Raw genomic sequence first — 54,937 nt, forward strand, 5'->3', positions numbered from 1 at the left:
GGAATTAATTCCCTCGCTAGTGATTTTTATTATGAATATATACTCATGCACGTTAAACTCATAAACTTTGAACGACCATAAACCCTAAACTTTCTTAGCAGGATTCCCAAATACCGTTTCACGTGCCTTTACAGTTTCTACTACTACCGAACCCGCTCCTATTCTTGCTCCTTTACCAATTTTTACACCTGCTACAATAGTCACTCCTGAGCCGATAAAAACATTATCATCGATAGAAACCCCTGGGCCAACGATGCTCCCTGCTCCAATCTGAACGAAATCACCAATTTTAGCATCATAGTCAACAATTACACGACTGTGTAATAGATTATGACTACCGATTTCAGCACGAGCATTGATAATTGTTCCCGCAGAAATCAAATTGCCATGTCCGATAGTTGCCGTTTGCGCAATCGCAGTTTGCTCATGAATAGCATTTACTGGCTGAACCTTTTTATCGTCATGTAGCATTTCTACTAAATTTTGACGCACTTTCAACTCGTCGATAGCAATAAATACTTCACATCTTTTCCCGATAAGTTTGGTATAATCTTCGTCGTCAGTACTACCCATCACGATTACATCGTCTATTTCGGTATTGTGCAATTCCTTGTTGTCATCTAAAAAAGCATAGACCACAACATTATTTGTTTTGAAAATATCAAGGGCGACAGCTCCTAAACCACCTGCACCTAAAATCATTACTGGATTCTCCATAATTTTCTCGATTGAAACATCGAGTTACAATTTTACTCCGTTATTTATTTTATAAATTACTTTTCCGTCTTTTACTAATTCAAATTCAGCCTTTTGCCCTAAACTTATTTCTTGGGTAGCACTAAATGTTAATCCAGTGGCATCTATTTCATCTGTTCCAAAAAATACTGACATATCGCCAATTTCTTCAATGACTGAGCTTTGCGTAAAATAGTCTCTTCCTTTTACGGGTCTTTCGTTTCTATTAATGGCAATATCAGCTTGATAAGTAGTATTTCCTTTTTTGATAGTAACATTTCTGATGATTAAATCATAAATCACTTTATCGTTTACAGGAATGGCTTCATATTCGCTAATATCTTCTTTTTCATACGATTTATCTGCAATCATCTTCAAACCTGTCAGGATAGCAACGAAATTCAGTTGACGAATATACTGTTTCTCAGGGTCATTTTTAAAACCTCCCGATTCTATCAAAATCAAGGTAGAACCCCATTTTTGAATATTATCACCAAAAGCACGAGGCTCGAAATCAGAAGGCCATTTTCCTACAGCATTCGGAATAAATGGCTGTAAAGCATGATTCATTCCTACGATAACCAACATTGCTTTCTTTCGGGTTTCGTTTACTTCTTGGGCTTCGTTATAGGCCGTTGCCAAAAACGAAATAGTAGCCAAATTTCCCGTTTTGCCTGCGGAATATCGCCTGCCTTTGTCATGAAGATTAAAAGCAAAATCTGGCTTTAAGTCAAACACTAGTTTTTTCAACAATGCTCCTTCTGGTGTTTGCAGTGCCAGTGCATCACGATTCATATCAATGCCCAATGCTGTATAGCGACTCCAAGCTTCTGCCCCGTCAGGATTTAACATCGGAACGAAATAAAAAGTGCATTCTTTCAGCAAGTCTGTACGTAATTGATTCAATTGCTGGTCGTCTACAGTCGAATTTGTTCTGTTTTCCAAGAAATTAAAAATATCCATCAAAGCCATCGTAGCCGTTGCTTCATCACCATGCATCTGTGACCAAAGTAATACTTTTGTATTTCCTGTACCACATTTTATCATATATATATCCCTGCCTTCACTAGAGAGGGTAGCTTTAGAAACCTCAAATAATGGATTGATTTTTAGTCGCTCAATGTTGGCAACTAAAGTCTGATGACCGAACCTACGCTTGGTAATACTTTGTTCCTTAAATACCTCATGGTATCCATGAAGCATTTCTCCTACATTTTGAGCATAGTTTGCTGATATTGAATTCATAATAAACATCACGTAAAGTACTAAAATCTTTTTCATGGGACTTGGGCTTGAAAGTTTATAAAAACTCTTCATTGGGTACTTTATACTTGTTTACCCCTATTTTCTGAGCAGTATAAATGCCTGAATGTCCAGAAAACGCATAGGCCATTATACAAGCAATCGCTAAATAAATAGCAGACTGTGCACCGAACAATTCTATTCCCATTAAAGTACAAGCAATAGGCGTATTGGAAGCTCCCGCAAAAACACCAACAAAGCCCATACCTGCCAACAAAGCCAGAGGAAGCGGTATAAAACTAGTCAATGCATTGCCCATCGTGGCACCGATATAAAACAAAGGCGTTACTTCTCCTCCCTTAAAGCCCGATCCCAATGTTAACGAAGTAAAGAATATTTTAGCTAAAAAATCATAAAAAGGTAACTTTTCAGTAAATGATGCTACAATAACGGGTACGCCCAAGCCATTGTATTTTGAAGTACCTACCAGCCAGAAACACAAAGCCAAAAGTACTCCGCCAATTACGGGTCTTAAAGGAGGATATGAAATATTGGCTTTGAATACATTGCTCCAAAAATGTGTACTTTTAGCAAAGAGCATACCGACTAAGCCAAATAGAATTCCTGCTAACATAGACCACACGATGGGTAAAATTGCCAAATGTGGTCCTGATAAAATAGGGTAATGTGTATGCCCCACATGCCATAATTCCTGACAAGTATAGTCAGCTAATAGTGCCGCAAAAAGACTTGGTAAAAGCGCATCGTATCGTATTTTACCAATAAAGGCAACCTCCAAGGCAAAGATAGTTCCTGCTAGTGGCGTTCCAAAAACAGAGGCAAAACCAGCACTTACTCCCATCATTAACAGGATTTTGCGGTCATTATCATTTAGTTTGAGTGGTTTTGTCAGCGTATCTGCAATAGCCCCACCCATTTGTACTGCGGTTCCTTCCCTTCCTGCAGAACCACCTACAAAATGTGTAATGATGGTAGTGAGATAAATTAAAGGCATCATTTTGAAAGGGATAATTTTATCAGGATGTTGAATTTCCTCAATTAGCTGATTGTTCCCTTTGGCTATATCTTGTCCAAAATAATGATAGATACTGCCTACAGCCAAACCGCCCAAGGGTAAAAGCCATATTAACCACGGATGGTTTTCTCGATAGTGGGTCGTCCAGTCTAACGTTTCTAAAAAGAAAGCCGAAGCCGAACCAATAGCCAAGCCAACAATCATCGCTACTAAAAGCCACTTCAAGGTAAATTTCAATACAAAGATTTGTTGGTTCATTCTAGTGATGAGTATCTATTTACAAACAAAATTACGGAATGTATTTCAAATAGCTTTGCGAAACCCTTGCAACAAATAGTTGATTAATTGTTTTTCATTAGTCTCATTTGCAAAGTACCCTTCCCTAATTTACCCGAAAAAATAATTTTTCAGAAAAATGAAAAAGATTTGAACCTATTTTTAATTTCAATGTTATAACATTAAATGTATAAACATTAATTATCAAAAAACAATATTTAACAATGGCAACTTCAACTTGGGCTATCGACCCTTCGCACTCAGAAATTCAGTTTAAAGTAAAACATTTAGTGATTACTACAGTAACAGGTAACTTCAAAGAATTCAGTGGTTCAGTAGAAGCTGGTGATGATTTTGATGGCGGATCAATTTCATTTGAAGCCAATACAGCTTCAATTAATACAAATAGCGAACAACGTGACGGACACTTGAAAAGTGCTGATTTCTTTGATGCTGAACAATTTCCAACATTATCGTTTAAATCAACTTCATTTACAAAAGATGGTGATGATTTTACTTTAGTGGGTGACTTAACGATTAAAGAAACTACTTTACCTGTAAGTTTAGCAGTAGAATATAACGGAACAGCAACTGACCCTTGGGGAAATGTAAAGGCTGGTTTTGAATTAAAAGGAAAAATAAACCGTAAAGATTTCGGTTTAGCTTGGAACGCAATCACTGAAGCAGGAAGTGCGTTAGTAAGCGAAGAAGTGAAATTAATCGCTAATGTACAGTTAGTGAAACAAGCATAATATTAGTTTGGAAGTGGGAGTTTTGAGTGCTGAGCTTGTAGATTTGAGAAGGTAGAGGGGATAGCTTTGTCAACTCTTAAAGAGTTGACAAAGCTGAGAAAGTTGTAGATTGGAGTCTTTTTTTAAGTACAATCTCATGGCTAAAAGCTCACAGCTCAAAGCTGATTATTAAATAATCAAAAACAATGGAAACGACTTTAGGAACAGCCGTCAAAAAAACATTATATAAAGCTGGTACTCGTGGACAGGCTGACCACGGTTGGTTGAAAACTCGCTTAACATTTTCATTTGCGGGGTATCACGACCCTAAAAGAGTACATTTTGGTGTGTTAAGGGTCTTGAATGATGACCAGATTGCTGGTGGAAAAGGTTTCGGTATGCACCCACACGATAATATGGAAATCATTACTATTCCATTGGAAGGCGTGGTTGAACACCGAGATAATCAGGGCAATCATGGCATTATCACGAAGGGCGAAGTACAAGTAATGTCGGCTGGGACGGGCGTTTACCATTCAGAGTTTAATCATCTTAAAGATGAAACTTTAAAATTATTTCAGATTTGGCTTTTCCCAAACAAAGGCAACGTTACGCCTCGCTATGGTCAAATGAAATTCGATGTGGCAGCACAGCATAATGATTTTCAATTATTAGTTAGTCCTATCGAAGCCAACATTCCAAATACTTTGGGTATTCATCAAGATGCGTATTTTAGTATTGGGAAATTTGAGGCTGGCCAAGAATTTACCTACAAAATCAATCGTGAAGGCAATGGTTTATTCATTATGGTTGTAAATGGCAGTGTAAACGCAAGTGGAGAATTGTTAGAATTACGCGACGGCTTAGGCTTAGAAAATATTACAGCGGTAAATTTCAAAACCGAAAACGGCGTTGAATTATTGTTGATGGAAGTTCCGATGGAACTTGAATAATTTTGAGGGTTTGTTTTTACCCCGCAGATTGGCGGTGATTTTTTCGCAGATTTACGCAGACAAATAATATCAGCGTAAATCTGCGCAATTAATCTGTAATATCTGCGGGTAAAAAATAAACAAAACCTAGATTCATTTGGTTAAAAGAATAATTAAAGTAATATTTTTATGTCAACTTTAATCTTATAACCTTATTATAATGCTTATCAGATTGGTCTTATTATTCGGTACTTTCCTCTTGATGGAAGGAACAGCATGGTTTACACATAAGTATATCATGCATGGTTTTATGTGGCGTTGGCATCGTTCTCATCATGTACATCATAATGAGGTATTGGAAAAAAACGATTTGTTCGCTATAGTGTTCTCAGCTGTATCTATTATTACGATTGGTTTGGGAAATTTTGTACCAGAACTTTGGTACTTATTTTGGGTGGGGATGGGAGTAACTTTATACGGAATTTTTTACTTTATCTTTCATGACATCATTGTGCATCGCCGGATAAAAATTAAATTTGTGGCAAAACACCCCTATTTGAAACGGATTATGAAAGCACATTATATCCACCACAAAGTACATGAACGAGAAGGTGCAGAAGCTTTTGGCTTTTTGTATGCTCCGAAAAAGTATGAAGACACAAGGAAATAAAAACTAAATTCTTTCGATATTTTCTTCCTTGACAAAATCCATATTTTGATATTTCAGAAAGACCTGTGCCAGTACAATAATGTCTTCGCGACAATAAGAGGCTATTTTCGGCAAATCTTTTTCTTGGTAATAAGTCTGATTTACTTTGTCGCCACTGAGTTCACTTTTACTACTTGGAATATCAAAAATACAAGCCAGTAATTCTAACGAAATATAGTGCTTTTTATCACCAAATTTCCACATTTCTAAAGTGTCAAAATGTGGAATTTCCCAAGGTTTTTTACCTGAAATCTGTAATGCTTTAGGAATCTCGATATTGTTTACCAACATCCTTCTACACAAATATGGGTAGTCGAATTCCTTTCCGTTATGCGCACAAAAAGCTAGGTTTGATTTATATTTTTTTTCAATTAAGCTCTTGAATTCACTCAAAACCTCCGCTTCATTATCACTACTGATAGATTTTACTTTTAGGCAAATCTCCTGTTCGTCATTCCAATGAAAAAAGCCTAAGCCAATAGATACAATCTTACCAAATTCAGCATAAATTCCAGCACGGTCAAAGTAAAACGCTTCATCATTCAACTCATTTGGATTCGTCAAATAACTCGCTTTATGCAACCATAACGCTTTCATCCTTTCAGAAAGCAAATTGAAATTACTTTCCCCAGAAACGGTTTCTATGTCGATAAACAAAAGACTTTTAGCAAATTTTTGAAAATCCATAATTGTAGGGTAGCTGTGAGTGATGAGCTTTAAGCTATCAGCTTTGTAATTGATTAATATTTTAAAATTCGCTCTTTAATCCTTTTCATAAATGTTTTTGTTGTAATAAATCCTAAAGTCTTAAGTCTGTTGTCTAGCATCCAAAATCAAAGCCTTCAATCCTAAAGTCCTCTAGTCTTAAAGTCTTGAGTCTTCTGTCTAGCGTCTAAAATCAAATCCCAATCCTAAAGTCCACTAGTCCTAAAGTCTTGAGTCTTCTGTCTAGCATCTAAAGTCTCCCCCAAAAAAATTACTCATGCAAGATTCCCTCTAACTCCAATTGTTTAATCCGAATCAAATTTTCTTCGCGAATAGACTCAGGCACAAAAACAAATTTTTTATCAAACAATTGATTACCAATAAAATAGCTCACCCAGTATTCATTATTCAAATGAAAAACATCAGGTGTGATTATTTCTACTTTAATAATTCCTTTCGCTGGAACATCCTTATAAAAGTGGCGTAATTGTGACGTCTTTATTTCTGTACCATCAGGATTATGACCATACCCACGAGAATTAACAAAAACATTCGCTAGGTCTACCGACAAACGGTTAATTAAATATACATCCCATTCAACTTCATTTAGGTCATTTATCTTTCTAGCAATCGCTACTTTTACACCTTCAACATTAGGAAATTCTATATCTTTTTTCATTAAATCTTATAAAGTTGTGTGCCATCAGCTTTCGGTCTTCAGCTTTCAGCATTGTATGATTAATAGTCTTTTAAGTAAGGGCATTATTTTTTGATAGCCGACATCCGAAAGCTTAAACCCTATCGCTTAAAGCTTCTATTTCAAAAATATCTTGTAAATGCTTAGCCATTCTATCTGAAACCTCTTGAAAGTCTTGAGGCTTTCCTAGTTCTTGTTCAATAGAAGTAACGGCTTTATCTTCAATGCCACAGGGCACGATGTGTTTAAAATAATTCAAATCAGTATTTACATTCAATGCAAAACCGTGCATCGTTACCCAGCGACTAGCTTTCACGCCCATCGCACAGATTTTTCTTGGATTTTTCTGTTCGACATAGTCAATCCAAACGCCCGTTAACCCTTGGATTCTTCCAGCATCAATCCCAAAGTCTGCACAAGTACGAATCACGCTCTCTTCTAAAAAACGCATATACTTATGAATATCTGTAAAGAAGTTTTCCAAATCAAAAATCGGGTATCCTACCAATTGTCCTTTGCCATGATAAGTAATATCTCCTCCCCTATTGATTTTATAATATTTAGCCTCATAGTTTTCAAGACCCGCTTCATCTAATAACAGATGTTCTGGCTTGCCACTTTTTCCCAAAGTATAAACATGAGGATGTTCACAAAAAAGCAAATAGTTTGGCGTCAGCACCTGACTATCAAGCGCTAAATGTTTGTTATTAAGTTTTACACCAACTATTTCTGCATGGAGTTTCTCTTGATAATCCCATGCAGTTTGGTAATCTATTAATCCTAGATTCTGGAAAATTACAGTTTTATTATGAATCACTTTCTTCTAATTTATCATCTATACTAAGATTAATTAACGATTTCTTAAAGATTAAAGTTTCTTTACTAGAAAGAGTAAACCTTAAAACTGATAGCTGATACCTCATAGCTGAAGGCTCACTTCTCAAGGCTTAAAGTTTCCTTTAAAATCCACTTCCTTGCGATGAAAAGGGTCAATTAACTTATCAATCAAATCTGCTAGTTTTGCTCTGGTAATTGGCTGATTTTTATCTGGATAGTCTTTCATGATACTCGCCAAATAATCCGCAGGTACTGGTTGGATTTTTGTCAGTATTTCAAAGGCATCATCCGCCACTAATTTTTCTAACAACACTTGTTCGTTAGCTTGCATATTCAAATTAGGGAAGAAGCTTTTTAAGGAGGCAATAACCGCTCCATTTGTCATCACCGAATCGGGATAAAACCACGTCTGATTAGACCATTTGTAGTTTTTACCTTGTCCTTTCAAAATACCCGTTGCTCCTATTCGCTGAATGGCTTCAAAGTTAGGATGGTCGGGCTTTACATCCAAATAAGGCATTAAATAAGCCTTTGATTTCAATAAATTATCTTGTACTTTTCTAATAGAAACCTCTTTCGGATGGCGTTTTTCTTGTATGGCAATAGCCGCTAAAGTGCCTGCTGCTTGTCCGATACCCATGACAACGGGTTGCAGGCGACTAGCACCACTCACCAAATTGGAAACTGAAATAGATTTTTCGGCTACAATCAAATCATCTACATTGTTGGGAATCAGGCTTCCTAAAGGAATATTAAAAGAAGGCACAGGCACAAAATACAAATCTGGTGCATCCTTGTTCTTTCCATGATGTTGGTCGATAGGATAATCACCCACGGCAATACCTGTCCGATACAATGGCTCAGGTTGGTCAAAAGGTTTTTCTAAATGATTCATATTGGCTGTTGCCAACCCATGTATTCTACGACTTTCACGATGATACGGAATCAGTGGTAATTTATCAGCAGTCGGAAATTCATCCGCCAACCCTAAGGTATTCCATCCTAATTCTTTTTGCATAAAATATACAAAGTTTAGGGTATGGTCTTTCGCTTTCTGAATTGCTTCTTCCCTTTGCACATCATTCATCTCCACCATGTTTACATAAAAATCATTCCCATTAATGGGCCAATTAATCATGTATTTATCATTTTGCAATTGTCCATAGGTTTTCATCTGCTGACAGTCCCACAAACGCTTCATTTGTTTATCAGGACAGAGTTTTTCACAAGCACATATAAACTCATCTTTGTTATATGCTCTGGGCTTACTAATCGTTACATCTTTGTGGTAATCTTTCAGAATAGCTACATAGGTCAAATCTTGCACGATATGATTAGCTTTTTCTGGTGCAATTCTTTCTTGATAGGTAGCTTGGGCATCCATCCCTACATCGTATTTCACCCCTACTTTTGCAGCAACGTCTCCTAATTCTGTAGCATCTATTAAAATTTTAGCAGTGATTAAAATATCATCTGAAAACGTTAATTGCCACTTCTCTGATTTTTTCTGAATGTTTAATAATTTGACGGATGAAATCACAGAAAGATTTTTTTCTTTGGCACACATCTCTCTCAAAATTTTCTCGGCGACCGAAGGCTCAAACATGACCTGACTTACCCACCCAGAAGCTAATGCCTGTTTACTGCCATAGTGCCTTTCAAGCTTTGCTCTGAATTCGTTCCAAAGACCAGAGGGCAAATGATGGTTTCCATCAATAGCACTTACTCCTGATGAGGTAAGCATTCCACCAATCCATACGCTTTCTTCTACAATAATCGTCTTCACACCCATCCTCGCTGCTTGAATCCCTGCCATTACGCCACTTGTTCCTCCGCCTACTATCAACACATCAGTATTGTATTTGCTTTTGCCCGCATGGGCATTGAACCAGAAACAACAAAGAGCAAAGAGGATAGAAAGAGTTTTCATGGTTTCTTGGGTTTTATTTCAGACTGGAGGACTTGAAGATGCAAGATATAATTTGTATCACGAGTTTTCAACTCGTGCATGATTGTTTTAACGAGTTGAAAACTCATGGTACAAAAAAATCCCTTCTCCTAAGGAAAAGGGATTTTGCCTATCTGATTTATACTTATTTTATTACAAATCTACTGCAACACCATACGCTGCTTCAGCTGCACCTTTTACAGCTTCAGAAATAGTTGGGTGCGGGTGAATAGCAGTCATGATTTCGTGAGCAGTCGTTTCTAATTTACGCGCTACCACTACTTCAGCGATTAATTCAGTAACGTTATAGCCAATCATGTGAGCACCCAATAATTCACCGTATTTTGCATCAAAAATTATTTTCACAAAACCGTCTCTTGCACCTGCCGCTGTTGCTTTTCCAGATGCCACGAATGGGAATTTACCTACTTTGATGTCATAACCAGCTTCTTTTGCTTTCTTTTCAGTCAAACCTACAGAAGCAATTTCAGGCGTACAATATGTACAGCCTGGAATGTTTGAATAATCTAAAGGCTCTACTTTATGACCTGCAATTTTTTCAACACAAATGATCCCCTCTGCTGAAGCTACGTGTGCTAAAGCTGGGCCAGGCGTAACATCACCAATAGCAAAATAACCTGGGATGTTAGTTTCGTACCATTGGTTTACTAAAATTTTACCTTTATCAGTAATAATACCAACTTCTTCTAAACCAATGTTTTCAAGGTTAGCAATTACACCTGCTGCTGACAATACGATATCACAATCAATTGAAATATTGCCATTTGGTGTTTTTACAGAAACCTTACATCCTTCACCAGTAGTATCTACTGTTTCTACAGAAGAATTTGTATAAATATCAATACCTAATTTTTTATATTGTTTTGCTAATTCTTTCGAAACGTCTTCGTCTTCAACAGGAACAACGTTTGGTAAAAATTCAACAATCGTTACTTTCGTTCCCATTGCTGCATATACATAAGCAAATTCAACACCGATGGCTCCAGAACCAATGACAACCATTGTTTTTGGTTGTTTTTCTAATGACATCGCCTTGCGGTATTCAATTACTTTTACGCCATCAATTGGAATATTTGGTAAAGCTCTTGCTCTTCCGCCCGTAGCAATCATGATGTTTTTAGCATCATACACTGTTACTTTTCCATCTGCAGCAGTTACTTCAACTTTTTTGTTTTTTAAGGCTTTTCCAGTACCCATAATCACATCAATCTTGTTCTTTTTCATTAAGAATTGAACACCTTTTGACATGGAATCGGCAACACCACGAGAACGCTTAATGACTGCTCCAAAATCAGCGTGAGATTCAGAAACCGTGATTCCGTAATCAGCAGCGTGTTTGATGTATTCAAATACTTGTGCAGATTTTAGTAATGCCTTCGTAGGAATACAACCCCAGTTCAGACAGATACCACCTAAAGACTCACGCTCCACTATCGCACACTTCAAACCCAATTGCGAAGCACGGATTGCCGCTACATATCCACCAGGACCTGAGCCAATCACGATTAAATCATAAACTTGTGCCATTTAATTTTTATTTTTTTAAGGGTAATTTCAAATTTTATGCTACAAAGATAAGGATAAGCGTGGAATTGAAAGGGGCTTATTAATAAGTTTTTCCCCTAACTATCATACCTTAATACATATACCTTTAAGTTTTGTTGACAAAAAAATACGCTATCCTAAGATTTTTGCTGTACATTAGTCTAACGAAAAACACTATTTTTTGATTCCCTATTTAGAGCAATGGAAAATATTTCAAAAAAAACTTTTGAAGAAACAAGTTATTTATCTCATGAATCTTGGTTTGCCAAACAGTATCCCGATCAAGAAAAGCGTTTGAATACGATTCGTAAATGGCAAAAAAGTATAGAAAACAATACCATTGATTATTGGCTCCACGAAAGATTATTTGAATTAGCCAACCCTTTAATTAATGCAGGCGAAAGCTGGCTTACCGTTGGTGATGGCTACGGTTTTGATGCTAATTATTTTAAGCGTAAAGGCTGTATTGTAATGGCAACGGATATTGGTGGCGCTTTTTTGCCTTTAGTAAAAGACCTCCACCTGATTGATAATTTTTCGGTTGAAAATGTTGAAAAATTAACTTTTGAAGACAATTCATTTGATTATGTCTTTTGCAAAGAAGCTTATCACCACTTTCCAAGGGCTTATTTGGGTGTTTACGAAATGATTAGAGTAGCCAAAAAAGCCATCATTCTAACGGAGCCTCAAGACCCCTTAACAAAAATGCCTTTGATGCTGGCGGTTAAAAATATCCTCGACCGCTTTGACCCTACCATTTTACAGAAGTATTGGAAAAACCGTTATTCCTTTGAAGAAGTAGGCAATTATGTTTTCAAATTGTCGGATAGAGAAATGGAAAAAATAGCAATGGGCATGAATTTACCAGCCATTGCTTTTAAGGGTATCAATAATTCATATTGGAAAGCTGGACTCGATACAGAAATTGCCAATAATAACTCAAATGCTTTTCGTAAAATTCAATCTAAACTTCGTCGAGATAATTTTTTGTGCAAACTAGGAGTTTTGCCTTATCAAGTATTAAGTGCCGTTATTTTCAAAACATTACCTACACAGGACACAATTGCTAAACTAAAAAATGAAGGGTATTTATATTATGAATTCCCGAAGAATCCTTATTTATAGATACATTATTGTACAGTGAAAAGCCTTTTCGGCAAAGCCTTCTAAGTCAAAAATTTAGAGGGCTTTGTTTTTCTAGCTATCTTTGTAAATAGAAGACTTTACCTATTTTAGGTAATTAGCCTTAACATTAACAAAACAAATTTATTTTAACGCATGACAAAAGACAGGTTCAATGACCTGAAAGCCAAAGTAGAGGCTTTGAGGGGGTATCTTTGACTACGATAATAAGAAATTCCAAATTGAGGAGTTAGAAGTAATTACGCTTGATCCCAATTTTTGGTCGGATTCTAAAAAAGCAGAATCGACGATGCAAAAAATTCGGGGTTTGAAGTTCTGGACATTGGGTTTCGACCAGTTAAATACTTATGTAGGCGACCTTGATACTATCTGGGAATTCTACGAAATGGGTGAGGCTACCGAAGCGGAAGTAGATGCCGAAGGGGAAAAACTAGAAGCAAAATTGGCTGAGCTAGAATTCCGCAAAATGATGTCGGAAGAAGGTGATAGCATGTCGGCAGTACTAGAAATCAACGCAGGTGCAGGAGGCACAGAGTCGCAGGATTGGGCAAGTATGCTGATGCGTATGTATATTATGTGGGCAGAAAAAAATGGCTTTAAAGTAAAAGAAGCTGACCATAATGATGGTGATGTAGCGGGTATAAAATCTGTGACGCTAGAGATTGATGGGGAGTTTGCCTATGGAAATTTAAAATCAGAAAACGGCGTACACCGTTTGGTGAGAATTTCTCCTTTCGATTCCAACGCCCGACGTCATACATCATTTGCATCTGTTTATGTATATCCTTTAGCGGATGATTCTATCGAGATTGAAGTAAACCCAGCAGATATTGATTGGGATACTTTCCGTTCGGGTGGTGCTGGTGGACAAAATGTAAACAAGGTGGAAACAGCCGTTCGTTTAACACACAGACCTTCGGGTATTATTATTGCTTGCCAACAAGAACGCTCGCAGTTGATGAATAAGGAAGTTGCTTTGAGGCTCTTGAAATCTAAACTTTATCAAATAGAAATTGATAAACGTAATGCTGCCCGTGCGGAGGTAGAAGCAGGTAAAAAGAAAATTGAGTGGGGTTCACAAATCAGAAGTTATGTATTGGACGACCGTCGTGTAAAAGACCATAGAACGAATTATCAAACATCTAATACCGACGCTGTGCTGAATGGCGAAATCAATGAGTTTATTAAGGCTTATCTGATGGAAGCTTAATCAGACTAAAGGTTGTTGGACTTTAAGACTTTAGATGATTTGAAGCTAAGAAGATTAAACGATTAGTAGCGGTAGCCCTTGCGGTTACCGTTTTTTTGTTTTCAGACAAAATAGCGTAACCGCAAGAGATTTCCTAAAGTAGCAATACTATCCTAACTCATTTTCTTTCATTCCGACTAACATTTCTGTTAAACCTCTGAGCTTTGAATGACTTGCAGGAATACATAATTTAAAAACAATTAGTTTTTTGTAGAGAATTTCTCTGTATAAATCTGTATCATTTTCATACTCCCTCAGCGATGTTATATAAGTAAGACTAACTAACTCTTTGAATAAATCTATTCCTAAGTCCAATTCTTGCGCTGTTTCTACGCCATTAGGATATGATTCAATAAACACGTCTGCCGCAGCAAGCATTATTTTGTAATGATGGATATCATTAAGCTTTTTATAATTCTCTATGCTTTTTCTTATTTCAGAAACCATTATTAATTGTCTATTTGAGGTAAACATTTTGGATTTATTTGCTCTTTCGGAGTACTAGATTTTAACCAAAGGTCACTTTTAGTATTATTGATGATTAAAGACTGTATTTTACCTCCAGGGGTATTATAAACTGTATTGGGAGTAGCATTAGCAAATTGTTTAGTTGGAGCTATGAAAGATTGAAAAATGACATTGTCGTCAACAAGGGATTTAATCGTAAACACATCGTATTCTGCACTAACACTACTTAAAGGTAATCCTAATTTTTGTTCTAATTGCGATGGATTTGCCTTTATCCAATTGTATTCTGATTCCGATAGATAATACGGAGACGGAGAATTTATGTTACCTCCCTTATAAACAATTTTATAGAGAATTTCATTTTTGGCTACTGTTACTTTTACAGGGTCAGAATTTTCAGCACCTGAATTTATTACACCCGGTAAATAGTTGTTAGCATCAGCAAGGGTATTATACATTGCTTTCATTTCACCATCCAATATAGGGTTAGTTTGTTTAAAATCATTATAATTACGTCCAATTGTTTGAAATGTTGTATTACTCCAATTCTTTGCTGGAAAACATTTATCAATCCAACTATTCCAAAAATCTGTTCGCTGTGCAACCCAATTGACAGTATCAGAACTTTCTTTGGCTCCCAGATAATTATTCTGTTTAGAGTACTTATCATTTCGTGCTTCTACACGAGCAATATCTTTATAATTTCTTTTCGCCTTCTTTGAAGACTTTTTTGAATCATCATCATCAATTGTAGCATCAATAACAGATTTTGTAGTAGTAGCATGATTAATAATTGCTTCAGCTATTTCCAAAAAGTTAGTATTCCCAATCGTTTTTCCTGATTTTTCGAAAAGAGCTACATCTGCTTTACTAGGCATTGCTAATGCCAAAATGGTTGAGCAGAAAAAGAGAATTTTGGTAAGAGTCATTTTCATATTCTTAGTGTTTACGGTTTAAAAAATTGATTTATAGATTAGGCTGTGTGATACTAGCCTTAATTTTCAGTATAGATTTTTCTAGTGATTTGAGGCTCCCCAGCAAATAGAGGACACATCCTTCATATTATTTTAAATACTTCATTCAAATTTCACTCAATATTCAATTTTCTTTATAAAAACCCAAAATTCATCAATAAAACATTTTCTTTTTTTATTATACGGTATATTGCAAACAAAAAACCTCCTCTTCGTAGTTGTTTTACACAAACTACAAAGAGGAGATTAACGTCTTTAAACCTTACATCACATATTTTACTACTCCGTTTTTATCTATCCACTTCACCCATTACTAAATCCATTGAGCCAATGATAGCTACTAAGTCTGCAAGCATTGCTCCACGGCTGATTTCTGGAATGATAGATAAGTTATGCAACGAACAAGCCCTTGCTTTCAAGCGAACAGGAATATCCGAACGTCCGTCAGTACGAAAAAAGAAGCCTAATTCACCCTTTGGATTTTCGGCACGAGTATATAAATCCATCGCTTGCGGACGAATCTTTTTAGGTACTAAGGCTTGTGGATTAAACTCAATAGTGCGTTTATGGTCATTAGTAAGTTGAATCAAACATTGCTCAATAATCTTGATAGACTCATCACATTCCAATACCCTTACATAGTTCCTATCCCAGCAGTCGCCCACAGTTCCCATTTCTCCTTTGCCTACAGGAATATCAAAATCAAGTTCTGGATATACCGAATAGCCATCTACTTTACGTAAATCTACTTTCAGCCCCGACCCTCTTAATACAGGCCCTGTACATCCATAATTGATGGCCAAAGCCATTGGTAATACGCCTACATTGGCTGTTCGTTGGATAAAGATTTTGTTTTCAATAATCAACTCCCGTAGCTCAACCATTTTAGGTTTCAGGTAATTGACAAACTCTAAACAACGTTCTTCAAAGCCTACTGGTAAATCATAAAACAACCCTCCTACCCAAATATAATTGTAGAGCATCCTTGCCCCTGTTATCCATTCTAACAATCGTTGAATATGCTCGCGGTCGCGCATTACCCATAAAAAAGCCGTGTATGCTCCGATATCTAATCCATAAGTACCCACAGCCACAAAGTGTGAGGCTAGTCGATTGAGTTCGGCTACCAATACACGAATATATTCGATGCGTTTAGGGAGTTTACCTTCTAACTCCAAGAGTTTCTCTACGCCCATTACATAGGCGTGTTCTGAATTCATGGCGGCCAGATAGTCCATTCTATCCACATAAGGAATGATTTGATTGAATGGCAACGACTCTGCGTGTTTTTCAAAACAACGATGCAAATACCCTAAATGTGGCACAACATCTACGACAAGCTCACCATCAGAAACCACTTCCATCCTCAAAACCCCGTGTGTAGATGGGTGCTGAGGACCAAGCGATAAAATCATCTCTTCCGACTTCAAATCCTTTAATTGGTGTTTGTTTGAATCAGAAAGGCGAAAATTTTCGGGCTTGTATTGATACTGTACCATATTAAGTGTTGTGTTGTGAGTTTAGAGTGAGGAGTTTTGAATTGTGAGTTGTGAATGAGGAGTAATATTTAAATTTCACTCATCACTCCAGACTCAAAACTCATCACTCAAAAAGTTATGGCTTAAATTTTTCGTATATTTCTTTGCCAGTGGCTACGTCTTTACCCCAAAGTTCGATATAAACCACAGAAGGCATCATGCCACTTTCATCTACTTTAACAAATACTTTTTTAAGAATTTGCATTTTACCATTAATCGGGAATAATGCTACAGGCTCTCCTTCTGGGGTAAGTTTCACAACAAACCTTCTTTTACGATAAGCCAAAAAGTGCCCGTCATAGCTTTCTTTTTCTGTAGCTACTTCTTTGGTATGTAATCCATAAGCAAGCGTACGCTGAATAGATGTCAGCTCTTGCTTATGTCCGCCTTCGGCATATTTTATCCAATAAGTATGAACTGGATTTTTAGGATTCAATTTTTTATCCGCCATCAAGTTGGCATCATATACTACCGTGTTGGCATTAGAACTTCGTTGAATATAAAACAAACGAATATCTGAATCTGGAGGAGTCGGGAATACATCGTTTGAAGCAACCGTCTTATTTTTTTGTGCTAAACTATTGAATACAAATAGAATAGAAATGAGGATAATTGTTTTTGAAAATCGCATTGTTAATGTTATTGTTTTCCCCAATTTTCATGTTGAAAAAACCAGAGAACAAGCAGTTAAGATATCTTATTGATTGCTTCAAGCCAATTTAATATTCTTAAAAAGAACATTTGTAAATTGGGAAGCTCAAAGGTAACAAAGCTTCTCAAGATTTTTGTTCCATAAAAAGTAATTTGCTTAATTTTCTACGAAAGAATTTCAATTTTGTTGTTTGAAAAATGTATAAATGAGTAAACGGTAATTTATTAGTCATGAGATTAAGAAAAGATTTAAACGACAAAGGAAATTTGTATTTTTAGGAGATTAGGCTTCTAATACGATTCTCATTCAATAATTCATCTAAATTTGTATTATTCCCAACATAAATAATACAGTAAAGAATAAAGCATGAACATTCTCATTATTGAAGACGATGAAAGAATAGCCTCTTTGGTAAAACGAGGATTGGAAGAAAACGATTATACCGTAACGATTGCGTATGATGGTATGATGGGTAAGAAACTGGCTTTACAAAACGACTATGATTTAATCATTACTGATATTATTCTCCCCAAACTTAATGGCCTTGAGCTTTGTAAAGATATTCGTGCTGCCAAACCCAACACATTAATTATTATGCTGACGGCTTTGGGAACGACTGATGATAAAGTAGAGGGCTTTGATGCTGGAGCAGACGATTATCTGGTAAAACCTTTTGACTTCCGAGAACTTCATGTCCGTATCAGGGCTTTGACCAAACGCCAAAGTAGTAAAACGGGTCATCAAGGTTTTATCTTAAAGTATACTAATTTGGAACTGAATAATCAGACCAAAACCGTGAATCGTTCAGGAATAGACATTGCCCTTACGCCCAAAGAGTTTAAACTGCTGGAATATATGATGCGAAATGCGGAGAGGATTTTGAGCAGAACCGAAATTGCCGAAAAAGTTTGGGATACACATTTTGATACAGGTACTAATTTTATCGATGTATATATTAACTATTTACGCAAAAAGATTGACAAAGACTTTGAACCCAAGCTTATTCATACAAAATCTGGAATGGGCTTTATCTTTAAGGAAGAATGAAAATCAGAGAGAGGCTTAGTTTACTTTTTACGTTGCTCACAGCGGCAATAATATTGGTTTTTGCGGCTTTAGTATATTATGCTGCTTATCAAAACCGAGAAACTGAGTTTTATAATCGCCTCAAAAAAGAAGGCATTACAAAGGCTAATCTTTTCTTTACTGCTAAAGTAGACACAGCAACATTACAAAAAATCTATAAAAACAACCGCGAAACCATTAATGAAGTAGAAGTAGCGATTTATGATACTACTTTCCAACTACGATACCATGATGCGTTGGATATTGACTTTGTCAAAGAAACAGAACAAATGATAGATGAAATTCGTAAGAAAAAAGAAGTACGTTTTTATCAAAAGGAATGGCAGGTAATCGGGTTACTTTTTCATGTAGACCAAAAGGATTACATTATTATGGCAGCAGCTTACGACCAGTTTGGTTATAAAAAGTTGCAGAATCTTCGAAATACCATCCTCATTATCTTTATCTGTTCTATCATCTTCATTTATGCCACAGGGCGTTTTTTTTCTAAAAAAGCGTTGTCGCCCGTTACCGAAATTGTCTATAAAGTAAAAAGCATTACAGCCTCCAATCTAGATTTACGGCTGAACAATAGTATAGGCAAAGATGAACTGGCTGAGCTCTCTAGCACTTTTAATGAAATGCTCGACCGTCTGGAAAAATCATTTGATGCTCAGAAACAATTTGTTTCTAATATTTCGCACGAACTCCGAACGCCTCTGGCCTCGATGATTACTGAATTAGAGCTTTCGACTCACAAAGAAAGAAGCATTACTGATTATCAGATTGTTATAGAGAATGTCTTGACGGATGCTCAGAAATTAGCGAGACTTTCAACCAGTTTATTAGATTTTGCCAAAGCGAGTTATGACCCTTCGGAGATTTCATTTAAAGAAATTCGCTTAGACGAAATTTTATTGGATGCACGCCAACAAGTACAGCGAAAAAATCCTAGCTACCTGATTGACATTTTGTATGAAAATGAAGTAGAAAATGACGACGAGATTTCTATCAATGGCAACGAATACTTATTGAAAGTAGCTTTTGCAAACCTTTTTGAAAATGCTTGTAAGTTTTCAGCAAATAAAAAAAGTATCGTGTCTATTTCGGTGCAAAATGAAAAAGTGGTGCTACACTTTTCAGACGAAGGTATCGGTATTGATGAAAAAGAACTTTCTCAAATTTTTACGCCTTTCTATAGAGGAAGTAATAAGAAATATAGCGAAGGGCATGGCATCGGACTATCGCTTACTCAAAAGATTGTAAAGCTACATGATGGTGAGATTGCTGTTAGCTCTGAAGTAGGCAAAGGCACAAAATTCACACTTGAATTTCCGCATCTTTAATATATCCTTAGGGGCGTATTGCATACACCCTTTTCTTGAAAATGTGAAATACTTGGATAACTACAAATACCATTAGTCCCTACCTTAATTTTCTAATGATTTTCTAATAATTTTCTAAAAGACCTCTAACTAACATTGTCCATTAAATAACCCAATTTTACCGCACAATCAAAGATTAATAAGATGATGCGGCTTCGAGAAATTCCCATAATTATTTGTCTTCTTGTACTAGTAGGCTTTTCATCCATAGCACAAGAAATTTATACTTTACAAAAAGCCTTGCAAACAGCAAAAGCAAACAATCCTGTTCTGAACACTCAACAGCTCAATGTTGGTATTGCAGAATCAGACATTATTACGTCAAAGCTTCGTCCTAATCCAAACTTGAACAATCAGACGCTGGTTTTAACTCGCCCGTCTTTGTATCCTGCCAATACAGATTTGGTAAGTCCACAAAACCGACAAGTGTGGTGGCAATTGACTAAAGTAATTCAGTTACCTGCCCAACGACAAGCCAAAATAGACTTTGCTGAGAAAAAAACTATTCTTTCTCAGAAAGCTTTTGCAGAAACTGAACGCAATGTTTTGCAAGATGTAGCGATGAAATGGCTAGATGTTTGGGTTGCCCGCAAACAATTAGAAATTCTGAGAATTGCTAAAAACAATACTGATAGTTTGGTAAGCATCAATAAAATCAGGCTTGGGAAAGAAGTGATTACATCAACTGATCTTGCTAGAACCGAATTGCTGGCTAATCAATATGCCTTGCAACTCAAATCAAACGAGCAAGTGTATCAAAATGAATTATCCAATTTAAAATTTTTATTAGGTACTCAGGGTGATATTGATATTGATGTAAATGATAATTTCCTATTTACTTTCTCGCCTCGTTTAGATTCGCTCTTACAACAAGCCCTTGGCAATAGAAGTGACATTCAGGCGTATCAGGCAAGCATTCAGGTGGCTGAAAGCAATATTAAGTTACAAAAATCACTGGCAACTCCCCAACCAACATTGGGGGCTATTTATAACCCACAAAATACTGCCCCTTACGTTGGTTTTTATGGCTCTATAGATATTCCTTTTTTTGCTAGGAATCAGGGCGAAATCAAAAAGTCGTATTTACAAAAACAACAAGCTGAAAAAGGTTTGCAGGCAACACAAAGCCAGATTCAAACTGAGCTTTCTACAGCTTATAATGCTTATCAAGTACAAAAACAGAATATTGAGCAGTTTAAAGATTTGCTAACAAAGTCTGAGAATATTCTGAGTAGCGTAAAATATTCTTATTTACACGGAGGAACAACCATTGTAGATTATCTGGAAGCCCAACGCAGTTGGTTAGATACTCAGCAACAATATTACGATACATTACAACAATATCGCCAAAGCTATATTCAATTGCTGTATGCTTCTGGTTTAATTAATCAAATGGCTCAATAAAACGATGAAAAATACCTTAAAAATAACACTGTTTTCTGTTTGGTTCCTTGCTGCTTGCGGAGGAAAAGAAAATCAAGGCGTTAAGAAAGTGGATGTATTGCCAAAAGTGCAGGAGAATGGCAGCAAAATTGTTTTCCCAACTACGCCAAGCATGCGTTTTTTTGCTACGGAAACCTTAGGGAGTTCTTCGCTAAATGATGAAGTGACAGCACCTGCTAAAGTCTCGGCGACGGTTGTTTCTTCACAAGAGGGAGCTTCGCAGAATATTATCTTATTTGAAAATTCTGATTTAGCAACCAACTATACGTCGTTGTTACAACATTTACAAAATATCAGACAAAAAGCTACCATTATTCAGCAAAAGAAAACCGTTATCGCACGCAAGAATGTGGAAGTAAAAAGGTTTGAAGATTTGTTAAAAAACGGTGCAGGTACGGGAAAAGATGTAGCCAATGCTCAGGTAGATTTATTAAGTGCAGAAACAGAATTAGCAATAGTTCAAAATGATTTGGCCAACGAAAAAACAGCCATTATTGAACATGAAACCAAGCTAAAAACAGGGGGATTTAATCCAGAGGCTTTGAGAAATGCGCCAACAGGTAAAGCATTTATCATTTGTGATATTCCTGAAAACCAAATAAGTAAAATTAAAGAAGGTGGAAATTGCACGTTACAATTCACGGCTTTTCCTAACGAAAAATTTACAGGTAAAATAGAAGAAGTAGCTGATGTAATTGACGAATCGACAAGAATGGTGAAACTAAGAGTTAGCTTAAACAATCCTAACCAGAAGTTGAAAGCAGGAATGTTTGCTACTGTTTCATTTGGCGTAAGCGAAGGGGCTCATATTAATGTTAATAAAAATGCGTTGGTAACAGTTCAAGGGAAAACCTATGTTTTCGTCAAAAATGACGCTAATACTTTTGACAGAAGAGAAGTAAGCGTTGGGAATCAAATAGGTGATAGAGTTATCATTTTTAGTGGACTGACCAATGGTGAAAGCATCGCTATCAAAGGGGTTATGCAGTTGAAAGGTTTGAGTTTTGGATATTGAGTTTTTCGAGACTTTAAGACGTAAGACACAAGACTGGATGATTTTATGACTTGAAGACGAAAACCAATTACTAGTCACCAATTACTAATTACTCAAATGAAAGATGTAAGAGCAAAAATTTTAAAAGGCGATTTCAGCACTTTGTTGGGCTTGGATAGCGACAAAAATTTTGTGCATCCCAACGATGTCGCAATCCTTATTGGCTCTTTACCCCTAGAGGTTGCCACACAGTCTTTGATTTCTCTGCCCAAAGCCTCGCAAGCTAAAGTATTTGCCTACCTTAATTTCGACTGGCAGTTACAAATCATCAAAGGGATTTCTAAAGAAAAAGCCTCTGTCATTCTTAATAATTTACCTTCGGATGACCGCTTTGAGTTTTTCTCAAAATTGGTGGGAATAGAACAATCTCATTTCCTTGAATACCTATCAGAGAAAAATCGGGCTGAAACACATGATTTTTTTGGATATCCTACCAACAGTATTGCTCGCTTAATCAACACAGAATTTTCTACGATTGCAAGGCACATGACTGTTGGTGAAGCCATTGACCACCTCAGAGAACATCCGAATGATACAGAAGCGGCCAATGTGATATATGTGATAGATGAAGAAGGCAAGCTAGTAGATGATATTCCTATTCGCAAATTGGTGCTAAATGAATCCTACAAATCTATTGAAAGTATTTTGGATGGTTTTTGTGTAAGCCTGAATATTGAAGACACGAAAGAAATAGCCATTGATAAGTTTAAAGAATATGACCGCGATGTATTGCCAGTAGTGGGTGATAAAAATGTTTTGATTGGTGTATTAACAGCCGATGATGTACTGGATTTTGCTGAACAAAGAGACACCGAAGATATTCAAAAATTCGGGGGGTTAGAATCATTAGATTTTCCATATGTAAAAACGCCAATACTGACGCTTATCAAAAAAAGGGCTGGTTGGTTGATTGTACTTTTCCTAAGCGAAATGCTAACGGCTTCGGCAATGGGTTATTTCGACGATGAGATTTCAAAAGCAGTGGTGCTTGCCCTTTTTATCCCTTTGATTATTTCAAGCGGTGGTAACAGTGGTTCTCAAGCCGCAACGCTCATTATTCGGGCAATGGCCTTAAAAGAGATTTCTTTCAGTGACTGGTGGTTTGTGATGAAAAGAGAATTTTCATCGGGTATTGTCCTAGGAATTATACTTGGTGCTATTGGCTTTATCAGAATTGTCATTTGGCAACACCTTCACTGGTTTAATTATTCAGAACATTATTTATTAGTAGCCACCACGATATTTTTCTCGCTAATTGGCATTGTAATGTGGGGGACATTAAGTGGTTCAATGATACCGATTGCTTTGAAGAAATTAGGCTTTGACCCTGCCACCTCCTCTGCCCCTTTTGTGGCTACTTTGGTAGATGTAACAGGACTTATCATTTATTTCAGCATTGCAGCTTTCCTATTAAAAGGAACGTTGCTTTAATTAAAAACACTATGCTACAAGCTCAGATTTATATTGATGAGGACGAACTCTTTGGAACAAAATCACTGCATGAGTTCATCATCCAATTCTTGATTGCCCAAAAAATACAAGGTTTAACCGTTTTTAAAGGCATTTCAGGCTTTGGCTCCAACAAGCACTTCAATCGTCCAAACGATTTATTTAGTTTCGACGAAACCCCCATCATGATTACTTTCATCGATGAAACAGAAAAAGTAAGAGCGGTTTTAACGGCTCTTAGAGTAGAAGTAAAAAGCGGATTTATTATTACCAACCCAGTTGAACAGTGGAAATAGATGATTAAGAACTTGTTAGTATTCAGCCTTCGCAATCGCTGGATTGTTATTGCGATAAGTACAGTATTGATGGCTGTTGGCTATTGGTGCTTTACACAATTAAAAATAGAAGCCTATCCAGATATTGCCGATACGTGTGTGATTGTAGTAGCACAATACGACGGTAGAGCTGCCGAAGAAGTAGAGCAACAAGTAACTGTACCGATAGAACGAGCCTTACAGAATACACCCAATGTATTAGACCGTAGGAGTCGTACTATCTTTGGGTTATCTGTTGTGCAATTGACTTTCAAAGATGGTACAGATGATTATTTCGCTCGTCAGCAAGTAATAGAGCGATTAAGTAGCGCTGCTTTGCCTGCTGGTGTGAGTCCAGAGCTAGCACCGATGAGTACTGCTGTGGGCGAAATTTACCGTTATGTAGTAGAAGCTCCAGCCAATTTTAGCCAGACACAATTAAGAGATTTACAAGACTGGGTAATAAAACCTGCATTATTGCAAGTACCAGGTATTGCAGATGTAGTAACATTTGGCGGTCCGCTGAAACAATACCATATTATTACGTCGCCTGAAAAGTTAAGAAAATATAACCTGACTTTACAAAATGTTACAGATGCGGTAAATGTAAATAACCAAAACACAGGAGGAAACATCTTGGCCCGTGGCGGACAAGGTTTTGCCGTAAGAGGGTTAGGAGCTATTAAAAATGAACAGGATATTCAAAATATCGTGTTGAAATCGGATAATGGGATGCCTGTATTTATTCGAGATGTGGCCACTGTGGAGATTACTCCGCCACCTGCCAGTGGTGTTTTAGGTTATACCGTTACCAAAGATAAACTTGACGTAAATAGTGGCGTAGAAGGCATTATTTTGTTAAGACGCTACGAAAACCCAAGCGAAGTACTGAAACTATTGAAAGAAAAAATGGCGGATTTGCAAGCAAGCGAATTGCCAGAAGGTGTGCATTTACGCCCACTTTATGACCGAAGTTTCTTGATTGACCATTCATTAGAGACCGTAGCACATACTCTTTTTGAGGGAATCTCTATCGTCGTAATTCTATTGATATTTTTCTTAGGAAGTATCCGTAGTGCTTTTGTAGTGGCATTGACCATTCCTTTCTCTTTATTGTTTGCGTTTATATTAATGCGTTTGACGGGTATTCCTGCTAATTTACTTTCATTGGGGGCTATCGACTTTGGTATTATTGTAGATGGTGCCTGTTTGATGGCAGAACATTTAATCAGGAAATACCGAACAGCCACGGTAGAAGAAAAGAAACAGGGAATCATCAGAATTACCTTGCTTTCAGCCCAAGAGGTAGGTCGTGAAATTTTCTTTTCAGTTACCATCATCATTTTGGCTTATATGCCTATTTTATTGATGACACGGGTAGAAGGCAAGTTATTTTCACCGATGGCCTTAACCTTGGCGTTTGCAGTAATAGGTTCGATGTTGGCAGCGCTTACGTTTATTCCAGTGTTAATTTCTTTCAGCTATAAAAAAGCGTTGGCAGATTTTGAAAAACCAATGAAAGAACACAAGAATTATGTATTGGATTTTCTGTCTAAACACTATGGTAATGTATTAGTAAAATTGCTGAAACATTATAAAAGAACAGTAATTATAGGTTTTACCATTGTGGCAACTTTTATCTTATGTGGATTGAAACTGGGCACAGAATTCTTACCAAGTTTGGATGAAGGTTCTATCTTCTTAAGAGGGAATTTTCCTTCAGGTATTACCATACAGGAGAACGCAAGCTATGCTCCAAAAATCAGGAGTATCATTGCTAAGTATCCACAAATTGCTTTTGTAATTACGCAAACAGGTAGAAACGACGACGGAACAGACCCATTTCCTGCTAACAGAAATGAGATTTTAGTCGGATTGAAGGATTATAGCCTCTGGAGTAAGACCATTTCTAAAAAAGAATTGGTTGATAAAATAAAAAATGATCTTCAACAACAATTACCTTCTGTATCTTTTTCTTCTGGTCAACCTATCATTGATCAGGTGATGGAAATCGTAACAGGTAGTGCCGCAGACCTCGCTATTTCCGTTGTAGGGGATGATTTGAAGATGATGCGACAAAAAGCAGACAGTATTGCGGTCATTGTAAAGCAAACCACTGGGGCTGATAATGTTAACATAGAGCAAGAAGGGCCGCAAGATCAACTAGCAATTAATATAAATCGTGAGTCCGCCGCACGTTTTGGCATAAATGTTGCTGATATACAAAATATGATTGAAGCGGCGATTGGAGGGAAAGCAATCTCAACTTTATATGATGGTACCAAACGTTATGATATTGTTGTTCGCTTTTTACCACAGTTCCGAAATTCAATCGATGCTATCAAAGATATTTTAGTACCCTCGGCAAATGGTTCGTTAATTCCCATGAGTCAATTAGCAGATATTCACTTTGTAGAAGGGCAAACGAATATTTATCGTTACGGAAGCAAGAGGATGGTAACTGTTCGTACAAATATCAAAGGCAGAGACCAAGGTAGTTTTGTGAAAGAGTTACAAGATAAGATTGATGCCAAAGTACACGTACCAAAGGGTTACCAAATAATTTATGGTGGTCAGTACGAAAACCTCGAACGCGCAGGCAAGCAATTAGCTTTCACGATTCCGTTAACAATACTATTGGTTTTTCTTTTCTTGTTTATGTTATTCAAGAATTTGCCTAATACCTTAGTAACAATGAGTTGTATTTTGTTCGCACTGGGTGGTGGTATCGTCGCCTTATTAATAAGAGGATACTATTTTAACGTTTCGGCAGGAGTTGGTTTCGTAAGTATTTTTGGTATTTCAGTAATGGCAGGGGTTTTATTAGTATCAGCCATTAATCGAGCGAAAGGGTATAATGATGCCGAGTTACAACAAAATGTATTGGTATCATCAAAAGAACAATTAAGGGCCTTATTATCCATTTTAGTAGTTGCTATTATTGGTCTTGTACCGGCCGCTATTTCATCAGGAATTGGTTCAGATGTCCAACGCCCTTTGGCAACGGTTATTATCGGTGGTTTGAGCAGTACTTTAATTTTTGCACCACTGATTTTACCATCACTTTATTTGTGGTCAGAAAAAAATAGAAAAATAAAAGTTATTGAAGAAACTGAATAATGATTATTTGAAGATATTAAAATGCCCTAATCTGCTTTGTTAATTCATACGGGAGCGTTTACAAAAAACGCTCTCATTTTAAAAAAAATGCGTAACCTGCTTTTAACAAGAGTACCTAACCATTTATACACATTGTATAACCACTTTTTAAAAATCACCTAACTGCTTAAAAAAAACAATGGGTTGCCCCTTTTAAAGAGTACCTAACCATTTTTATAAAATAATACCTAACCACTTTTAATAAGAGTACCTAACCATTTATCACACAATGCCTAACCATTTTTATAAAATTGCCTAACTGCTTTTAAAAAACAATACCTAATCATTTTTCAAAGAATACCTAACCCACCATTTATAAGTAGTACCGTTTAGGCGTATTATTGTATGAAAGTATAATAGACGCCTAAACAAAAAAACTCATAATCGATTGATTATGAGTTTTTTATTGTGGGCCCACTTGGAATCGAACCAAGCACCTACTGATTATGAGTCAGTTGCTCTAACCGAATGAGCTATAGGCCCTACAAAGCTTTTAATTTCTTTGTGGTGCAAAATTAGAGGTTTAAAAGCATTTTTACAAAATATCTTTTTAAAAAAACATTTAAACCTTTTCAAGTACTACTCATCTAAGGGTTGTTTTTAAATATTAACTATCTCAGCAATGAAAAGGAAATTAATCTTTGCAGCGTGCTTAGTAGCCGCTACTTTTATGGTAAATGTTCAGACTTCTGTAGCTCAAAGTGCTGAAACACAAAATGGTGCTCCACAAGATATGACTCCTGAACAGAGAGTGGACAATCAATTAAAAAGATGGACTAAGGCTTTGAGTTTGACTCCTGAGCAAGTAACTCAGGTTAAGCCTTTGTTGATGGAAAGAGTGACAAAAAGAGAGTCTTTGAGAAATGCAACTGATAGACGTGCTGCTATGCAAGAGTTACGCGACCTTACTAAGGCACAGGATGAAAAACTGAAAACGATTTTTACTGCTGAACAGCTTACTAAATATACTGAGCTACAAAATGAAATGAGAGAGCGTGGTGGAAATGGTGGTGGTCGTAGAGATGGCAATAATTAAGTTTTTTAACGACTAAATAATTAAAAAAAATAGCGATGCAGGTTTTGTATCGCTATTTTTGTTATTGGGCTTCTTTGAGGGACTTTAGGACTTTAGGACTTTAGGACTTTAGGACTTTAGGACTTTAGGACTTTAGGACTTTAGGACTTTAGGACTTTAGACGCTAGACGCTAGACGCTAGACGCTAGACTGAAGACTTTAGGACGTTAGGATACATGACACATGATTTTAAGATGAAATGATATTTTGGATGACAAGTAGAAAGATATTTATATCTTGGAATTAAGAAATACAATTAAATATCTACTCGTCAATTATTCACTAACTCTCCACTCTTTAAATCACAACTAAAACAATACATGAATAAACGTAAAATAGTTAATGATCCTGTCTATGGATTTATTAATATTCCGACTGAATTAATTTTTGATTTGATTGAGCATCCTTACTATCAACGCTTAAGAAGAATCAAACAGTTAGGTATGGCCGAATATGTTTATCCTGGTGCTTTGCATACACGTTTTCATCATGCATTAGGCGCCATGTATTTAATGAACGAGGCCTTATCTACCCTAAAAAGTAAAGGACATGAAATTTCGGATGCAGAATGCGAATCTGCACAAATTGCTATTTTACTGCATGATGTGGGTCATGGGCCATTTTCTCATGTGCTCGAGTCTGTCATTTTGAATCATGTATCCCATGAGCATATTTCATTTCTGTTGATGGAAGAGCTCAATAAGCAATTAGGTGGTGCTTTGACGCTAGCCATAAAGATGTTTACGGGCAAGTATGAAAGAAAATTCTTTACACAATTAATTTCAAGTCAGCTAGATGTTGACCGAATGGATTATTTAAACCGAGATAGTTTTTTTACGGGTGTACGCGAAGGTTTTATTGGGGCCGATAGAATTTTGAAAATGTTGGATATTGTCGACAACCAATTGGTGGTTGAACAAAAAGGCATTTATTCTATTGAAAACTTTTTAACGGCTCGTCGGTTGATGTATTGGCAAGTATATTTGCACAAAACCTCTATTTGTGCCGAAACAATGTTGATACAAATTATTACAAGAGCAAGAGAATTAATTAGGGCAGGTGAAAACGTTTTTGCTACACCCGCCTTCATGGTTTTTTTACAAAAAGATGTTAGTCTTCAAGACTTTATTTCTGACAAATCTTACTTAGAAGCCTTTGCCGAAATGGATGATTATGACATTTGGGCTTGTGTAAAAATATGGGCAAAACACCCTGACAAATTGCTATCTAATATCAGTAAAATGTTATTGGATAGGAATTTATACAAAATTCACATTTCAGACTCACCCATTGAACCATCTTTTCTTGAAAAAATTCAAATTGATTTACTAAGTCATGCTAGTGTTCAGGTAAGCGATTTACCCTATTTAATGATAGAAGGAAGCACTTCTAATGCGGCCTATGTATCTGGCAAACAGAACATTAATATCCTAACAAAAGACAAAAGAGTATTGGATATTGCAGAGGCCTCTGATTTACCCACAATAAAGGCATTAAGTAACATCGTCAAAAAATATTATATATGTTGGGCAAAGAATGTATATTTGCGGTAAAATATGTTAGGCGAAGCCGTCCAAAAACAAACCCCAACGACCACACCCCAAGAATGGAATTTACCGTTGAACAAATTGCTCTGATGCTAAATGGAGAAATAAAAGGAGATAAAAACCTTAAAGTCAACCAGTTAGCTAAAATTGAAGATGGAACAGAAGGCAGTATATCCTTCTTAGCGAATCTTAAATACGAGCATTTTTTATATACCACCCAAGCAACTGCTGTAATTGTTGATAAAACATTTGAGCCTAAAAAGGAGTATTCTCCTTGTTTAATCTTGGTTGAAAATGCATATTCGGCTTTTACTACACTTCTTCAAGAATACCAAAAAATCTTAGCAAATCAGAAGAAAGGCATTGAACAACCCTCATTTATCAGTAATTCTGCTACAATCGGTGAAGGTGAATATATTGGTGCTTTTAGTTATATTGCTAGTAATTGTAAAATTGGGAAAAACGTAAAAATATATCCTCATGTAACAATATTGGAGGCCAGTATTATTGGTGACGATTGTACCATTTATTCAGGTGTAAAAATCTATCCTAATACTCATATAGGCAACCATTGTACTATCCATGCCAATGCAGTAATTGGTGCGGATGGTTTCGGCTTTGCACCACAGGCAGATGGCACTTATCAAACGATTCCACAACTAGGCAATGTTTTAATAGAAGACTATGTGAGTATTGGAGCAAATGCCACGATTGACCGTGCTACGATAGGCTCTACCATTATCAGAGAAGGCGTAAAGATTGATAATTTAGTTCAAATTGGACATAATGTAGAAATCGGCAAAAATACAGTAATTGCTGCACAGACAGGTGTTGCAGGTTCGGCAAAAATAGGTGCAAATTGTATGATTGGCGGACAAGTAGGCATTAATGGTCATATTAATATACCAAACAAAACGATTGCACTGGGGCAATCGGGTATTTCTAAAGCTCCTAATAAAGAAGGAACGATTTTAAGCGGTACGCCAGCTACTGAAAACATAGACTACTTGAAAACACAGGCTCTTATTCGTAAACTTCCTGCTACAGAGAAACGATTGAGAGAAATAGAAAATAAGTTAAAAAGCAATGAATAATAAACAGCATACCATCAAAAAATCTGTTACGATGTCGGGGGTTGGCTTACACACTGGTGTTGTAGCTAATATGACGTTTTTGCCAGCTCCGCCTAATCATGGATACAAGTTTCAAAGAGTAGATTTACCCAATCAGCCCATTGCAGATGCTGACGTAGATCACGTAGTAGATGTTTCAAGAGGAACAACCATAGAACATAACGGAGCCCGAATTAATACAGTAGAACACGTATTAGCAGCGATGGTAGGCTGTCAGGTTGATAATGTTTTGATACAATTGGATGGACCTGAACCACCTATTATGGATGGAAGTTCTATCAAATTTGTAGAAGCGATTTTAAATGCAGGTTTAGAACAGCAAGATGCTCATCGTAAATTTTTTGAAATTCCTTCTGAAATCAGGTATAAAGATGCTGAAAGAGGCGTTGAATTAGCGGCTTTACCTTTGAACGATTATCGTTTGACGGCAATGGTAGATTATAACTCTAAGTTCTTGACAAGTCAGCATGCCAATTTAACGGCTATCAGCCAGTTCAATGAAAGCTTTGCTAAATGCCGTACCTTTTGTTTTGTACATGAGCTAGAAGCCCTATACAAAGCAGACTTAATAAAAGGTGGAGATTTATCAAACGCTATCGTAATTGCCGACCGCGATTATTCTGAAGAAGAGCTTAATCACCTTGCAATGGTGTTAGGTAAACCAAAAGTAAGCGTTTCTAAAGAAAAAGGCATTCTTAATAATTTAGAGCTATATTATAATAACGAAATGGCACGCCATAAGTTATTAGATATGGTGGGAGATTTAGCTTTAGTGGGTCGCCCAATCAAAGCTCAAATCTTAGCAGCACGCCCAGGCCATGCAGCCAATGTAGAATTAGCGAAGAAAATCAAAAAGTTGATGTTGGAAACTGAGAAAAATAAAGTACCTCAGTATGACCCAAAGCAACCTCCTATTTTTACCTTTGAGCGCATCTATCAATTGCTTCCTCACCGTTATCCATTCCAAATGGTTGATAAAATCATTTATTTGGACGACCAGAGTGTAGTAGGTATCAAGAACGTAACCATGAATGAAAATTATTTTATGGGTCACTTTCCTAACAACCCAGTGATGCCGGGTGTTATGCAAGTAGAAGCAATGGCACAAACGGGTGGTATATTGGTGCTTAGTTCGGTACCAGATCCAGAAAACTACTGGCCATACCTAGTAGGAATTGAAAATTGCCGTTTCAGAAAAAGTGTAGTACCAGGCGATACGGTGGTTTTTAAATGTGATTTATTAGCCCCTATCAGAAGAGGTATTGCAAAAATGCACGGGGTAGCGTATGTAGGCGGACAAGTAGTTTGTGAAGCCGACATGACAGCTAGCTTAGTAAGAAAGAGTTAATTATTACGAATAATTATTCGTTGTTATCAATAAAAAATATGACACAACCCTTAGCGTACATACACCCCGACGCCAAACTTGCTCAAAATGTAGTCGTAGAACCTTTTACGGTGATTCATCAAAACGTGGAAATTGGTGAAGGTAGCTGGATTGGTTCAAACGTAACAATTTTTCCTGGGGCAAGAATTGGTAAAAATTGTCGTATTTTTCCGGGTGCCGTAATATCTGCTATTCCACAAGACTTAAAATTTCAAGGAGAAGAAACACTTGCCATCGTAGGTGATAACACTACAATTCGTGAATGTGTAACGTTAAACAGAGGTACTGTTGATAAATATAAAACGCAAGTTGGTAAAAATTGCTTAATTATGGCCTATTGCCATATCGCTCATGATTGTATCATTGGCGACAACGTAATTATTGCTAACAACGTACAGATGGCTGGACACGTAGAAGTAGGCGATTTTGCTCGTTTTGGTGGTACTGCCGCAGTACATCAGTTTGTAAAAATCGGGAAACACGTAATGATTTCGGGTGGAGCCTTAGTAAGAAAAGATATTCCACCTTATACAAAATCTGCTCGCGAGCCACTTGGCTATGTAGGCATTAATTCAGTAGGATTAAGAAGAAGTGGTTTTTCAGAAGAACAAATCTCGCAAATTCAGGAAGCATACAGGTATATCTATTTGAAGAATCTGAATACCTCTGATGCACTTACACAAATAGAAATTAACCTTCCTGCTTCTTCTGAACGTGATGAAATTGTAAACTTCATCCGTAATTCAGAAAGAGGTATCATGAAAGGTCTTTCATAATAGTTATAAAAGGTTGATAATTGCTTTCTTAAAAGAATCTATTATCAACCTTTTTACTTAATCGAAGCATAACCCTTGAATATCAACGCTCAAAATCTCGGTAAAAAGTTTAGAAATGAATGGATTTTCAGAAAATTAACGCTGGAATTTCAGACGGGCAATTCATATACTTTTACAGGAGCAAATGGTAGCGGAAAATCTACTTTATTACAAGTACTTTCAGGCTTTATGCCTCATACTGAAGGGAATGTTGTTTTTCAAGAAGGAGATAAAGTACTTGAAATCGACCATTTTTATAAACACATCAGCATTACCGCTCCATATTTAGAATTAATAGAAGACTTCACCCTTAGTGAACTAATAGCTTTTCATACTAAATTTAAGTCTTTACGAGACTCCTTCACTATCAATCAATTCATTGATTTTATTGAATTGCCCCAAGCCAAGAACAAAGAAGTAAAATATTTTTCGTCGGGCATGAAACAAAGAGTGAAATTAGGGCTTTCCTTCCTATCTGACTGTGAGATATTGATGCTTGACGAACCGACATCCAATCTTGATAATAACGCAGTGAATTGGTACCTAAAAAACGTGCAAGAGTATTCAAAAAATCGTTTATTGTTTATCTGTTCCAATCAACCTTCAGAATATGAATTCTGTGATAAGGTTTTTAATATTCAGGATTTTAAGCAATAAGCTTCATATTATTTAATGGTTAATGAATTTTGTTTGTACTTATTGCTATCATAAAATTACTGGATATTTCTAATCAGTTTAATTCTTTTCATAAAAGCTATTGCTCCATCTATATCATAATATTTTTGTCGCATTATTTTAACTTTATAGCTAAGTGGCAATAAATATCCCCACTTAGAATCAGGTAAAGTTCCTTCAGCTATCGTTTTACTTATGTAATGATCTAATTCTTTCTGAAGTTCTGGTATTTCTAAAAGTTGTAGATTCGATGTTAAATCTGTTAAATTAAATTTAAAACTGCTATTATTTTCATTATAATTTATTACATCAATCCCACGCATGATAAATAGCAAATTTAGTGCTCGATTTATTTTTGTGCCTGTAAAGGTATAATATTGTAAATATTTTTTTGTTAGCAATAAAGGTCTTTCATTCTCAACATCCTTAATATCACAAGCAACAAAATCATCTCTCATTTCTTTTAACTTATCAATACAAGATTCATTCAGAAAATCGTATTCATTCTTATTATATAACAATTCCAGCATCTTTTCACGTATTCTACTGTCAGTAACCCCACCATCACCCAAAAACAGGGGTGGTTTTCCATCATTTGCAGTAACAACTTCTATCCTTTTTACTTTAAAATCTACATAAATTATTTTCCAGATTTTAGCAGCTAATAAGACATTTTGATCTTCCTGTATTTGAGGAGAATAGGGTATTTCACCAATCGCAATCCCAGCATTCACAACCTTAAAGTTTTCTTCAGTCATAAATACGGTATAAAAATCCTTGCTATTTACAATTTTCTCCCCTTCTACCCCTATAATTACTTCATGCTGTAATTTTTCGAGCATATCGGTTGAAATGAGATGATTTATAATTTCAATCATCTCTTGTTCTTCTATCTCTTTAAAGGCAAAATTTCCTTTAAGCTTTAAGATAAGCTCAGAAACGCGTATGCCTGAATGTCCTTTTACGATAGAAAGCCCTTGGTGGAGCAATAAATCATAAGGCTTTTCACAAATAGCAGGTGGCTCTATATATCCTTCCTTATAGAGTAACCAACAGGCTATAGATTGCAGTAAACTCCATTTTTCAGTTGCATACAGGAAAAGATTGCTTGTAGCTCCTTCTCTACGCCCACTTCTGCCCACACGTTGTATTAATGATGCTATACTATTGGTAGCATCTATTTGTACTACTTCATCTACATTGCCTATGTCAATGCCTAGTTCTAGTGTTGACGTACAGGTAATACAGAAATTACTTCTCCCGTTATTTTTTGCGAAATATTCTACATATTCTCTTACTTCTTTATGGACTGACGAGTGATGAGAAAAATAGTTTGGATGCCCATTTACTCTTTCCGAAATTTTTTTAAGTTTTACAGCTATCTCTTCTGCACGCCCCCTATTGTTAGGAAAAATTAGTGCTTTACTATTACAAGTTTCGACATATAGGTCTTTAAGCAATGCAAGCGGTGTCGTTCTTGGTATATCTGCTTCAAAATATCTGAATACAGCATTTATATCTTTCTTTGTTCTGTCAAGCAGTACGGTAGTATTCTCTTCATACCCAGTAAATTTCTTGGCTTCATTATAATCGCCTATTGTGGCTGAAAGACCAATAATTCTAAAAGAACTGACATTAATATCCTGAAGCCTTGAAAGCAATGATTTAAGCTGTATACCACGATCTGACCCTATAAAAGTGTGAATCTCGTCAATGACCACAAACTTAAGATTACAAAAAAGTTGCTTTACATTATAAGGCTTATTTACCAACATTGCCTCAATAGATTCTGGTGTTATTAAAACAACTCCTGATGGGTCTTTTATTAGCTTGTCTTTAAGTCCTTTGTTTGCTTCGCCATGCCATTTAGTAACGGTAACTTCCATATTTTTGCATAGGTCTTCTATACGATAAAACTGGTCGTTTATAAGGGCAATAAGCGGCGAAATGTACAATACCTGTACACCAGATTCATTAAAATCGACTTTAGACAGAATCGGCAAAAAAGCCGCCTCTGTTTTACCAGAAGCAGTCCTTGATGCTAATATATAATGATTATCTGTCGTAAGTATCCGTTCTATAGCAGCATTCTGTATAGGGCGTAACTGCTCCCATCGTTTATCTCTTATGAATTTACGAATGGATTCTGAAAGTAGTTCGAACGACATTACAATTCTTCTATAGTATCCATTAAAAATTTATCTGGTCTTTCATCGCTAATTTCAATATCATCAAATAATTTAGATTTATCCAGCGAAGGGTTTTGCCTAAGTATGTTAAGTATATTAAGAAAATCACGGATAACTTCACGTGGTGTAAGGAATTCTGACGCCCCTGGTTTATTAAACATTTCTTCCATAAAGGCCAGTATATCGTCGTCTGAGACATTCGTTTCTGTCTTATAGTTAAAATCAAAAATAGCTTTTAATTTTTTTAGCAGTACAAAAATCTCATTATGACCTAAAGGAAAAAGTTTAATCACTGGCTGAGAGAAATCACGTATTTCTGCCGTTTCAAATTTATTGGTTTGCAAACGTGATTTAAGGGCATGGTAACTGAATAAACCCCTGCGTTCATTTTCCAATACTTCTTTTGTACCCGCAAAATTTATAAATAGGTTGCTTACTCTGCCCTGAAAACAATCGTTGTAAATAGAAAGTATCTTTTCATAGTTCTTTTCTCGCATTGCCGCTGTAGAAATTTTGTAGAGGTTGATAGCCTCATCTAGGTTTATCATAAAGCCACTATAGCCCATGCTTACAAACAGCTTGCAGAAGTTTTTAAGCATATCATAGTAATTTAGGTCATTTATAATCTCCCTTACGCCCAAGTCTTGTCTGGCCTCTGTTTTGGTATTATATTCACCTTTTAGCCATTTTAAGGCATTTCTCCTGAGTTGCTCATCATTTTTGATATAACCTTCATAATATTTCATTACTACAGTACCAAAATCAAACCCTCCTACTTCGGTTATATCATTAATCGTTTTCATGATATTGCTCTGGATGAGGTTCAAGTATTGCTCATCTCTGATATTTGCCAATGGTATATTGTTGTTCTGAGCTGTTTTCATAACTACTTGCTCAATCCATTTTTCCATTAAAGTAGGTAGTGCTCCACCTTCGGGTTTGGTCTGTATAGCCACATTATCCATAATGGCAGAATACAGCGCCACGCCTTTTCCATCAGTAGAATAAAGTCTATTATCAGGTGTAAAGTCGGCATTTGTTACTACAAATTTTTGCTTTAAGGCAACTGTATTCAGCAAATGGAGCATAAATGATTTTCCTGAACCGAAATCTCCTATCCAGAATTTAACCATACTGTGCCCATTTTTCACATCATCTAATGCTGTTACTACCGCATTTATTTCTTCAGACCTCCCTACCGTTATGTGCTGTACACCTATTTTGGGAACTACTCCCCCTATTAGTGAATTTATAATTGCTGTTGCTTCTTTTGGTTTTATGTTATCTGTCATTTGGCAAGTATAGTTTGATAGTAATTTTCATTTATGGTGTAATATTCTTCATCTTCCTCTATTAACACATCATCTAATGTTTCATAGCATACTTCGTTTAAACTCTCGATTAATTGGTTTTTAAACAAGCCCTTAGAACGCGCAAAACTCTCTACATCTTGATGGGAAATAGACAGGTTAGCTTTCACAAACATTTCTAGTATTTCGCATTGTATTTGTGTAAGGTTTATTCCTGTATTAAATACCGATATTTCTTCAGCGACAGATTTAGAGGTTATCTCCATTATCATTTCATCGGCACTGATTTCTTCGGTTTTAAATATATTGGCTTCGTCTTCATATTCGTCTTTTAGATATTCATTGAGTAACTCCACTGTTCCTGAATGCTTTTCATGCACTTGCTGTACAACATCTCTATCAATCTGTATTTTTTTACGTTTTGCAGCATATACATTAGGCACTCCATTTAAAGCCTTACCCAAATCTTTATCCTTAATCATTTCACTTACTATAATCTGAAAATCATGTAGTTGCTCATTGGTTGTAAACAAGCTTTTTTGAACTGTTTTTGTCAATGGCTTATTATCAAATTTTACAGACTTTAGGTCGTAATGTAAATAATAGATATATAATTTTAGAGATGATATTTTATCGTGCTGTGCAATAAATTTTGAAGCTTCATAAAAGATATTTTCAACCGCAGGATTTCGTTTATTCAGGTTACCAAGTATAACTATGTCACTTACAAATTGCCTATAATCGCCTATATAATTATTCGTAAGTTCGTCATATTTAATTTTCCACCGCACCGAATTGTGTCCATTCAGTTCTAGTTCCACATTACGGTCAGGCGCAGAAAGTGTAGGAGCATATATAGCAAGAGCTTTCAGTAAACGGATTATAAGTTTATCCTGATATTCGTTGTTTACTTCAACAGATACATAAGGTATATCTGTGCTGAGTTTACGTTTATGCCCATAATGTTCACGAACCATATTTTCACAATATTTAAAAATATTAGCGTGTAGTTCGCTTACAATCGTTTCCAGCGAGTAACTATAATTACTACTCCCTTTTCTATAATTAAAATGTTTACGGGCAATAATATCAGCAATTTTATTTAGCTCACTTTCCAATGAAGAGTTCTCCTTTTGATACTTTTCATCAAGTCGCTTTATTGCTACAAGATATAGCTTAATTATTTCGAGCCCACAAAACTCAATATTAAAGAAGTTATTATTTGGATTGCTTAGCTTATTAAGTACTAAGGTATCTTCATTAGTAAGATTAAGCTTGGTTTTATAAAGGGTACCTAATTTCCAGTAATTATCATCATAAGAATAATAATTCTCTTCTCTTCTTATCCTTTCTGCGTCAATACTTTTGCCATTTTCATCTAGCTTTTTAATGATTAAAGAAGTACAATACGACTTGGTTTTAGGATAATGTTTCCCCAATTGCTTCAGTAACTTTTCTAAGCGTGTAGCACTTTTATGATTGTTATAATCATCTAATAAGTCAAAAAGCAATATAAAGGCATAATTAGTATTTCCCTCAATATCCATATAAATTTCATTGAGAAAATTAGTCTTAAAGGTTTTGTAAAACCTTCGCTGGTCATTACTGGCAGTATTTATTTCAGAAAAAGAATAAACATACTGGTGTTGCCAGTAGGGAACATTGCTCTTTGTAGAATTACTATCTAGTAAAGTAAAAGATTGGCCAGTAATATCAATAATTGATTTATCCATAGCTTGTCAGGGGTCGTAATAGTTGTATTATTATTTAGCTTCTTAGCGTATAGAACATTTATGATGTAGTATATTATAGTAAGTCATTTATCATATCAAAAAAATTCCTACAATCGGGTAATTTGTTTCTTGGGGAGGTTATAATAGACGATTGCTTTCATAAATTCTTTAAAAGCATTGGAGATACTAAAGGCTTTATGAGTGTTTGCCAAAACTTAAGTTTATTTATTTCAGTCTGATTTACTTCACGATTTAAATTTATTTCTTGCAAGGTGTCTTTAGCATTGTCAGCCCGTGATTTAGAAGCAATAATGTTTAGCATTGGTGTATTAATATCTTTCATAGTAAGTAGATTTTGGTTGATATATCAAGTTTAAACAAAATTTTAACAGTAAGCAACAAGTGTTTTAATTTTGTAAATAAAATTAAAAATATCGACCTGAGTAGGGCATAAATAGCAATAGTACTTGTCATTGAAGTAAGGAGGATATTTCTAAACAGAAGGCGCTATTCCCAAATTTTATGTGGGAAATTTATAGCGATTATCAATAATAAAATGGAATATCAGATGTGTTTCAATGAATCATAATATCGAACTTTTTGACTTAGAGAACCCTTAAGATTTATGGATAAGGACAGTACATTAGAATGTTTTTTTCTTTTCTATTTCAGGGAATGTCTGGTCAATTCGTTTAGCAAGTTCAGGCAATTTAATAGTTGGAACAGCTGGGAATAAATGGTGTTCTAAATGATAAAACATACTAAAAGTTAATTTGTTTTTCCAGCCACCCCTTTGAGTTCTTGCAAATTCAGGGCTGTCGTGGGTGTCATGATGAACCGTCCAGACTGCAAAGAATGACATCAAAAATTCTCCAATAACCATGATGATAATATGGTAGATTAAAAAATCAATTCTATAATAAAACACTAGGAAAACGAAAACTACAATAGAAATAAGTTCAATAAGCACGTTTTGTCTGTAATTTTCATTACCAAGTTTGAGTGTGATTTTGTGAATGAGAAATACATGTATTGGACCATATAAAATTGCCCCATACCAAGTCATTGCTGCAGATTTTCCTTCGTAATCTTCTTCCTCAAGACAGTATTTATGGTGTCTTATATGGTTAAATTTAACGGCATGGATAGAAACAACCATTAAAATGCTATTAAGGTATAAAGAAAGCCAAGTCAAAAACTTATTTGTACCCAACGAATTGTGGAATCCATTATGCACTTGTCTAAGTCCTGTTAAGAAGAAAAATGCTGAAAATGGTAAAGCAAGAAGATAATAATCAAAATATGCGAGCGATAAAGACACAATCAACCAAGGAATAGTAAGGTTATTTTCAATCAACATCTCTTTGATAGACAAACTTCTTAAATCTCTCCATTCGACCTTTTTTAATATCTCCTGATGTGTCATTGTAGTGTTATTAAGTATGTGTAAATAAATAACAATTTAATAAACTATTCTGAAAGACAGTTCTATTATTTATTAATTATTCGGTAGTTGTTAAAAGTATTGATAAACCGTTTTGGTTATATATAATCAATGATAAACATTTTAGTTACCAAATGATGATACCTTATAACAAAGTCTTTCTAACATAACGGGTTATTCTTGCTCTAAGGGTTGCCCAATATCGTTCAATATGATTTGTTTGCCGAAATTCTTTATCAACTTATTGATGGTTTCCTTTTGCTTTTAGAATAGCGTAAGATTTGACTGGTGTCCCCCATAATCGCTATAACTTTTTGCCACTATCGGCATAAAAACGCAAAAAAAGCACATATATTTACCAAACAATTGCCGATAACGGCATAGTTAAAGAAGCTATATGAAATATATTTCGGTAAGTGAATTCGCAAAAAAATGGAAATTATCCGAAAGGACAATACGCCATTACTGTGCTACGGGAAAAATAAACGGGGCTTTCATTACTGGTAAAACCTGGAATATTCCAGAGGATGCTCTATTGCCTGAAAAAGGTCCTAAGAAAAAAGTAGGCGAGAATGTATTGCTCAACCACCTCAAAGAGCAAAAGGATATGAAACTCAACGGAGGTATTTATCATCGTACACAAATCGAACTCACTTATAATTCAAATCGTATTGAAGGCAGTAAACTTACACATGATCAAACACGATATATTTTTGAGACCAATACCATCGGTATTTCTAAAGAAAGTGTGAATGTAGATGACATTATCGAAACCTCAAATCACTTTCGTTGCATTGATTTAATTATTGATAAAGCTAATGCAAAACTATCAGAATCATTTATAAAAGAGCTACACTTTTTATTGAAAATAGGTACATCTGATAGTCGAAAAGATTGGTTTAATATTGGTAATTACAAAAAGCTTCCTAATGAAGTCGGTGGTAATGAAACCTGTCCTCCTAAAGAAGTGGCTACCAGAATGAAGGAATTACTTTATAACTATCATACTATAGAGAAGAAAACTTTTGAAGATATTATTGACTTTCATTATCAGTTTGAAATTATACATCCATTTCAGGATGGGAATGGTCGCGTAGGGAGGTTAATTATGTTTAAGGAATGCCTTGCGAACAATATTGTGCCATTTATAATTGATGAAAATATAAAGATTTTCTATTACAGAGGTTTACAAGAATGGCCCCATATAAAAGAATACCTTTTAGATACTTGTCTTACAGCTCAAGATAACTACAAAGTTATACTTAAATATTTTGAGGTAGATTTTGAATAAATTATTTTGTATAAATCCATTCTGAAGGAAGTATTTTACTAACTCACAAGATTATTTTACTACTACCGAATATTAGTATTTAAAACACTATTGCTCTAGAACAGGAAATCGGTACCGAAATGCTTCGATACCGATTTACAGAATAAGAATAGCCACTCACTATATGTATCCACTATTAGGGATGACTTATGTTTAATTGTGGCCCCGGAAGGAATCGAACCTTCATCTTAGGTACCGGAAACCTACATTCTATCCATTGAACTACGGAGCCAAGTGTCTTGATTCAGACGGGCGCAAAATTACGAAAACTTCTCTAACTGCTTTACCAAAACCTCAAAATCTTTCGGATAAGGGGCTTCTATCTTGATAATCTCTTCATTTAATAACTTGAATGTTAACGAGCGAGAATGCAGGGCTACTCTTTTCATTAAAGGAAGTTCGTCTGTATCTTTTTTTAGATTAAATTTTCTTTTTAAATCAGATAAGTAAATATACTCTCCGCCATAAGTTGGGTCACAAACGATGGGAGCTTTCAAACATACTAAGTGAATCCTGATTTGGTGCATTCTGCCTGTTACGGGCATACATTCTACTAAAGTATGGTTACGATATACTTTAATCGTATTGAAAATTGTCTCCGCTTCTTTCCCTTTCTGACGGTCTATCATTACTTGGGTGCCATCTCTTTTCTGTGCGATGGGTAAATACACTGAAATCATTTCAAAATCATGAGCGCCATTTACGACAGCATGGTAGCGTTTTTCAACCTGACGGTGTTCAAACTGCATGGCCAAGTGGCGATAGGCTGCTGGATTTTTAGCAATAGCCAATACTCCCGAAGTCTCTTTGTCTAAACGGTGAGCCAACTGTGCATCATCTGAGTATTCTTTGGCTAAACGTAAGATACTCTGCGAGTTATCCGCTTGTCGTTCGTCTAGTGAAGCAATGTATGGAGGTTTGTTGATAACAATATAATCGTCGTTCTCAAATATAATTAAGTCCTTGAAATTCAGTCGCATGGTAATCTTTTTGTCTTTAAGCCTGCAATTTACCAAAATTGTTTCACATTAGCTTATCCATTTTGTTGCTCGATTACTTTAATGAGTTGCTCCAAGGTAGCTTGTCTGGCTTCGTCTGCTTCTGGATATTTCATGTCAACCGCTTTCAGATGGTGTAAAATAATACTACTTACAATCAATCGCATATTCTTTTTATCATCCGCTGGTATCACATACCAAGGTGCATGTTTCGCCGCGGTTTGATTGACCATTTCTTCGTAAGCAGATTGATACTCATTCCAAAAATCACGTTCTTTTACGTCCCCCTCTTCAAATTTCCAGTTTTTAGTAGGGTCTTGAATACGCTCAATTAAGCGTTCACCTTGTACTTTTTTGGATACATTTAGGTATATCTTCAATACAATTATACCATTTCTGTTGAGATACTTTTCATAATTACGAATGTCTTCATAACGATGCTCCCAAACTTTATCTAAGTCTTTCGTAAACTCCGTTGGTATTTTTTCACTATTAAGCAATATCTCAGGATGTACTTTCACCACCAATAATTCCTCGTAATAAGAGCGATTATGAAAAACCATTTTTCCTCTCTCTGGCATTTTCATCATATTTCTCCACATAAAATCATGATCCAATTCTTCAGCAGTTGGTCTTTTGAAGCTATGTACCGCAATACCCGCAGGGTTTACGCCTGAAAGCACTGCCCTTATCGTTCCATCTTTACCTGCCGCATCCGAAGCCTGCAACATAATCAACATCGCATAACGGTTATCAGCATACATCAAGCTCTGGAGTTTATCAATCTTATCCTTTATCTCTGCTATCTGTAGTTCATACTCCTGTTCAGATTCATAAAAATCTTTGATTTTGGTAGCTGTTTTTTTGATTTTAAACTTCTTTTCTCCGTTATACTCAAACTCTTTGATATCTATTTTCATGATTGTTTTTGGTCTTGATACTTATTTTGATAGTTTATAAAATAACTATACCATTAAACGATTCACTCAAGCCAATTCCTCTTTCAAAAACCTAGCCGTATGACTGCCTTTTACTTTGGCTACTTGTTCGGGTGTTCCTTCTGCAATGATTTGACCTCCTTTTTGTCCACCTTCTGGACCAACGTCTATAATATGGTCTGATACCTTGATAACATCTAAATTATGTTCGATAATTAATACCGTATTACCTTTATCGGCCAAACGGTCTAGTACTTCCATCAAGGCTTTAATGTCTTGAAAATGCAAACCTGTAGTCGGTTCATCTAAGATATACATGGTTTTACCTGTATCTCTTTTAGAAAGCTCCTCTGCTAATTTTACTCGTTGTGCTTCGCCACCCGAAAGCGTAGTTGCTTGCTGACCAATGGTGATATAGCCCAACCCTACTTCTTTCAACATTTGTACCTTGCGAGAGATTTTTGGCTGATTTTCAAAATATTCTACCGCTTGCTCTACCGTCATGTCTAACACATCGGCAATTGATTTTCCTTTGAAGCGTACTTCTAACGTTTCTCGATTAAATCGTTTTCCTTTACAAGTTTCGCAGGCAACATGAACATCTGGCAAAAATTCCATTTCAATCTTTTTCATACCCGCTCCTTCGCAATCTTCACAACGTCCGCCTTTTACATTAAAGCTGAATCGCCCTGCTTTGTATCCTCTAATTTTTGACTCTGGCAATTCTGCAAAAAGCGTACGAATATCTGTAAACATTCCTGTATAAGTAGCAGGATTCGAACGTGGCGTTCTACCAATGGGCGACTGGTCTACTTCTATTACTTTATCTAAATGCTCTAAGCCTTCTACCGATTTATGAGGCATAGGTTCACGCTTGGCATTGAAAAAATGGCGATTCAAAATAGGATACATGGTATCATGAATCAAAGAAGATTTACCTGAACCGCTTACACCTGTTACAGAAATCATCTTGCCAAGGGGCAATTTCAAGGTAACATTTTTTAAATTATTCCCTGTTGCTCCTTTAATTATCAAGAAATTACCATTGCCTTTCCTGCGTTGTTTAGGCACTTCAATACCTATTTCTCCACTCAGAAATTTAGCCGTTGTTGAATTATTCTTTAAAAATTCTTCTGGTGTTCCTTGTCCAACAATTGAACCTCCATGACGACCAGCCCCTGGACCAATATCCACCACATAGTCGGATGCCAGCATCATATCTTTATCATGCTCAACCACTAAAATAGAATTACCCAAATCACGTAAATCTTTTAAGGCTTGAATCAACTTTACGTTATCACGTTGGTGCAAACCAATGCTTGGTTCATCCATGATATACAATACATTGGTCAATTGCGTACCAATCTGTGTAGCCAAACGAATACGCTGTGCTTCACCACCTGACAACGTTCTTAGTGAACGATTAAGCGTTAAATATTCCAAGCCTATGCCCGTTAAAAAGCCTATTCGTTTTCTGATTTCTTTCAGAATTTCTTTGGCAATAACGTTTTGACGCTCATTCATGCGTGCTTCCAACCCTACAAACCATTCTGCTAGTTCAGCAATGTCTAACTCGGCCAATTGAGCGATATTTTTATGGTCTATTTTAAAATGCAGAGATTCTTTTTTCAATCGTAACCCTTTGCAATCAGGACACGTATTCACGACCATGAAATCTTTTAACCACTCTTGGATTTTCTCCGAGCCAGTCTCCTGCTGACGTTTCAAGAAAACAATAATACCTTCGTACTTGGTATTCCAGTCGGTTCCTTCATATTTTTTTGAGGGTACAGGCACAGGTTCATCTGTGCCATACAACATAATCTTGATAGCCTCCTCAGGAAATTTTTCTAGGGGCGTAGCCAAGCTTACCTTAAAGGGTTTTAGGAGTACTTCTAATTGCTTGAAAATCCACATATCTCGGTATTCCCCTAAAGGTGCAATAGCTCCTTTATTGATACTTAGTGTTTTGTCTGGCAAAATAGAATCTTCGGTGATTTCTTCTACTTTTCCTAAACCTTGGCAAGTAGGGCACCAACCGTAAGGTGAGTTAAAAGAAAAGTTATTAGGCGAGGGTTCGTCATAAGAAACTCCAGAAATAGGGTCCATCAAATACTTTGAGAAATTGCGAACTTCGCCTTTTTCATCACGGGTCATCATTAAGCCTTTTCCTTGATTCAAAGCCGTTTGAACGGATTGTGATAAACGAAAACGTTCTTCTGTTTTTACCACAATTCTATCTACTACAATTTCAATATCGTGAATCTTAAAGCGGTCGAGTTGCATTTTGGGCTGAATATCCATCACCACGCCATCGACTCTTACTTTGGTATAGCCCAATTTGGCAATCTGTACAAAGAGTTCACGGTAATGCCCTTTTCTCCCTTTTACGACAGGAGCCAAAAGAATCAATTTTTGGTCTTGATAATCATGTAAGATTACTTCAATGATTTGGTCGATAGACTGCTTAATCATCCTTTCGCCCGTTACATAACTAAAAGCCTCCGCAGCACGAGCATACAATAAACGCATAAAATCGTAAATCTCGGTAACAGTACCGACCGTAGAGCGTGGGTTTTTAGAAGTCGTTTTCTGCTCAATAGAAATAACAGGAGAAAGCCCATTGATTTTATCTACGTCGGGGCGTTCCATGTTACCTAAAAAGCTACGAGCATACGCCGAAAAGCTTTCCATATAACGGCGTTGCCCTTCTGCATAAATAGTATCAAATGCAAGTGAAGACTTTCCAGAGCCAGAAATGCCAGTGAAGACTACTAGTTTATTACGAGGAATAGTTAAATCTATATTTTTAAGGTTATGTTCTCTAGCGCCGAGAATTTCTATTTGTTCATAACCTGTAATGTCTGAATGTTTGTTGTTGGGCATAATGTTTTAAAATCGTGATATGAATTTAACACGCAAAGCAATAGTAAAGTTACCAAAAAAGCCCATGTTTTTGACATGGGCTCGATTTTGTTGTTTTGCTTTTATCAAGTCAGTATAAAATGTGCGTATTATCTTTCTATCGCATCAATCGTTTTAATAATCCTGTATTTTATTCCTTGTAGTTTTACATCTGAATTTTTACTCGACATTCTATCAAGAATACTGTATACATTATCTTTTTCTAAATAATTGAACCCTCTTAATCCTACCTTTTTGCCTTTAGGAATAAACTTCTTTACATCTTCGTCTTCGAATAGTATATAGTTTTTAAGGATGTGGATGTCTTTGGGTAATGCTTTTATATTTGTCTCGAAATCTTCTGTAAATGATGCAATGGGAGATGGCTTTTTCCCTTTTTCAAAGATAGGAAAAGCATAAAAACCTATGATATAGTTCTTTTTATCTTCCCAGTTTTTCGCTTTTATAAATACAATTTTCACCAATTTTGCATTTTCTTTGTCAGGTGTTTTTGTCCATAATTGTGGCAGTAGCCCTGCATAGTAGTCATTTTCATCTGTCGGATATACTTCATGAGCAAAGTTCAATGAGGTATAGGTGATGCCATGTTCTTTAGTGAATCCAAAATTTGAATTTTTCAAATCCTCTTCGGTAGACTCCGCTTGCCATTGATTAGAATTCCAATCAACCGTTGCCAGAATACCAAAGTACTTTTCTGCAATAATTTTATTTGTCATAATTTTTTTTAATTATTTGTAAGTAGCTGTAGACACTGTTTTCTAAGCAATTAGCTTTCAATATTTGTTTTTACCAAAATCTTATCCAACTTAGCACCATCCATATCAATGATTTCAAAAATCAGATTTTGCCAAACGATAGTATCACCTTGCTGAGGAATTTGTCCTAACTCATTCAATAAAAGTCCTGCTAACGTATTAAATGGATATTCGCCAATGTATTCACTCAATTCAAAATATTGAAGGAAATCAGCCAAAGGGTATTGTCCATCTACTAGCCAAGTACCATCCGCTCGATGGTCTAGTCGATATCCTTCATGGTCAAAGTCAGAAACGTTTCCTACTAACGATTCAAGCAAATCATTAAGCGTAACAATCCCTTGTGTTTGTCCGTATTCATCAATCACAATTCCGTAATGAACCCTACTGTCCTTGAATCGTTGCATAGCCTGATACGCAGAAGCCGTTTCCATGATAAACTGTGGTGCTTGCAAATAGGCTTGTAAATTAAAATCAGGTTTGCTTAAAGGTAAAAATAAGTCTTTGAGCCTAACGATGCCTATGATATGGTCTTTGTCTTTATCATAAACAGGGTATAGCGAATGTAACTCTTCGCTCACCACTTCCATAATCCGTTCTGCTGAATAAGACAGTTTTATAAATACTAAGTCATTACGGTGGGTCATCAAAGAAGACACATTTCTATCCCCCAAACTAAATACTCTGCCTACAATATCCTGTTCCATTTCATGTACTTCGCCACTGTCTGCTCCCTCCTGTACAATTGCTTTAATTTCCTCCTCAGTTACTTTACTATCTGTAGATGGTTTGATATTGAGTATTTTAATCAATAAATCTGAAGAAAAAGTAAGTAGCCACACAAACGGTGAAGTAATTAAAGAAAGGATATTCATGGGGCGTGCTACCGCCTTAGCAATAAATTCAGGGTTAGTCAGCCCAATACGCTTAGGTACAAGCTCTCCGAAAACCAATGAAAAATACGTAATTAATAATACAACAATGGCAACGGCAATCGTATGTTGATAAGGTGCTAATAAAGCAAATTGAGCTACAAATGCTTGAATATCGTTAGTTACTTTTTCTCCACTGAAAATACCCGTTAAAATACCAATCAATGTAATACCTATTTGAACGGTCGAGAAAAATCTGTTTGGGTCGTTAGCAATATCTAAAGCAACTTTGGCATTACTGTCTCCTTTCTTAGCAGAAGCCTCAAGCCTCGCTTTTCGAGAAGAAACCAATGCTATTTCAGACATCGAGAAAATACCATTAATTAAAATTAAAACAAAAATGATAAGGAGTTCCATAATTTGGGAATGAGAGTAGGCTGAATGCTTACTTTTAAGACTATCTATTGTCTGTTATATCTTCTAAAGTTAAAGATTAATAGACAAATTTATACCTAATATCATGAATATTGGTTGTTATTTGCCATGAAGGGTTAAGTGAATACATGCTTTATCCCTACATTATTTCCCCATGATTACTTTTCGATGAGCTAAACCCCAATGATATAATTCGTCCATGAGCTTCTGAATAGACATTCCATGGGCTGTAATTGAGTATTCTACAGTCGGTGGAAAAGTATCAAAAACCTCTCTTTTTATCAATTTATTCGCTTCTAACGTTTTCAATTCTTTAGAAAGCATTTTATCCGTAATGCCATACACTTCTTTTGATATTTGCGTAAAACGCTTGTTCCCTGTTGATAGCGATAGCATTATTAGCAATTTCCATCTACCTTCTAATGCTTCTAAAGCATCTTTGATAGCAAGTACATTCTGAGGGCACCCTTCCCGTGTTAGCATTATATTTTTCGTTGTCTCTTTTATCGTATTGCGTTACTATCCGTTTGGATAGTGCTATCCAAACGGATAGTACTATACCAAGGATAGTAAATGTAGCTAATTTTGGTTGATTATTAACAGATAAAATAACATGAATAAAACAACACGCATTATTTCCATTATACTAATGGCGATTCCTTCTATAGTACTTATCATGGGCGGAGTAATGAAAACTATTGGAGCAGAACCCGAGTCTGTGATGCAATTTTTAACCAAAATGGGCTTTGGTAATTATATCACCGCCCTTGGCGTAACTGAATTAATCATTGCTGGACTATTTATCTATCCTAAAACCAACAAAATAGGGTTCTTATTAGCAAGCTGTTACTTTGCGGGAGCTTTGTGTTTAGAAATAGCTGGGGGGCAATTAATAGCTTCTTCCTTTTTTCTGGCTATTCTTTGGGTTGGAATGTTTTTAAGGAATAAAGAAGTATTTCTTAGTAGTGCCTATTATTTATCCTTCAAAGACTGCTGAATAGTTTACAAAAATCATTTCCTTATCCGACAAATATCCTTTCTACAAAGTTTGGCTGTGTCTAACTTTGTAGAAAAAACATGAAACAAGTATTGATTATTAATGGGCATCCTGATAAGGAAAGCTTCAATTATGCACTAGCAAACGCTTATAAGGAAGGACTTAGCAAAACCGATGTTGAGACGACAGAAATTAATATCCGAGAATTAAATTTTAATGTTAATCTTCAACATGGTTACAGACAGCGAGTTGAATTAGAACCTGACCTTTTAAACGCCATTGAAAAGATAAAAAATGCTGATCATATCGTTTGGGTTTTCCCGATGTGGTGGTATGGCTATCCTGCCCTTATGAAAGGCTTTATTGATAGGACATTTTTGCCTGGAATTGCTTTTGAATTTGTTGAAGGAAGTCCATTCCCTAAAAAATTATTGAAGGGAAAGACGGCAAGAATTATCATTACTGCGGATACTCCCCGTTGGTATGACTGGCTATTTATGCGAAGCCCAGCACTCAACCAGTTCAAAAAGGGAACGCTTGAATTTTGTGGAATGAGTCCCGTAAAAGTAACTTATATTGCCCCAATAAGAGATTCAACAGCTGATTTTCGTGAACAATGGTTGAAAAAAGTGTATAATTTGGGGATGAAGGGAGCTTGATTTATTAATGCTATTATCCTAAAAACAATCTCAAATAAACTAATTTCTCTTTATTAAAACGACAACCTAAAAGCAGTCCCCTGTCCTTCTACTGAATTGACAGTGATACTTCCTTTATGCAATGCCATGATTTGTTTTGATAAACTTAAACCAATACCCGAACCATTGGTTTTGGAAGTAAAAAACGGCACAAAGATTTTATCCATCAACTCAGCTGACATCCCTATTCCATTATCTTTTACTTCAATCACTACTTTGTCTTGTTGGTTGAGGTAAGCTCCTATTTCGATTTTGGGATTAGCTGATTCTTTTACGGCATCTATGGCATTAATCATCAAATTAATAATTACTTGTTCTATCAAAGCCAAATCGCCTTCTATTTGTAAATCAAAATCTTTAAGAATTACATCAAATTCTATGTTTTTCTGTTCTATCTGATTTTCAAGCAGAATTTCTACGCTTTCAAATAAATCTCTGATATAAAAAACGGAGAAAGATGTAATAGAAACCTTGGCTAATTGTCGGTAAGTATCAGCAAATTTCAATAAGTTAGCACTTCGTTTTTTGATGGTCGATACCCCCAAAGTAATGTCTTCTAACAATTGTGTATTACTAGCATTTTGCCCATTTTTCAATCTTCCTTCCATCGTTTCAGCCAAAGAGGCAATCGGGGCTACAGAATTCATGATTTCGTGGGTCATTACTCTCAATAATTTCTGATAGGCCTGTGCTTCGGTATCTTCTATGGCTTCGTTAACATTCTGAAAAGCAATCAAATGTGTTAATTTCCCGTCATTTAAAAACGTGGTTTTGGCCAACAACACTTGCTTCTGGTCTATTTTTACTAATTGATTTTCGCCACTGTTTAAAGAACTAATGGCTTGAAAAACATAAAGATTTCGCTTTTCTAAAGAAGAAATGTTTCTTAAATAAGGAATACTTAACATCCTTTTGAATGCCTCGTTCATCCACCCTACTTCACCGTTTTGGTCGTAAGATAAGATACCCGTATCCACTAATTCTAAGATTTTTTGGAGGTATTGATATTGTTCTTCGCGTTCAGACGAAAGCTGTTTAAACGTTCCGTTTATCTGGTTGAATGCTCTACGAAGTTGGCGTACAGAAACTGGAGCATTTTTTTCTGCAAATTGCAAAGAAAAATCTCGGTACTGAACGGCTTCTATAAATTGAGTAAGTTCGGTATTGGTTTTATTGATGAATTGTACAAAACTCAGGATTTGAAAAAACAGTACTAAACCGATGAAAAACAATAGGGTAAATTTTTCATTAACAATACAAAATGCCGCTAAAGTAATACTTGCCAACAGCAAAAGTACCCTTAGCGTCAGACTGACTTCATAGCGATTGAGTTTGAACATAAGTAATTTAAATAAGTAGCTATAAGCATTGAGCTGTGAGCTATGAGTATTGAGCTATAAGCACTAAGCTATGAGATTTTATATGCTTGCTTAAAATAGGTATCCGAAAGCTCAAAGCTGATAGCTCATTGCTCAAAGCTATATATCATATTTCCCTAAACGACGATATAAAGCTGTGCGGGTTAACCCTAATTCGCGAGCAGCTTTGGTGATATTCCCGTCATGTCTTTCAATAGCCTTCAAGATAGTTGATTTTTCCATTTCATCTATCCGTAAAGTATTACTTTCGTTAACAATACTGATTGGATTTTCTATAGAAGAACTCAAATCTAAATCACGTGCCGTTAATACTTGTTCGTCCGACATGATTACTGCTCTTTCAATCGCATGTTGTAATTCACGTATATTCCCCGGAAAAGCATATTTACGCAATTTCTCTTTTGCTTTATCGTCTATTTCACGAAGATTTTTATGATATTGCTGTGCGTAGGTTTTGGTAAAATATTCGGCTAATATTACTACATCATCTCCACGATTACGAAGCGGAGGTAATGTAATTTCGATGGTATTCAGTCGATAAATTAAATCTTTACGGTATTGGTTTTGTGCCGACATTTCCTTGATTGGTGCATTAGTTGCAGAAATCAATCGAATATCAATGGGTACTGGTGTATTCGTCCCCAAACGGGTTACTTCACGATTTTGTAAGACCGTCAGTAATTTAGCTTGTTGTGGTAAAGATATATTCCCGATTTCATCTAAAAATAATGTGCCTTTATTGGCAGATTCAAAACGACCTGCTCTGTCTTCTCTAGCATCAGTAAAAGCTCCTTTTTTATGTCCAAACAATTCAGACTCAAACAAACTTTCAGTCAAAGAGCCTAAATCGGCATGTACAAAAGGTTTGCCTGCCCTTAATGATTTTTGATGAATCAATTTAGCTACTTCGCCTTTTCCTGTTCCGTTCTCCCCTAAAATCAGGATATTGGCATCAGTTGGAGCAATCTTTTCGATTTTATAGAAAATATCCTGCATCGCCTCGCTTTTGCCAAGTAACGAGTTGGTACTTATCGGAGCAGTAGTTTTTTTGTTTTTATTTGAGATAGGATTTTCTAAGGCAGACTTTTCAAGGGCTTCTTCAATGGTAACCAATAGTTTTTCGTTCCTCCAAGGTTTTAATACAAAGTCTGTCGCTCCTTCTTTTACTGAACGCACGGCCAAATCAATATCACCATAGGCTGTAATCATTATTACGGCTACAGATTTATTAATTTCTCTTATTTTTCTAAGCCAGAAAATACCTTCGTTTCCAGTATTCAATGAGCTTTTATAATTCATATCCAACAGAATCAAATCGAATTGGGTTTGTGCCAATAATGATTGAATACGTTCTGGATTTTTCTCGGTAACGATTTCTTTTACTTCTGGTCGAAGCAACATTTTAACAGCAATCAGTACGTCTGGGTCATCGTCGATGGCTAATATTTTGGCGTTTTTTAAAGACATATTAAATTTATTTAGCGGTATTTTTAGCTGTTGGCTGTCTGCTTTCGGCTATCAGACTTGAGCTTTGAGCTATGAGATTTCAGCTATTAGTTTTTCTATTATTTCTGTAGTCAACTTTATCTTTCCAACGACTGCAAACAAAAGCCGACAACTGAAAGCTGAAAACCGACGTCCGAAAACCGACGTCCGATAGCTGAAAGCTGATAGCGCAAAGCTAACAGCTTACTCAAAGATACAATATTGCCCCTAAAGGTTGCATCAGATTTTATTTCAATCGTCTCAAATAAATAAAACCTAATGTCGACAGCATACAAAAACTACCCATTACATACCATAAAGTGGTAAATCCAAAATGTTCGGCCAATTGAGCTCCAATGGTTGGCGATGATATTTGTGCAAAAGAATAACACATAGAATACATCGCGATATATTGTCCGCGATTAGATTCATCCGAACGTTCTATCGAAAAACTCTGCATAAATGGCATCGCAAACATTTCTCCAACAGTATTCAAAATAATAGAAACCCATAGGATACCTACATAAAAGTAAATATTGAATACCCAAAATGAAAAAGCTGTCAATAATGTACCTATCGCAATGAGGTTTGTTTTCAAAAACTTACCATCTAATTGATGTACCAATATCATTTCTATAAATGCAATCATCAAGCCATTACAAACCATCAATAATCCGATTTGAGATTCTGGTAAATGATATACCTTTCTAAAATAGAGAGGTTCTAAGCTAAACAATTGAAAAAACGAAATGGCATAGAGCGTAACACAAAGGGCAAAAAACCAATAAACACTATCACGATAAGGTGAGCGTACTACAGGTTTTTCTATCGTCATTTCACTCGTTTTATGGCTTACTTTTACAGGTGTTTTCAACAACAATTTCAATAGCATAGCTGCTACGATACAAGTAATGCCATCAGCCCAAAAAAGTAAATCATAATCAATTTCAGCAAGAATCCCTCCTATTCCTCCGCCAATTGACCAGCCTAAATTGATAGCCAATCGATTCAAAGAAAAAGAACGAGTACGATTTTGAACTTCACTGTAATATGCTAATGCTGCCGCATTAGCAGGTCGAAAACTATCGCCCAATGTAGTAAAAATAAATACGCCTACACAAATGGCATAAAAGCTAGTAAGGTGCATGAGCACCAATAACATAACACCAGCAAATAATAAACTAAAAAACTGGATGTAATAAAAACCTATTTTATCCGTAAGTCTACCACCCAAGAAAGTACCACACAAAGCCCCTACCCCATACACTGCCATTATAATTCCAGCATCTGCTACACTATAATGAAGCTTCTGAGTTAAATATAATGATAGAAAAGGCAACACCATCGTGCCACTTCTGTTCACAAACATTACTCCCGACAACAGCCATACAGATTTTGGTAAACCTAAATAAGCATTTCGATAGAGTTGGATAGATTTCGTAAACATTATAGGTAACGGTGTTTTTAAGATAAATCAAAGTGGTATTTTGATATTAAAAATATATAAAAT

At 35.9% G+C, this 54,937-nt stretch carries 47 protein-coding genes, 2 tRNA genes and 1 pseudogene; 21 read left to right on the forward strand and 29 right to left on the reverse strand.

Annotation, left to right across the window (positions count from 1 at the left end; all coding sequences use genetic code 11):
* Nucleotides 1-84 precede the first annotated feature (84 nt).
* From AC07XN_RS02975 to AC07XN_RS02985, 3 genes are read right to left on the reverse strand one after another with little or no spacing between them, the layout of a single operon-like run.
* On the reverse strand, nt 85-717 hold the full coding sequence (locus AC07XN_RS02975; protein ID WP_309924583.1) for a NeuD/PglB/VioB family sugar acetyltransferase: 633 nt from the start codon (nt 715-717) through the stop codon (nt 85-87).
* A gap of 24 nt (nt 718-741) precedes the next feature.
* On the reverse strand, nt 742-2,016 hold the full coding sequence (locus tag AC07XN_RS02980; RefSeq protein WP_494741984.1) for a M14 family zinc carboxypeptidase: 1,275 nt from the start codon (nt 2,014-2,016) through the stop codon (nt 742-744).
* Nucleotides 2,017-2,035: 19 nt separating this feature from the next.
* On the reverse strand, nt 2,036-3,271 hold the full coding sequence (locus tag AC07XN_RS02985; RefSeq protein WP_494741985.1) for a voltage-gated chloride channel family protein: 1,236 nt from the start codon (nt 3,269-3,271) through the stop codon (nt 2,036-2,038).
* 242 nt (nt 3,272-3,513) lie between these two features.
* Here AC07XN_RS02985 and AC07XN_RS02990 point away from each other — a divergent pair, with 242 nt between their 5' ends.
* The 3 genes from AC07XN_RS02990 (at nt 3,514) to AC07XN_RS03000 (ending at nt 5,622) form a co-directional block, all read left to right on the forward strand.
* A complete protein-coding gene (locus AC07XN_RS02990) occupies nt 3,514-4,041 on the forward strand; it encodes a YceI family protein (RefSeq protein ID WP_494741986.1) in 528 nt (175 codons plus the stop codon).
* 185 nt (nt 4,042-4,226) lie between these two features.
* Nucleotides 4,227-4,973, forward strand: coding sequence for a pirin family protein (locus AC07XN_RS02995; RefSeq protein ID WP_494741987.1), 747 nt, complete (start codon nt 4,227-4,229; stop codon nt 4,971-4,973).
* A gap of 199 nt (nt 4,974-5,172) precedes the next feature.
* Nucleotides 5,173-5,622 (forward strand): sterol desaturase family protein, encoded by a 450-nt coding sequence (locus AC07XN_RS03000; protein ID WP_309924589.1) that lies wholly within the window; start codon nt 5,173-5,175, stop codon nt 5,620-5,622.
* 3 nt (nt 5,623-5,625) lie between these two features.
* On the opposite strand, the gene AC07XN_RS03005 is transcribed toward AC07XN_RS03000, so the two are convergent.
* The 5 genes from AC07XN_RS03005 to lpdA all read right to left on the reverse strand — a co-directional run bounded on the left by AC07XN_RS03005 (nt 5,626) and on the right by lpdA (nt 11,396).
* On the reverse strand, nt 5,626-6,348 hold the full coding sequence (locus AC07XN_RS03005; RefSeq protein ID WP_309924590.1) for a 3'-5' exonuclease: 723 nt from the start codon (nt 6,346-6,348) through the stop codon (nt 5,626-5,628).
* A gap of 289 nt (nt 6,349-6,637) precedes the next feature.
* Entirely contained in the window at nt 6,638-7,045 is a 408-nt protein-coding gene (locus AC07XN_RS03010) for a hypothetical protein (protein ID WP_309924591.1), read from the reverse strand.
* A 112-nt stretch (nt 7,046-7,157) separates the two neighbouring features.
* Nucleotides 7,158-7,880 carry a lipoyl(octanoyl) transferase LipB gene (lipB, locus tag AC07XN_RS03015; protein ID WP_494741988.1) on the reverse strand — a complete coding sequence of 241 codons (723 nt, stop codon included), beginning with the start codon at nt 7,878-7,880 and terminating at the stop codon, nt 7,158-7,160.
* Between the two features lie 123 nt (nt 7,881-8,003).
* Nucleotides 8,004-9,830 (reverse strand): FAD-dependent oxidoreductase, encoded by a 1,827-nt coding sequence (locus AC07XN_RS03020; RefSeq protein WP_494741989.1) that lies wholly within the window; start codon nt 9,828-9,830, stop codon nt 8,004-8,006.
* Nucleotides 9,831-10,001: 171 nt separating this feature from the next.
* A complete protein-coding gene (gene lpdA, locus AC07XN_RS03025) occupies nt 10,002-11,396 on the reverse strand; it encodes a dihydrolipoyl dehydrogenase (RefSeq protein ID WP_309924595.1) in 1,395 nt (464 codons plus the stop codon).
* 219 nt (nt 11,397-11,615) lie between these two features.
* On the opposite strand from lpdA, the gene AC07XN_RS03030 reads away from it, so the two are divergent.
* Together AC07XN_RS03030 and prfB are read left to right on the forward strand one after the other, a co-directional pair.
* Nucleotides 11,616-12,539 (forward strand): class I SAM-dependent methyltransferase, encoded by a 924-nt coding sequence (locus AC07XN_RS03030; protein ID WP_494741990.1) that lies wholly within the window; start codon nt 11,616-11,618, stop codon nt 12,537-12,539.
* Between the two features lie 153 nt (nt 12,540-12,692).
* A protein-coding gene (gene prfB, locus AC07XN_RS03035; protein ID WP_492801271.1) for a peptide chain release factor 2 occupies nt 12,693-13,767 on the forward strand; the annotation gives its coding sequence in 2 pieces (ribosomal slippage) (nt 12,693-12,752 and nt 12,754-13,767; 1,074 coding nt in all).
* Nucleotides 13,768-13,914: 147 nt separating this feature from the next.
* Here the strand turns inward: prfB and AC07XN_RS03040 are convergent.
* The 4 genes from AC07XN_RS03040 to AC07XN_RS03055 form a co-directional block, all read right to left on the reverse strand.
* Nucleotides 13,915-14,253, reverse strand: coding sequence for a hypothetical protein (locus AC07XN_RS03040; protein WP_494741991.1), 339 nt, complete (start codon nt 14,251-14,253; stop codon nt 13,915-13,917).
* 2 nt (nt 14,254-14,255) lie between these two features.
* Nucleotides 14,256-15,209 (reverse strand): hypothetical protein, encoded by a 954-nt coding sequence (locus AC07XN_RS03045; RefSeq protein WP_494741992.1) that lies wholly within the window; start codon nt 15,207-15,209, stop codon nt 14,256-14,258.
* A 329-nt stretch (nt 15,210-15,538) separates the two neighbouring features.
* Nucleotides 15,539-16,747 carry an NADH-quinone oxidoreductase subunit D gene (locus tag AC07XN_RS03050; protein ID WP_494741993.1) on the reverse strand — a complete coding sequence of 403 codons (1,209 nt, stop codon included), beginning with the start codon at nt 16,745-16,747 and terminating at the stop codon, nt 15,539-15,541.
* A gap of 115 nt (nt 16,748-16,862) precedes the next feature.
* Nucleotides 16,863-17,417, reverse strand: coding sequence for a DUF4833 domain-containing protein (locus AC07XN_RS03055; RefSeq protein ID WP_309922884.1), 555 nt, complete (start codon nt 17,415-17,417; stop codon nt 16,863-16,865).
* Between the two features lie 387 nt (nt 17,418-17,804).
* Here AC07XN_RS03055 and AC07XN_RS03060 point away from each other — a divergent pair, with 387 nt between their 5' ends.
* The 7 genes from AC07XN_RS03060 to AC07XN_RS03090 all read left to right on the forward strand — a co-directional run bounded on the left by AC07XN_RS03060 (nt 17,805) and on the right by AC07XN_RS03090 (nt 27,268).
* Nucleotides 17,805-18,485, forward strand: coding sequence for a response regulator transcription factor (locus AC07XN_RS03060; RefSeq protein WP_309922886.1), 681 nt, complete (start codon nt 17,805-17,807; stop codon nt 18,483-18,485).
* The gene (locus AC07XN_RS03065; RefSeq protein WP_494741994.1) at nt 18,482-19,849 is read left to right on the forward strand and encodes a HAMP domain-containing sensor histidine kinase; all 1,368 of its coding nucleotides are present in this window, start codon (nt 18,482-18,484) and stop codon (nt 19,847-19,849) included. Before AC07XN_RS03060 ends, AC07XN_RS03065 begins: the two co-directional genes overlap by 4 nt.
* A gap of 183 nt (nt 19,850-20,032) precedes the next feature.
* Complete coding sequence (locus AC07XN_RS03070; RefSeq protein ID WP_309922890.1) at nt 20,033-21,292, forward strand: TolC family protein; 1,260 nt, start codon at nt 20,033-20,035, stop codon at nt 21,290-21,292.
* Nucleotides 21,293-21,296: 4 nt separating this feature from the next.
* Nucleotides 21,297-22,346, forward strand: coding sequence for an efflux RND transporter periplasmic adaptor subunit (locus AC07XN_RS03075; protein WP_494741995.1), 1,050 nt, complete (start codon nt 21,297-21,299; stop codon nt 22,344-22,346).
* A gap of 96 nt (nt 22,347-22,442) precedes the next feature.
* Nucleotides 22,443-23,816: a magnesium transporter gene (gene mgtE / locus AC07XN_RS03080; RefSeq protein WP_309922894.1), complete on the forward strand. Its 1,374-nt coding sequence runs from the start codon at nt 22,443-22,445 to the stop codon at nt 23,814-23,816.
* An 11-nt stretch (nt 23,817-23,827) separates the two neighbouring features.
* Nucleotides 23,828-24,130 (forward strand): DUF190 domain-containing protein, encoded by a 303-nt coding sequence (locus AC07XN_RS03085; RefSeq protein ID WP_309922896.1) that lies wholly within the window; start codon nt 23,828-23,830, stop codon nt 24,128-24,130.
* The gene (locus AC07XN_RS03090) at nt 24,131-27,268 is read left to right on the forward strand and encodes an efflux RND transporter permease subunit (RefSeq protein WP_494741996.1); all 3,138 of its coding nucleotides are present in this window, start codon (nt 24,131-24,133) and stop codon (nt 27,266-27,268) included.
* Between the two features lie 448 nt (nt 27,269-27,716).
* Here AC07XN_RS03090 and AC07XN_RS03095 read toward each other — a convergent pair.
* A tRNA-Ile gene (locus tag AC07XN_RS03095) sits at nt 27,717-27,790 on the reverse strand.
* A 139-nt stretch (nt 27,791-27,929) separates the two neighbouring features.
* Between AC07XN_RS03095 and AC07XN_RS03100 the strand changes: the two genes are divergently transcribed.
* From AC07XN_RS03100 to AC07XN_RS03125, 6 genes are all read left to right on the forward strand, one after another.
* On the forward strand, nt 27,930-28,343 hold the full coding sequence (locus AC07XN_RS03100; RefSeq protein WP_309922901.1) for a DUF4890 domain-containing protein: 414 nt from the start codon (nt 27,930-27,932) through the stop codon (nt 28,341-28,343).
* A 359-nt stretch (nt 28,344-28,702) separates the two neighbouring features.
* Nucleotides 28,703-29,935, forward strand: coding sequence for an HD domain-containing protein (locus tag AC07XN_RS03105; protein WP_309922903.1), 1,233 nt, complete (start codon nt 28,703-28,705; stop codon nt 29,933-29,935).
* A gap of 53 nt (nt 29,936-29,988) precedes the next feature.
* Complete coding sequence (gene lpxD / locus AC07XN_RS03110) at nt 29,989-31,023, forward strand: UDP-3-O-(3-hydroxymyristoyl)glucosamine N-acyltransferase (protein WP_309923079.1); 1,035 nt, start codon at nt 29,989-29,991, stop codon at nt 31,021-31,023.
* Nucleotides 31,016-32,410: a bifunctional UDP-3-O-[3-hydroxymyristoyl] N-acetylglucosamine deacetylase/3-hydroxyacyl-ACP dehydratase gene (locus AC07XN_RS03115; RefSeq protein WP_309922906.1), complete on the forward strand. Its 1,395-nt coding sequence runs from the start codon at nt 31,016-31,018 to the stop codon at nt 32,408-32,410. Before lpxD ends, AC07XN_RS03115 begins: the two co-directional genes overlap by 8 nt.
* A gap of 38 nt (nt 32,411-32,448) precedes the next feature.
* Nucleotides 32,449-33,225 carry an acyl-ACP--UDP-N-acetylglucosamine O-acyltransferase gene (gene lpxA, locus AC07XN_RS03120; RefSeq protein ID WP_309922908.1) on the forward strand — a complete coding sequence of 259 codons (777 nt, stop codon included), beginning with the start codon at nt 32,449-32,451 and terminating at the stop codon, nt 33,223-33,225.
* 75 nt (nt 33,226-33,300) lie between these two features.
* A complete protein-coding gene (locus AC07XN_RS03125; RefSeq protein ID WP_494741997.1) occupies nt 33,301-33,921 on the forward strand; it encodes an ABC transporter ATP-binding protein in 621 nt (206 codons plus the stop codon).
* A gap of 56 nt (nt 33,922-33,977) precedes the next feature.
* Here AC07XN_RS03125 and AC07XN_RS03130 read toward each other — a convergent pair whose 3' ends face one another.
* From AC07XN_RS03130 to AC07XN_RS03155, 6 genes and pseudogenes are all read right to left on the reverse strand, one after another.
* Nucleotides 33,978-36,107 carry a DEAD/DEAH box helicase gene (locus AC07XN_RS03130; protein WP_494741998.1) on the reverse strand — a complete coding sequence of 710 codons (2,130 nt, stop codon included), beginning with the start codon at nt 36,105-36,107 and terminating at the stop codon, nt 33,978-33,980.
* Nucleotides 36,107-37,420 carry an ATP-binding protein gene (locus AC07XN_RS03135; protein ID WP_494741999.1) on the reverse strand — a complete coding sequence of 438 codons (1,314 nt, stop codon included), beginning with the start codon at nt 37,418-37,420 and terminating at the stop codon, nt 36,107-36,109. Before AC07XN_RS03135 ends, AC07XN_RS03130 begins: the two co-directional genes overlap by 1 nt.
* Complete coding sequence (locus AC07XN_RS03140) at nt 37,417-39,171, reverse strand: tellurite resistance TerB C-terminal domain-containing protein (protein ID WP_494742000.1); 1,755 nt, start codon at nt 39,169-39,171, stop codon at nt 37,417-37,419. The genes AC07XN_RS03135 and AC07XN_RS03140 overlap by 4 nt, the downstream gene beginning before the upstream one ends.
* Before the next feature lie 157 nt (nt 39,172-39,328).
* The gene (locus AC07XN_RS03145; RefSeq protein WP_494742001.1) at nt 39,329-39,514 is read right to left on the reverse strand and encodes a hypothetical protein; all 186 of its coding nucleotides are present in this window, start codon (nt 39,512-39,514) and stop codon (nt 39,329-39,331) included.
* A 300-nt stretch (nt 39,515-39,814) separates the two neighbouring features.
* Entirely contained in the window at nt 39,815-40,597 is a 783-nt protein-coding gene (locus AC07XN_RS03150) for a fatty acid desaturase family protein (RefSeq protein WP_494742002.1), read from the reverse strand.
* 169 nt (nt 40,598-40,766) lie between these two features.
* Nucleotides 40,767-40,856, reverse strand: a pseudogene (locus AC07XN_RS03155) (IS1 family transposase); the annotation flags it as partial.
* A gap of 156 nt (nt 40,857-41,012) precedes the next feature.
* Here AC07XN_RS03155 and AC07XN_RS03160 point away from each other — a divergent pair.
* Nucleotides 41,013-41,906: a Fic family protein gene (locus AC07XN_RS03160; protein ID WP_494742003.1), complete on the forward strand. Its 894-nt coding sequence runs from the start codon at nt 41,013-41,015 to the stop codon at nt 41,904-41,906.
* Between the two features lie 199 nt (nt 41,907-42,105).
* Here AC07XN_RS03160 and AC07XN_RS03165 read toward each other — a convergent pair.
* The 7 genes from AC07XN_RS03165 to AC07XN_RS03195 all read right to left on the reverse strand — a co-directional run bounded on the left by AC07XN_RS03165 (nt 42,106) and on the right by AC07XN_RS03195 (nt 49,351).
* Nucleotides 42,106-42,177, reverse strand: a tRNA-Arg gene (locus tag AC07XN_RS03165).
* Nucleotides 42,178-42,205: 28 nt separating this feature from the next.
* Nucleotides 42,206-42,925, reverse strand: a complete 720-nt coding sequence (locus AC07XN_RS03170; RefSeq protein ID WP_492801258.1) for an RluA family pseudouridine synthase — start codon at nt 42,923-42,925, stop codon at nt 42,206-42,208.
* Between the two features lie 53 nt (nt 42,926-42,978).
* Entirely contained in the window at nt 42,979-43,863 is an 885-nt protein-coding gene (locus AC07XN_RS03175; RefSeq protein ID WP_494742004.1) for a PPK2 family polyphosphate kinase, read from the reverse strand.
* 66 nt (nt 43,864-43,929) lie between these two features.
* On the reverse strand, nt 43,930-46,767 hold the full coding sequence (gene uvrA, locus AC07XN_RS03180) for an excinuclease ABC subunit UvrA (RefSeq protein WP_494742005.1): 2,838 nt from the start codon (nt 46,765-46,767) through the stop codon (nt 43,930-43,932).
* Between the two features lie 128 nt (nt 46,768-46,895).
* Nucleotides 46,896-47,522 (reverse strand): hypothetical protein, encoded by a 627-nt coding sequence (locus AC07XN_RS03185; protein ID WP_494742006.1) that lies wholly within the window; start codon nt 47,520-47,522, stop codon nt 46,896-46,898.
* Nucleotides 47,523-47,572: 50 nt separating this feature from the next.
* Nucleotides 47,573-48,850, reverse strand: coding sequence for a hemolysin family protein (locus AC07XN_RS03190; RefSeq protein ID WP_494742007.1), 1,278 nt, complete (start codon nt 48,848-48,850; stop codon nt 47,573-47,575).
* Between the two features lie 162 nt (nt 48,851-49,012).
* On the reverse strand, nt 49,013-49,351 hold the full coding sequence (locus AC07XN_RS03195; RefSeq protein WP_309922928.1) for a winged helix-turn-helix transcriptional regulator: 339 nt from the start codon (nt 49,349-49,351) through the stop codon (nt 49,013-49,015).
* Nucleotides 49,352-49,481: 130 nt separating this feature from the next.
* Between AC07XN_RS03195 and AC07XN_RS03200 the strand changes: the two genes are divergently transcribed.
* On the forward strand, nt 49,482-49,865 hold the full coding sequence (locus tag AC07XN_RS03200) for a DoxX family protein (RefSeq protein ID WP_494742008.1): 384 nt from the start codon (nt 49,482-49,484) through the stop codon (nt 49,863-49,865).
* An 80-nt stretch (nt 49,866-49,945) separates the two neighbouring features.
* Nucleotides 49,946-50,524 (forward strand): NAD(P)H-dependent oxidoreductase, encoded by a 579-nt coding sequence (locus tag AC07XN_RS03205; RefSeq protein WP_494742009.1) that lies wholly within the window; start codon nt 49,946-49,948, stop codon nt 50,522-50,524.
* A gap of 53 nt (nt 50,525-50,577) precedes the next feature.
* Here AC07XN_RS03205 and AC07XN_RS03210 read toward each other — a convergent pair whose 3' ends face one another.
* From AC07XN_RS03210 to AC07XN_RS03220, 3 genes are all read right to left on the reverse strand, one after another.
* Nucleotides 50,578-51,903 (reverse strand): sensor histidine kinase, encoded by a 1,326-nt coding sequence (locus AC07XN_RS03210; protein ID WP_309922933.1) that lies wholly within the window; start codon nt 51,901-51,903, stop codon nt 50,578-50,580.
* 138 nt (nt 51,904-52,041) lie between these two features.
* On the reverse strand, nt 52,042-53,409 hold the full coding sequence (locus AC07XN_RS03215; RefSeq protein WP_309922934.1) for a sigma-54-dependent transcriptional regulator: 1,368 nt from the start codon (nt 53,407-53,409) through the stop codon (nt 52,042-52,044).
* 265 nt (nt 53,410-53,674) lie between these two features.
* The gene (locus tag AC07XN_RS03220; protein ID WP_494742010.1) at nt 53,675-54,874 is read right to left on the reverse strand and encodes an MFS transporter; all 1,200 of its coding nucleotides are present in this window, start codon (nt 54,872-54,874) and stop codon (nt 53,675-53,677) included.
* Nucleotides 54,875-54,937 lie beyond the last annotated feature (63 nt).

It is taken from the genome of Arcicella sp. GW458-12-2-14-TSB2 (assembly GCF_059423785.1).

What these genes read in the sequence shown, in the direction of transcription:
- AC07XN_RS03070 (WP_309922890.1), top strand. Translation starts at nt 20,033, where the DNA reads ATGATGCGGCTTCGAGAAATTCCCATAATTATTTGTCTTCTTGTACTA.
- AC07XN_RS03065 (WP_494741994.1), top strand. Translation starts at nt 18,482, where the DNA reads ATGAAAATCAGAGAGAGGCTTAGTTTACTTTTTACGTTGCTCACAGCG.
- AC07XN_RS03055 (WP_309922884.1), bottom strand. Translation starts at nt 17,417, where the DNA reads ATGCGATTTTCAAAAACAATTATCCTCATTTCTATTCTATTTGTATTC.
- AC07XN_RS03135 (WP_494741999.1), bottom strand. Translation starts at nt 37,420, where the DNA reads ATGACAGATAACATAAAACCAAAAGAAGCAACAGCAATTATAAATTCA.
- AC07XN_RS03150 (WP_494742002.1), bottom strand. Translation starts at nt 40,597, where the DNA reads ATGACACATCAGGAGATATTAAAAAAGGTCGAATGGAGAGATTTAAGA.
- AC07XN_RS03000 (WP_309924589.1), top strand. Translation starts at nt 5,173, where the DNA reads ATGCTTATCAGATTGGTCTTATTATTCGGTACTTTCCTCTTGATGGAA.
- AC07XN_RS03060 (WP_309922886.1), top strand. Translation starts at nt 17,805, where the DNA reads ATGAACATTCTCATTATTGAAGACGATGAAAGAATAGCCTCTTTGGTA.
- AC07XN_RS03210 (WP_309922933.1), bottom strand. Translation starts at nt 51,903, where the DNA reads ATGTTCAAACTCAATCGCTATGAAGTCAGTCTGACGCTAAGGGTACTT.
- AC07XN_RS03145 (WP_494742001.1), bottom strand. Translation starts at nt 39,514, where the DNA reads ATGAAAGATATTAATACACCAATGCTAAACATTATTGCTTCTAAATCA.
- uvrA (WP_494742005.1), bottom strand. Translation starts at nt 46,767, where the DNA reads ATGCCCAACAACAAACATTCAGACATTACAGGTTATGAACAAATAGAA.
- AC07XN_RS03010 (WP_309924591.1), bottom strand. Translation starts at nt 7,045, where the DNA reads ATGAAAAAAGATATAGAATTTCCTAATGTTGAAGGTGTAAAAGTAGCG.
- AC07XN_RS02975 (WP_309924583.1), bottom strand. Translation starts at nt 717, where the DNA reads ATGGAGAATCCAGTAATGATTTTAGGTGCAGGTGGTTTAGGAGCTGTC.
- AC07XN_RS02995 (WP_494741987.1), top strand. Translation starts at nt 4,227, where the DNA reads ATGGAAACGACTTTAGGAACAGCCGTCAAAAAAACATTATATAAAGCT.
- AC07XN_RS03220 (WP_494742010.1), bottom strand. Translation starts at nt 54,874, where the DNA reads ATGTTTACGAAATCTATCCAACTCTATCGAAATGCTTATTTAGGTTTA.
- mgtE (WP_309922894.1), top strand. Translation starts at nt 22,443, where the DNA reads ATGAAAGATGTAAGAGCAAAAATTTTAAAAGGCGATTTCAGCACTTTG.
- AC07XN_RS03030 (WP_494741990.1), top strand. Translation starts at nt 11,616, where the DNA reads ATGGAAAATATTTCAAAAAAAACTTTTGAAGAAACAAGTTATTTATCT.
- lpxD (WP_309923079.1), top strand. Translation starts at nt 29,989, where the DNA reads ATGGAATTTACCGTTGAACAAATTGCTCTGATGCTAAATGGAGAAATA.
- AC07XN_RS03050 (WP_494741993.1), bottom strand. Translation starts at nt 16,747, where the DNA reads ATGGTACAGTATCAATACAAGCCCGAAAATTTTCGCCTTTCTGATTCA.
- AC07XN_RS03140 (WP_494742000.1), bottom strand. Translation starts at nt 39,171, where the DNA reads ATGGATAAATCAATTATTGATATTACTGGCCAATCTTTTACTTTACTA.
- AC07XN_RS03020 (WP_494741989.1), bottom strand. Translation starts at nt 9,830, where the DNA reads ATGAAAACTCTTTCTATCCTCTTTGCTCTTTGTTGTTTCTGGTTCAAT.
- AC07XN_RS03185 (WP_494742006.1), bottom strand. Translation starts at nt 47,522, where the DNA reads ATGACAAATAAAATTATTGCAGAAAAGTACTTTGGTATTCTGGCAACG.
- AC07XN_RS03075 (WP_494741995.1), top strand. Translation starts at nt 21,297, where the DNA reads ATGAAAAATACCTTAAAAATAACACTGTTTTCTGTTTGGTTCCTTGCT.
- AC07XN_RS03200 (WP_494742008.1), top strand. Translation starts at nt 49,482, where the DNA reads ATGAATAAAACAACACGCATTATTTCCATTATACTAATGGCGATTCCT.
- AC07XN_RS02990 (WP_494741986.1), top strand. Translation starts at nt 3,514, where the DNA reads ATGGCAACTTCAACTTGGGCTATCGACCCTTCGCACTCAGAAATTCAG.
- lpxA (WP_309922908.1), top strand. Translation starts at nt 32,449, where the DNA reads ATGACACAACCCTTAGCGTACATACACCCCGACGCCAAACTTGCTCAA.
- AC07XN_RS03205 (WP_494742009.1), top strand. Translation starts at nt 49,946, where the DNA reads ATGAAACAAGTATTGATTATTAATGGGCATCCTGATAAGGAAAGCTTC.
- AC07XN_RS03160 (WP_494742003.1), top strand. Translation starts at nt 41,013, where the DNA reads ATGAAATATATTTCGGTAAGTGAATTCGCAAAAAAATGGAAATTATCC.
- AC07XN_RS03100 (WP_309922901.1), top strand. Translation starts at nt 27,930, where the DNA reads ATGAAAAGGAAATTAATCTTTGCAGCGTGCTTAGTAGCCGCTACTTTT.
- lpdA (WP_309924595.1), bottom strand. Translation starts at nt 11,396, where the DNA reads ATGGCACAAGTTTATGATTTAATCGTGATTGGCTCAGGTCCTGGTGGA.
- AC07XN_RS03170 (WP_492801258.1), bottom strand. Translation starts at nt 42,925, where the DNA reads ATGCGACTGAATTTCAAGGACTTAATTATATTTGAGAACGACGATTAT.
- AC07XN_RS02985 (WP_494741985.1), bottom strand. Translation starts at nt 3,271, where the DNA reads ATGAACCAACAAATCTTTGTATTGAAATTTACCTTGAAGTGGCTTTTA.
- AC07XN_RS03195 (WP_309922928.1), bottom strand. Translation starts at nt 49,351, where the DNA reads ATGCTAACACGGGAAGGGTGCCCTCAGAATGTACTTGCTATCAAAGAT.
- AC07XN_RS03085 (WP_309922896.1), top strand. Translation starts at nt 23,828, where the DNA reads ATGCTACAAGCTCAGATTTATATTGATGAGGACGAACTCTTTGGAACA.
- AC07XN_RS03175 (WP_494742004.1), bottom strand. Translation starts at nt 43,863, where the DNA reads ATGAAAATAGATATCAAAGAGTTTGAGTATAACGGAGAAAAGAAGTTT.
- AC07XN_RS03130 (WP_494741998.1), bottom strand. Translation starts at nt 36,107, where the DNA reads ATGTCGTTCGAACTACTTTCAGAATCCATTCGTAAATTCATAAGAGAT.
- AC07XN_RS03190 (WP_494742007.1), bottom strand. Translation starts at nt 48,850, where the DNA reads ATGGAACTCCTTATCATTTTTGTTTTAATTTTAATTAATGGTATTTTC.
- AC07XN_RS03105 (WP_309922903.1), top strand. Translation starts at nt 28,703, where the DNA reads ATGAATAAACGTAAAATAGTTAATGATCCTGTCTATGGATTTATTAAT.
- AC07XN_RS02980 (WP_494741984.1), bottom strand. Translation starts at nt 2,016, where the DNA reads ATGAAAAAGATTTTAGTACTTTACGTGATGTTTATTATGAATTCAATA.
- AC07XN_RS03045 (WP_494741992.1), bottom strand. Translation starts at nt 15,209, where the DNA reads ATGAAAATGACTCTTACCAAAATTCTCTTTTTCTGCTCAACCATTTTG.
- AC07XN_RS03215 (WP_309922934.1), bottom strand. Translation starts at nt 53,409, where the DNA reads ATGTCTTTAAAAAACGCCAAAATATTAGCCATCGACGATGACCCAGAC.
- AC07XN_RS03040 (WP_494741991.1), bottom strand. Translation starts at nt 14,253, where the DNA reads ATGGTTTCTGAAATAAGAAAAAGCATAGAGAATTATAAAAAGCTTAAT.
- AC07XN_RS03005 (WP_309924590.1), bottom strand. Translation starts at nt 6,348, where the DNA reads ATGGATTTTCAAAAATTTGCTAAAAGTCTTTTGTTTATCGACATAGAA.
- AC07XN_RS03090 (WP_494741996.1), top strand. Translation starts at nt 24,131, where the DNA reads ATGATTAAGAACTTGTTAGTATTCAGCCTTCGCAATCGCTGGATTGTT.
- AC07XN_RS03115 (WP_309922906.1), top strand. Translation starts at nt 31,016, where the DNA reads ATGAATAATAAACAGCATACCATCAAAAAATCTGTTACGATGTCGGGG.